Source organism: Segatella copri, from assembly GCF_949820605.1.
Lineage (GTDB): Bacteria > Bacteroidota > Bacteroidia > Bacteroidales > Bacteroidaceae > Prevotella.
Genome location: NZ_CATKVU010000006.1, coordinates 2478014 through 2535684, shown reverse-complemented (window position 1 = coordinate 2535684; position 57671 = coordinate 2478014). Strand labels below are relative to the sequence as shown.

General features: G+C 42.8%; 56 protein-coding genes, 5 tRNA genes, 2 rRNA genes and 2 pseudogenes (2 of these 65 running past the window's edge). 55 read left to right on the top strand and 10 right to left on the bottom strand.

Annotation, left to right across the window (positions count from 1 at the left end; genetic code table 11):
• From RCO84_RS11705 to RCO84_RS11690, 4 genes are all read left to right on the top strand, one after another.
• A 23S ribosomal RNA gene (locus RCO84_RS11705) occupies nt 1-1092 on the top strand; it begins 1805 nt to the left of the window's first position.
• A 120-nt stretch (nt 1093-1212) separates the two neighbouring features.
• A 5S ribosomal RNA gene (rrf, locus tag RCO84_RS11700) occupies nt 1213-1325 on the top strand.
• Nucleotides 1326-1453: 128 nt separating this feature from the next.
• On the top strand, nt 1454-1936 hold the full coding sequence (locus RCO84_RS11695) for a hypothetical protein (RefSeq protein WP_144155766.1): 483 nt from the start codon (nt 1454-1456) through the stop codon (nt 1934-1936).
• 93 nt (nt 1937-2029) lie between these two features.
• Nucleotides 2030-2251, top strand: coding sequence for a DUF2795 domain-containing protein (locus tag RCO84_RS11690; protein WP_006848869.1), 222 nt, complete (start codon nt 2030-2032; stop codon nt 2249-2251).
• A gap of 486 nt (nt 2252-2737) precedes the next feature.
• Here the strand turns inward: RCO84_RS11690 and RCO84_RS11685 are convergent, their stop codons facing one another.
• From RCO84_RS11685 to RCO84_RS11670, 4 genes are all read right to left on the bottom strand, one after another.
• Entirely contained in the window at nt 2738-3181 is a 444-nt protein-coding gene (locus RCO84_RS11685) for a hypothetical protein (protein WP_144155764.1), read from the bottom strand.
• A gap of 143 nt (nt 3182-3324) precedes the next feature.
• Entirely contained in the window at nt 3325-4290 is a 966-nt protein-coding gene (locus RCO84_RS11680) for a transposase (RefSeq protein ID WP_264909558.1), read from the bottom strand.
• A 42-nt stretch (nt 4291-4332) separates the two neighbouring features.
• Nucleotides 4333-4548 carry a hypothetical protein gene (locus RCO84_RS11675; RefSeq protein ID WP_317585158.1) on the bottom strand — a complete coding sequence of 72 codons (216 nt, stop codon included), beginning with the start codon at nt 4546-4548 and terminating at the stop codon, nt 4333-4335.
• A gap of 122 nt (nt 4549-4670) precedes the next feature.
• The gene (locus RCO84_RS11670) at nt 4671-5630 is read right to left on the bottom strand and encodes a CfxA family broad-spectrum class A beta-lactamase (protein WP_144152522.1); all 960 of its coding nucleotides are present in this window, start codon (nt 5628-5630) and stop codon (nt 4671-4673) included.
• 139 nt (nt 5631-5769) lie between these two features.
• Here RCO84_RS11670 and RCO84_RS11665 point away from each other — a divergent pair.
• The 10 genes and pseudogenes from RCO84_RS11665 (at nt 5770) to priA (ending at nt 17967) form a co-directional block, all read left to right on the top strand.
• Nucleotides 5770-7057 (top strand): annotated as a pseudogene (locus tag RCO84_RS11665) (IS1380 family transposase).
• Nucleotides 7058-7651: 594 nt separating this feature from the next.
• Nucleotides 7652-8281 (top strand): DUF6088 family protein, encoded by a 630-nt coding sequence (locus tag RCO84_RS11660; RefSeq protein WP_089543958.1) that lies wholly within the window; start codon nt 7652-7654, stop codon nt 8279-8281.
• Nucleotides 8250-9266 carry a nucleotidyl transferase AbiEii/AbiGii toxin family protein gene (locus RCO84_RS11655; RefSeq protein ID WP_118254536.1) on the top strand — a complete coding sequence of 339 codons (1017 nt, stop codon included), beginning with the start codon at nt 8250-8252 and terminating at the stop codon, nt 9264-9266. The genes RCO84_RS11660 and RCO84_RS11655 overlap by 32 nt, the downstream gene beginning before the upstream one ends.
• A gap of 173 nt (nt 9267-9439) precedes the next feature.
• Nucleotides 9440-10402, top strand: a complete 963-nt coding sequence (locus RCO84_RS11650; RefSeq protein ID WP_182429205.1) for a PorP/SprF family type IX secretion system membrane protein — start codon at nt 9440-9442, stop codon at nt 10400-10402.
• A gap of 38 nt (nt 10403-10440) precedes the next feature.
• On the top strand, nt 10441-11901 hold the full coding sequence (gene porK, locus RCO84_RS11645; RefSeq protein WP_119237483.1) for a type IX secretion system lipoprotein PorK/GldK: 1461 nt from the start codon (nt 10441-10443) through the stop codon (nt 11899-11901).
• A 5-nt stretch (nt 11902-11906) separates the two neighbouring features.
• Nucleotides 11907-12638: a type IX secretion system motor protein PorL/GldL gene (gene porL, locus RCO84_RS11640; protein ID WP_264913973.1), complete on the top strand. Its 732-nt coding sequence runs from the start codon at nt 11907-11909 to the stop codon at nt 12636-12638.
• 228 nt (nt 12639-12866) lie between these two features.
• A pseudogene (porM, locus tag RCO84_RS11635) lies at nt 12867-13763 on the top strand (type IX secretion system motor protein PorM/GldM); the annotation flags it as partial.
• Between the two features lie 63 nt (nt 13764-13826).
• Entirely contained in the window at nt 13827-14885 is a 1059-nt protein-coding gene (porN, locus tag RCO84_RS11630; RefSeq protein WP_317585156.1) for a type IX secretion system ring protein PorN/GldN, read from the top strand.
• A gap of 28 nt (nt 14886-14913) precedes the next feature.
• Nucleotides 14914-15525 (top strand): porin family protein, encoded by a 612-nt coding sequence (locus RCO84_RS11625; protein WP_317585155.1) that lies wholly within the window; start codon nt 14914-14916, stop codon nt 15523-15525.
• A gap of 171 nt (nt 15526-15696) precedes the next feature.
• The gene (priA, locus tag RCO84_RS11620; protein ID WP_317585153.1) at nt 15697-17967 is read left to right on the top strand and encodes a replication restart helicase PriA; all 2271 of its coding nucleotides are present in this window, start codon (nt 15697-15699) and stop codon (nt 17965-17967) included.
• A 125-nt stretch (nt 17968-18092) separates the two neighbouring features.
• Here the strand turns inward: priA and RCO84_RS11615 are convergent, their stop codons facing one another.
• Entirely contained in the window at nt 18093-19694 is a 1602-nt protein-coding gene (locus tag RCO84_RS11615; RefSeq protein ID WP_317585151.1) for an OmpP1/FadL family transporter, read from the bottom strand.
• A 218-nt stretch (nt 19695-19912) separates the two neighbouring features.
• Nucleotides 19913-22012 (bottom strand): HD family phosphohydrolase, encoded by a 2100-nt coding sequence (locus RCO84_RS11610; RefSeq protein WP_264902315.1) that lies wholly within the window; start codon nt 22010-22012, stop codon nt 19913-19915.
• 119 nt (nt 22013-22131) lie between these two features.
• Here RCO84_RS11610 and gltX point away from each other — a divergent pair, with 119 nt between their 5' ends.
• Together gltX and RCO84_RS11600 are read left to right on the top strand one after the other, a co-directional pair.
• On the top strand, nt 22132-23649 hold the full coding sequence (gene gltX / locus RCO84_RS11605) for a glutamate--tRNA ligase (RefSeq protein ID WP_287797963.1): 1518 nt from the start codon (nt 22132-22134) through the stop codon (nt 23647-23649).
• 104 nt (nt 23650-23753) lie between these two features.
• On the top strand, nt 23754-25013 hold the full coding sequence (locus RCO84_RS11600) for a 3-deoxy-D-manno-octulosonic acid transferase (protein WP_317585513.1): 1260 nt from the start codon (nt 23754-23756) through the stop codon (nt 25011-25013).
• Nucleotides 25014-25114: 101 nt separating this feature from the next.
• Here RCO84_RS11600 and RCO84_RS11595 read toward each other — a convergent pair whose 3' ends face one another.
• From RCO84_RS11595 to RCO84_RS11580, 4 genes are all read right to left on the bottom strand, one after another.
• Nucleotides 25115-25639: a nitroreductase family protein gene (locus tag RCO84_RS11595; protein WP_117586702.1), complete on the bottom strand. Its 525-nt coding sequence runs from the start codon at nt 25637-25639 to the stop codon at nt 25115-25117.
• Between the two features lie 53 nt (nt 25640-25692).
• On the bottom strand, nt 25693-26895 hold the full coding sequence (locus RCO84_RS11590; RefSeq protein ID WP_317585148.1) for a MalY/PatB family protein: 1203 nt from the start codon (nt 26893-26895) through the stop codon (nt 25693-25695).
• 263 nt (nt 26896-27158) lie between these two features.
• Nucleotides 27159-28013: a DUF3737 family protein gene (locus RCO84_RS11585; protein ID WP_317585147.1), complete on the bottom strand. Its 855-nt coding sequence runs from the start codon at nt 28011-28013 to the stop codon at nt 27159-27161.
• Between the two features lie 220 nt (nt 28014-28233).
• The gene (locus RCO84_RS11580; RefSeq protein ID WP_264902325.1) at nt 28234-29226 is read right to left on the bottom strand and encodes a malate dehydrogenase; all 993 of its coding nucleotides are present in this window, start codon (nt 29224-29226) and stop codon (nt 28234-28236) included.
• A gap of 247 nt (nt 29227-29473) precedes the next feature.
• Between RCO84_RS11580 and RCO84_RS11575 the strand changes: the two genes are divergently transcribed.
• From RCO84_RS11575 to rplF, 39 genes are all read left to right on the top strand, one after another.
• On the top strand, nt 29474-31261 hold the full coding sequence (locus RCO84_RS11575; protein WP_317585145.1) for an aminopeptidase P family protein: 1788 nt from the start codon (nt 29474-29476) through the stop codon (nt 31259-31261).
• Nucleotides 31262-31397: 136 nt separating this feature from the next.
• The gene (gene rpsU / locus RCO84_RS11570) at nt 31398-31589 is read left to right on the top strand and encodes a 30S ribosomal protein S21 (protein WP_006848852.1); all 192 of its coding nucleotides are present in this window, start codon (nt 31398-31400) and stop codon (nt 31587-31589) included.
• Between the two features lie 80 nt (nt 31590-31669).
• Nucleotides 31670-32554: a site-specific tyrosine recombinase/integron integrase gene (xerA, locus tag RCO84_RS11565; protein ID WP_317585143.1), complete on the top strand. Its 885-nt coding sequence runs from the start codon at nt 31670-31672 to the stop codon at nt 32552-32554.
• 23 nt (nt 32555-32577) lie between these two features.
• Nucleotides 32578-32877 carry a ribosome hibernation-promoting factor, HPF/YfiA family gene (hpf, locus tag RCO84_RS11560; protein ID WP_144152548.1) on the top strand — a complete coding sequence of 100 codons (300 nt, stop codon included), beginning with the start codon at nt 32578-32580 and terminating at the stop codon, nt 32875-32877.
• 99 nt (nt 32878-32976) lie between these two features.
• Nucleotides 32977-33050, top strand: a tRNA-Thr gene (locus RCO84_RS11555).
• Between the two features lie 11 nt (nt 33051-33061).
• A tRNA-Tyr gene (locus RCO84_RS11550) sits at nt 33062-33143 on the top strand.
• Nucleotides 33144-33156: 13 nt separating this feature from the next.
• A tRNA-Gly gene (locus RCO84_RS11545) sits at nt 33157-33229 on the top strand.
• A 14-nt stretch (nt 33230-33243) separates the two neighbouring features.
• A tRNA-Thr gene (locus RCO84_RS11540) sits at nt 33244-33315 on the top strand.
• A 68-nt stretch (nt 33316-33383) separates the two neighbouring features.
• The gene (gene tuf, locus RCO84_RS11535; RefSeq protein ID WP_144152550.1) at nt 33384-34580 is read left to right on the top strand and encodes an elongation factor Tu; all 1197 of its coding nucleotides are present in this window, start codon (nt 33384-33386) and stop codon (nt 34578-34580) included.
• Nucleotides 34581-34644: 64 nt separating this feature from the next.
• A tRNA-Trp gene (locus RCO84_RS11530) sits at nt 34645-34717 on the top strand.
• Between the two features lie 16 nt (nt 34718-34733).
• Nucleotides 34734-34922, top strand: a complete 189-nt coding sequence (gene secE, locus RCO84_RS11525) for a preprotein translocase subunit SecE (protein WP_006848848.1) — start codon at nt 34734-34736, stop codon at nt 34920-34922.
• A gap of 12 nt (nt 34923-34934) precedes the next feature.
• Nucleotides 34935-35477, top strand: coding sequence for a transcription termination/antitermination protein NusG (gene nusG / locus RCO84_RS11520; RefSeq protein ID WP_006848847.1), 543 nt, complete (start codon nt 34935-34937; stop codon nt 35475-35477).
• Between the two features lie 58 nt (nt 35478-35535).
• Nucleotides 35536-35976 (top strand): 50S ribosomal protein L11, encoded by a 441-nt coding sequence (gene rplK / locus RCO84_RS11515; protein WP_006848846.1) that lies wholly within the window; start codon nt 35536-35538, stop codon nt 35974-35976.
• Nucleotides 35977-35997: 21 nt separating this feature from the next.
• Nucleotides 35998-36690 carry a 50S ribosomal protein L1 gene (rplA, locus tag RCO84_RS11510; protein ID WP_022122140.1) on the top strand — a complete coding sequence of 231 codons (693 nt, stop codon included), beginning with the start codon at nt 35998-36000 and terminating at the stop codon, nt 36688-36690.
• An 18-nt stretch (nt 36691-36708) separates the two neighbouring features.
• On the top strand, nt 36709-37227 hold the full coding sequence (gene rplJ / locus RCO84_RS11505) for a 50S ribosomal protein L10 (protein WP_144152552.1): 519 nt from the start codon (nt 36709-36711) through the stop codon (nt 37225-37227).
• 56 nt (nt 37228-37283) lie between these two features.
• Entirely contained in the window at nt 37284-37661 is a 378-nt protein-coding gene (rplL, locus tag RCO84_RS11500; RefSeq protein ID WP_006848843.1) for a 50S ribosomal protein L7/L12, read from the top strand.
• 111 nt (nt 37662-37772) lie between these two features.
• On the top strand, nt 37773-41585 hold the full coding sequence (rpoB, locus tag RCO84_RS11495) for a DNA-directed RNA polymerase subunit beta (protein WP_022122142.1): 3813 nt from the start codon (nt 37773-37775) through the stop codon (nt 41583-41585).
• 31 nt (nt 41586-41616) lie between these two features.
• Nucleotides 41617-45951: a DNA-directed RNA polymerase subunit beta' gene (rpoC, locus tag RCO84_RS11490; RefSeq protein ID WP_117727213.1), complete on the top strand. Its 4335-nt coding sequence runs from the start codon at nt 41617-41619 to the stop codon at nt 45949-45951.
• 237 nt (nt 45952-46188) lie between these two features.
• Nucleotides 46189-46515: a DUF3467 domain-containing protein gene (locus RCO84_RS11485; RefSeq protein ID WP_006848840.1), complete on the top strand. Its 327-nt coding sequence runs from the start codon at nt 46189-46191 to the stop codon at nt 46513-46515.
• 244 nt (nt 46516-46759) lie between these two features.
• Nucleotides 46760-47140, top strand: coding sequence for a 30S ribosomal protein S12 (rpsL, locus tag RCO84_RS11480; protein WP_006848839.1), 381 nt, complete (start codon nt 46760-46762; stop codon nt 47138-47140).
• 179 nt (nt 47141-47319) lie between these two features.
• The gene (gene rpsG, locus RCO84_RS11475) at nt 47320-47796 is read left to right on the top strand and encodes a 30S ribosomal protein S7 (RefSeq protein WP_006848838.1); all 477 of its coding nucleotides are present in this window, start codon (nt 47320-47322) and stop codon (nt 47794-47796) included.
• Nucleotides 47797-47823: 27 nt separating this feature from the next.
• Nucleotides 47824-49938, top strand: coding sequence for an elongation factor G (gene fusA / locus RCO84_RS11470; RefSeq protein WP_144152554.1), 2115 nt, complete (start codon nt 47824-47826; stop codon nt 49936-49938).
• A 112-nt stretch (nt 49939-50050) separates the two neighbouring features.
• Nucleotides 50051-50356 (top strand): 30S ribosomal protein S10, encoded by a 306-nt coding sequence (rpsJ, locus tag RCO84_RS11465; RefSeq protein ID WP_006283658.1) that lies wholly within the window; start codon nt 50051-50053, stop codon nt 50354-50356.
• An 18-nt stretch (nt 50357-50374) separates the two neighbouring features.
• Nucleotides 50375-50989 carry a 50S ribosomal protein L3 gene (gene rplC / locus RCO84_RS11460; protein WP_022122145.1) on the top strand — a complete coding sequence of 205 codons (615 nt, stop codon included), beginning with the start codon at nt 50375-50377 and terminating at the stop codon, nt 50987-50989.
• Nucleotides 50989-51618 (top strand): 50S ribosomal protein L4, encoded by a 630-nt coding sequence (gene rplD, locus RCO84_RS11455; RefSeq protein WP_264902334.1) that lies wholly within the window; start codon nt 50989-50991, stop codon nt 51616-51618. Before rplC ends, rplD begins: the two co-directional genes overlap by 1 nt.
• Before the next feature lie 17 nt (nt 51619-51635).
• Nucleotides 51636-51929, top strand: a complete 294-nt coding sequence (rplW, locus tag RCO84_RS11450) for a 50S ribosomal protein L23 (RefSeq protein WP_006848834.1) — start codon at nt 51636-51638, stop codon at nt 51927-51929.
• A gap of 8 nt (nt 51930-51937) precedes the next feature.
• A complete protein-coding gene (gene rplB, locus RCO84_RS11445; RefSeq protein ID WP_006848833.1) occupies nt 51938-52765 on the top strand; it encodes a 50S ribosomal protein L2 in 828 nt (275 codons plus the stop codon).
• A 10-nt stretch (nt 52766-52775) separates the two neighbouring features.
• A complete protein-coding gene (gene rpsS, locus RCO84_RS11440) occupies nt 52776-53042 on the top strand; it encodes a 30S ribosomal protein S19 (RefSeq protein ID WP_006848832.1) in 267 nt (88 codons plus the stop codon).
• A gap of 35 nt (nt 53043-53077) precedes the next feature.
• On the top strand, nt 53078-53482 hold the full coding sequence (gene rplV, locus RCO84_RS11435) for a 50S ribosomal protein L22 (protein WP_006848831.1): 405 nt from the start codon (nt 53078-53080) through the stop codon (nt 53480-53482).
• Between the two features lie 9 nt (nt 53483-53491).
• Complete coding sequence (gene rpsC / locus RCO84_RS11430; RefSeq protein ID WP_006848830.1) at nt 53492-54223, top strand: 30S ribosomal protein S3; 732 nt, start codon at nt 53492-53494, stop codon at nt 54221-54223.
• 16 nt (nt 54224-54239) lie between these two features.
• Nucleotides 54240-54668: a 50S ribosomal protein L16 gene (gene rplP / locus RCO84_RS11425; protein WP_006848829.1), complete on the top strand. Its 429-nt coding sequence runs from the start codon at nt 54240-54242 to the stop codon at nt 54666-54668.
• A 2-nt stretch (nt 54669-54670) separates the two neighbouring features.
• Entirely contained in the window at nt 54671-54865 is a 195-nt protein-coding gene (gene rpmC / locus RCO84_RS11420; protein WP_006848828.1) for a 50S ribosomal protein L29, read from the top strand.
• A gap of 2 nt (nt 54866-54867) precedes the next feature.
• Entirely contained in the window at nt 54868-55134 is a 267-nt protein-coding gene (rpsQ, locus tag RCO84_RS11415; RefSeq protein WP_006848827.1) for a 30S ribosomal protein S17, read from the top strand.
• 2 nt (nt 55135-55136) lie between these two features.
• A complete protein-coding gene (gene rplN, locus RCO84_RS11410) occupies nt 55137-55502 on the top strand; it encodes a 50S ribosomal protein L14 (RefSeq protein ID WP_006848826.1) in 366 nt (121 codons plus the stop codon).
• A gap of 20 nt (nt 55503-55522) precedes the next feature.
• Complete coding sequence (gene rplX / locus RCO84_RS11405) at nt 55523-55840, top strand: 50S ribosomal protein L24 (protein WP_006848825.1); 318 nt, start codon at nt 55523-55525, stop codon at nt 55838-55840.
• Nucleotides 55840-56394: a 50S ribosomal protein L5 gene (rplE, locus tag RCO84_RS11400; RefSeq protein WP_022122149.1), complete on the top strand. Its 555-nt coding sequence runs from the start codon at nt 55840-55842 to the stop codon at nt 56392-56394. The genes rplX and rplE overlap by 1 nt, the downstream gene beginning before the upstream one ends.
• Nucleotides 56395-56399: 5 nt before the next feature.
• On the top strand, nt 56400-56702 hold the full coding sequence (gene rpsN / locus RCO84_RS11395; RefSeq protein WP_006848823.1) for a 30S ribosomal protein S14: 303 nt from the start codon (nt 56400-56402) through the stop codon (nt 56700-56702).
• Nucleotides 56703-56776: 74 nt separating this feature from the next.
• Nucleotides 56777-57172, top strand: a complete 396-nt coding sequence (gene rpsH, locus RCO84_RS11390; protein ID WP_006848822.1) for a 30S ribosomal protein S8 — start codon at nt 56777-56779, stop codon at nt 57170-57172.
• Nucleotides 57173-57186: 14 nt separating this feature from the next.
• Nucleotides 57187-57671, top strand: partial view of a 50S ribosomal protein L6 gene (rplF, locus tag RCO84_RS11385; RefSeq protein WP_264902335.1) — the 5' portion only. 88 nt of this gene lie beyond the right edge of the window; 485 of the gene's 573 nt are visible here — the first part of the coding sequence; it begins with the start codon at nt 57187-57189; the stop codon falls past the right edge of the window.

Here is a 57671-nt window from a genome sequence, read left to right as displayed (position 1 = left end):
ACACAGGGCTGTGCAAACTCGAAAGATGACGTATACAGCCTGACACCTGCCCGGTGCCGGAAGGTTAAGAGGAGATGTCACTCGCAAGAGGAAGCATTGAATTGAAGCCCCGGTAAACGGCGGCCGTAACTATAACGGTCCTAAGGTAGCGAAATTCCTTGTCGGGTAAGTTCCGACCTGCACGAATGGTGTAATGATCCGGACGCTGTCTCAACCATGAGCTCAGTGAAATTGTAGTATCGGTGAAGATGCCGATTACCCGCGATGGGACGAAAAGACCCCGTGAACCTTTACTACAGCTTAGCATTGACCTTGGTCATCCGATGTGTAGGATAGGCCGGAGGCTTTGAAGCGGGAGCGCCAGCTTTCGTGGAGCCATCCTTGAAATACGGCCCTTTGGCTGTCTGAGGTCTAACGCGTGATACGCGGACACTGCTTGGTGGGTAGTTTGACTGGGGTGGTCGCCTCCAAAAGCGTAACGGAGGCTTCCAAAGGTGCCCTCGGGTCGATTGGTAACCGACCTCAAAGAGTGCAATGGCATAAGGGCGCTTGACTGGGAGGCAGACATGCCGAGCAGGCAGGAAACTGGGGCATAGTGATCCGGCGGATGTGTATGGAAACTCCGTCGCTCAAAGGATAAAAGGTACTCCGGGGATAACAGGCTGATCCCCCCCAAGAGCTCATATCGACGGGGTGGTTTGGCACCTCGATGTCGGCTCGTCACATCCTGGGGCTGGAGAAGGTCCCAAGGGTTGGGCTGTTCGCCCATTAAAGTGGCACGCGAGCTGGGTTCAGAACGTCGTGAGACAGTTCGGTCTCTATCTATCGTGGGCGTGGGAGTTTTGAGTGGTGCCGTCACTAGTACGAGAGGACCGTGATGGACAGACCTCCGGTTTACCAGTTGTGCCGCCAGGCGCACCGCTGGGTATCTGAGTCTGGATTGGATAAGCGCTGAAAGCATCTAAGTGCGAAGCCAGCCGCAAGATGAGAACTCCATTGAGGGTCGTCAAAGACGATGACGTTGATAGGATGCAGGTGTAAAGACAGCGATGTCAAAGCCGAGCATTACTAATTGCCCGAACACTTTCTTTAGGAAAGTTCATAGTTTCAACTGTATGTACAGTCTGAATGGTGCTGAAAGTTGTAATTCAACATTCAACAATCAACATTACTTATACGTTTGCTTGTGTGCAAATACGTCATAACCCATTATCAGGTGGTTATTGCGGTGAGGTTCCACCTCTTCCCATTCCGAACAGAGAAGTTAAGCTCACTTGCGCCGATGGTACTGCAATGCAATGCGGGAGAGTAGGTAGCCGCCTTCTTTTATCAAGAGCCTCGGATTTCGAAAGATTTCTGAGGCTTTTTTGTTTTTCCCACAGATTTCACAGATGCTCACAGATTTTAGACCTGTTCGGTCTGGAATTTCGCAGATTTTTATTATCTTTGTAGCATGAATAGGAAAAGAATTAAAAAGGAGTTTGCTAATTTCGGTCAGCGTATGCTACGGATGCCTCGTACCCGAGGATTCGGAGTACAATCACCTACAGCCTATTCTTTCCTGCGCAAGGTGGTTAACGAAAAGGGATTTCTCAGAATCTATTGTCAGACTCATTCTGAAATCTCCTCCTCCTATCCCCAAGATGCCTCCAAACAGAAACGTCTTCTCTTCCGCATCAGAACTGTTTATCCTAATGTAGTAGAACTCTCTGCATCTTCCCTGCTAAAGAGAGAGGATTTCCAGCAGTTTCTCTGGAATGTGTCTGATGATACGGTTTTAGTAGTTACAGACATCAATCTCGATGCAGAATATAGGAAAGTATGGCTTCGACTTGTAACAGATAATCGTACGATTTTGACCTTTAATTTGGTTGATTGCGGTATAGTTTTCTTCGATAAAACCAAATATAAGCAGAATTTTAATGTAAATTATTGATTTGTGCGTAAATTTGTTCCATAAATATTTGGAATTTAAAATAAAAGTATTACTTTTGCAGCCAAAATAATAGAAACGTTAAATTATAGAGCTATGTATTGGACACTTGAATTGGCTTCAAAGCTTGAAGATGCACCATGGCCTGCAACTAAAGAAGAGTTGATTGACTACGCAACTCGCTCTGGTGCGCCTCTAGAAGTTCTAGAGAATTTGCAGGAGATAGAAGACGAAGGCGATGTTTACGAAAGCATCGAAGACATCTGGCCTGATTATCCTTCAAAGGATGACTTCTTGTGGAATGATGACGAGTACTAATCGTTCATCGATTACGATTATCAGTATAAGATAATGGAAATGAGCCATATAGGTGATTTCTCATGAAATTCCTATATGGCTTTTTGCCGTCCATGATCAAGACACACCTGGGCTGTTTTAGCGCTAGCACACGGAGCTGAAATCAGTGAGATAAGCAGATTGTTAGGTCACGCTTCAACAGGCGTCACAGAGCGAGTTTATGCAGAAAAGAAGGTGGTATCACGCTAAACAGAGTGATACCACCTTCGATCAAATTTGTAGCCTTTATAGTCGAAACTATCAGAATATCTTGTAGTCCTTGCCAGTAAGATTAGAAATTGGCTTGAATAAACGCAATAGAATGAGCCCTATCACGATAAATGCTATTCTGACTATTACTGAACCACCCATAGTAAAACCGTGCCATACGAGGAAAATGGGTGAGCACATGAGGGCTACGATGATTAGGCACATTAGAGCTGCTAGAAATGTTTTTGGTCCCATACGTCAATAATCTAATGGAGCTATGAAATGATCATCAGGCAGGTCGTGAAAATACTTGCCATCTGCATCATTAGTCACATATGTTTCGTTTTCTGGATCTTCTGTAGCGAAATAGATTTCCAAATTCTTGAAACGATTTTTGAGAAGAACGCGGAAGTCAGTAATCAATGCGAGTTCTTCCGCTTCTATATAGAGAAAGCCTTCTGAAAGTTCGCATTTCTTGATATTACCACAGAGATTGCAAGTCCCATAGTCCACACCAAGAGCTAAGATGATGTTTCCTTCCCAATCATCGGCCTCGTCTTCTTCCATAGCAGGGCGTTCTTTCTGTTTGAAAGTCTGATAGAGGTCATATATCTCTTGCAACTCTTCTTGTTTTCCCACAATGTGGTAGCGTACTTTTATATTATGCATTTGGGATGCAAAGATAGCTAAATCTGATTCCATGTCTTGTCAATCGATTTCACTACTGTCCAATAAAAAAGGGCAATTCGATCTTTGAAACAGTTGAATTATAGTCTTTTATGCAGTATTTTGCAATGAAACGGACTTGATTTTGTACAATAGTTCGTTAATAATTCAATAATGTGCTAAGCAGCTATACGCTGTAAGCACGAGAGATCTTTGAAAATCTTGCTAATTAAAGTTCGGTTCGGGATGTACCTGCATGCTTTAAAAATTCGTCTCACCAGATAAATGTTGGTCATCAGTGACTTGAATGAAGACATAGAATATTCCATTCCCATCTCCTTCATAGTTACCTTGGCAACATTTAGTGATGTGAACGAAGCATTGAAAGCAAAATCGAGTTTCCACTTATCGCGAGCCTGGCAGTCCATAAGACCAGTATAGCCTTTGGCGTCACGAAAGCAAAATTCGATCTGAAACCTGGTTCTATAATAAAGAAGTACCTCTTCACCCGAAAGTGAGGTGTCTGTAGAGAAGAATAGTTTCTTCTTGCCATTCGGCATCTGCCAGATGACAAGTCTAACTTTACACTTGAGTGCCTTGGAATAGGCAATCAAAGTATAAGCTGTTCCTTCTATATCTTTCATCTCCATCTTCTCCATTCGAGTGAGGTCAAGATTCTTCATATCAATCTTGCCATCCTTGGTCTTGGGGCGATCACGTTTTCCAGTACGTGGACCAGTATAGACATAAAAGAGACAAGCATTGTCACGAAAGCGGCTTATCAAAGAGAAACCTTCTTTCTTTATCCCATTAACAAATGTACTTGTAGAGAAGTAAGCATCTGCAACTATGAGGGTTGAGAGTTTAAGAAGTTCCTTGCGGTAACGCTTAATGACGCTGATATAGAAATCTACCATAGTCTTGTTTCTAAGACTCAGTTCTTTATTATTTAGCGACTGGTGGGCTCTTAACATCATGCAGTCTTTGGTATCAATATCAATGAGTCCAATACCCATGATTTCGAGACCATGTTTAACAGACTGAGCACATCCTGACCAAAAACGACCGATATGTGGTGTTTTCTTGCCAGCTTTACTGATGTAGCTGGGATCAATGGCAATAGCCCATCTTCCCTGTTTACCCAAGAAGCGCTTGGCAAGTGAGACATTAAGTTTGAGCCAATCAATTCACTTCGACTTTTTCAAGCCGAATGCGTTGCGATAGGTTTGCTCAACATGCAAGCCATACCTCCCCATTTGGGTGAAATTTATCTTTCTTGGTATTACCATGAACAAAATTATCACCTCGATGAGTATTTTCTCGAAACTTTTTGTTATCTTTGCAGCTGAATCTTCAACTGCATCTTTAAAGATATCCATATATTGGTCAAGTCCTGTATTCATGTAATATTGTATTTGTCGTGATCTACAAAGTTACTGAAAATCAGCGACTTGACCAACTTTTTACAGTTAAGTTTTCATAAGCATTTCTTAATATAAGTTATTGATTTACAGACGATTAAATATTAATTTAACGCAGTATTGATTAATAAAGAATATACTACCGCTGATATATGCGCAACAAATTGTGACGCTTGTGATTCATTTCCCTTGAAATCCTTAACAAATACAGCTAAGGTATAGCAGACCTTATTAGGCAGACATATATAGGCTACATCATTCTGAGCTGCAAGAATACCATTTTCATTGACACCAGAACCTGTCTTATGTGCTATTACAACCCCTTCTTTATCAAGAAGTGGAGCTACTATCCTATCTATACCTGTTTTACATTCTTTCAATGCATTCTTAATGAAATCTTGTTTCTCATTACTGATAAGACTTTCTGTAAACAAACGATTCATCAACATTGCAGCACCAAGAGGAGATGTGTAATTAGAGTAAGCTTTGTCATGGTCAGCGGACATTTCCTCTTCTGTATAAGCTATCTGAAAACTCGAACGTGGTATGAGTTTCGCTATAAAACTGTCTGTTTGTGCAGTATTGAGCATATTCTTAAACATGATATTGCTTGCATTATTGTCGCTCTGGGAAAGAGTATAGCGCAACAGATCTCTTACTGTCAACGATATAACTGGTGCTGAATAATCTTTCATCATAGGGCTCCATGTCTTTGGATCAAGTTTTTCCCTATTTATCTTTACCAAGGTATCAAGGGAAAGGCCTTTTTTGTCAAAATCATTGCAAAGAGCTAATGCCTGATGAACCTTAAATACACTCATCATAGGATAAATGCTTTTATTATTAACACTAACCGTATCTGTGTTATTAATAATAACCGCCACACCAATTTCACCAGGACAAGCCGAGACAATCTGAGAAATGCTATCAGTCAAAACATCTGTTAATGGAGGATTCGCGCTACCTTTTGTAGCTGATTTACAGGACAATGAGAACACCAAGATGAAGATGCAAACTAAAGCTTTACACAAAACTACGATTTGCTTTTTTCTGTTTTTTTTTATGTTTCTTAATTCCGCAACACTATATTTAACATTATTTATAAGTGCCTGAGCAACAAAAAGTTACCCAGGATTTTGCCATGTCAGAATTTTCACTTACCTTAGTGTTGCGAAAAGAAGACAAGCAAAACTCTAATATGACATGGCAAAGATACAAATAAAATCCGAGAAACTCACTCCTTTTGGGGGAATTTTTTCTATTATGGAGCAATTTGATGCTCTTTTAGCTCAAACCATAGATTCCTCCTTGGGATTGAGATGCACTATGTTTGGTTATCAATATAGCGAGATTCTACGCTCTCTGATGTGCGTATATCTTTGTGGTGGCTCATGTATTGAGGATGTTACAACTCACTTGATGAAACATTTGTCTCTTCATCCAACTCTTCGCACTTGCAGCGCAGACACCATATTACGTGCTATCGAAGAACTGACTTGTAAGAACATCACCTATAAATCTGCTTCTGGCAAATCCTATGATTTCAATACTGCAGACAAGATGAACTGCTTACTGGTTAATGCCCTGCTTGCTACTGGCCAATTGAAATCCGATCAAGAGTATGATTTTGACTTTGCCCATCAGTTCATCGAAACAGAGAAGTATGATGCAAAACCAACCTACAAGAAGTTCTTGGGCTATAGTCCAGGCGTAGCTGTCATTAACGACATGATTGTTGGTATTGAAAATAGAGACGGTAACACAAACGTGCGCTTCAACCAAAGAGAGACTTTGGAAAGAATCTTCAAGCGACTGGAGTCATCGGAAGTATATATATCCCGTGCCCGCATGGATTGCGGCTCATGCTCGGAGGAAATCGTAGATATGATAGAGGCTCATTGCAAGCATTTTTATATTCGTGCCAACAGGTGCTCTTCCTTCTATGATTCCATGTTTGCCTTGACTGGATGGAAAACTGTTGAAATCAACGGTATTGAGTTTGAGCAGAATTCCATCCTTGTTGAGAAATGGAAAGGGAAACCGTATCGTCTTGTCATACAGAGACAAAGGCGAATAGAGGGAGACCTTGACATTTGGGAAGGCGAATATACCTACAGATGTATACTGACTAACGATTACAAGTCGAGTGCAAGAGACATCGTAAAATTCTACAATCTTCGTGGTGGCAAGGAACGTATCTTCGATGACATGAACAATGGCTTTGGCTGGAATCGATTGCCAAAATCGTTCATGGCACAGAATACTGTATTCCTGCTTATGACAGCTCTCATCAGAAACTTCTACAAAGCTATTATGCAGAGATTGAAAACTCGTGAATTTGGATTGCGTGCCACCAGCAGGATCAAGGCCTTTGTTTTCAAGTTCATCTCTGTTCCTGCAAAATGGATTAAGACATCACGCAGGCATGTATTGAACCTTTTACTCAGACAACAATACTTATGCCAACCTGTTCAAGACAGACTTTGGTTAAAGACCATGCTTTTCTGGTTAAACCAGCGTATTACCTCAAGTCGCTTTATGGAGTAAGGGGATTTAGTGTCTGCGACATTTCTGTTGTGCAAGAAATATGTACTATAAAATGAATTTTGTCGCTTTGAAACCAAAATCCCACTAAATCCTATAGGTTGCGGATTTGAGGTAAAGAAGGTTACACAAAAGAACAAATAGCGAAACTTATGTTTATAAATGGTCGTCATCGTAAGACTTCTGACTATTCTCTATATTGGCGAGCCGGAAACTCCATTGTCGTGCAGGTCTTGTCCGCAGTCTTTACTGCAATAATCAAGCAGTATCCAGATTCATTCGGAGAATTTGCCTGTATGTCTCTTAAAGAGTGAAAAACTGCCACGAAAAAAGAGTATCAACGTCGATATTATGCCAGTCATAAGGAAGAACTACAACGCAAGAGCCGTGAGTACCACAGACAGCTAAGAGTGAATAAAAATAAGTGATTGTGGAAAATATTTGCAAAGTTTTCTACATAAAAAAAGTTAATTAAATCGGCGGGGTGTTACACATATCGCTGATTTTTTGTATTTTTGCACCATTAAAGAAAGAAAACGATATGGCAGAAATAGCAAACCGTATATACGAGACAAGTGAAGGGCAGATTCTCTTCATCTCAGACTTCTCTGACATCAATGATAATGAGAAGGTGGTAAGTCGTGCACTTTCTGTAGAAGAAAAAAAGGGAAATATAGTTCGATTAGCTAATGGGGTTTATCTTCGCCCTAAGAATACCCGATTTGGGATAGTCTATCCATCAATAGATGAAATGGTGATGGCTATAGCCCAGCGAGATAAGGTACAAATACAACCTTCAGGAGTTACAGCGCTCAACAAACTTGGACTCTCAACACAGGTGCCTACAAAATATACTTATCTGACATCGGGAAGTGGAAGAGTCTTGACTCTTGGAAATCGGACTATAGAGTTGAAGAGAAGTGTTCCTAAGAACTTTGCTTTTCAGACAGTGTTGGCAGCGCTTCTTGTACAAGCTCTTAGAACATTAGGACAAAAGAATGTAGGTAATCAAGAACTCTCTACCATAAGAAAATTGGTCAATGAAGAGGAACATAAAGACTTGTTTGTACAAGACCTTACTCTCATGCCAGTATGGATGAGAAAGCTGATAACTGATATAATAGATAAAAACGAGCATTATGACACTTTGGTTAAATCACACAATAGATGAACGAATAGCAATGTTGCAACGTGCGGAAGAGAAGTTTCGTATTAATCAGGTTGCAATTGAAAAGGACTGGTGGGTAACTGTGGTGCTCAACGCTCTTTTCAAATGTTCATGTGCAGATCAACTCATCTTTAAGGGAGGTACAAGTCTCAGTAAAGGATGGAATTTGATAGAAAGATTCAGTGAGGATATAGACTTATCTGTAAGCCATGAATTCTTCGGTATAGAGAAGACGACAAAGAATCAGCGTGAAAAACTTCGCAAGAAGGCACGTAGGTATTTTCTTGATACAGTTTCAGCAGAGTTGGATGAAAATCTAAAGAAACTTGGTGTGGAAGGATACCATATAGAAAATGTAGTAGAGGAAATTGATGAGGATGGTAAGGCAAGTCCCGTTGCAAGTGATAAGGATCCGTCTGTCATTCTCGTTCATTATGAGTCTATGCTTGGTCATACGATAGAGTATATTCCGCCAAGAGTTAAGATAGAGATTAGTTGCTTGTCTATGAATGAACCTACGGAAGACCGTTTGATTTCATCATATATTGAGCAGACTTTCCCTGGAGAAGATGCGGCGGCTACAGCTACGGTCAGAACAGTTGTGCCTACTCGAACATTCCTAGAGAAGGCATTCCTGCTATGCGAGGAGTTTCAGAAACAGACTCCTCGTCATGTCCGAATGTCTAGACATCTTTATGATCTCGAACGCTTGATGGATACAGGATTTGGCAAACAAGCCCTGCAGGATATTGATTTGTATGAGCGTATAGTTAAGCATCGTTCCATATACTATGCTGTTGGGTATGTAGATTATTCTAAGTTGATGCCTAGTGAGATTGATTTCGTTCCTAGGCAAGAGTTGATGAAGGATTGGGAAGGTGATTATGCAGAGATGTGTAACCACTTTATCTATGGTCAGACTTTATCTTTCGAAAAACTTTTAGAGCGAATCAAGGAGTTGCAAGATAGGTTTAGAAAAGCCTTTTAGCGACTTTTACTCCTTAATAAAATGTTCAATAAAAAAGTTAGAAGGCTATAAGTGTTTGGTATTCAGCCCTAATATTCCTCTGGAATGATGACGAGTATTAATCTCGATGATAGGGCTGCTCTCTTATAAGAGGGTAGCCTTTTTCATCTTTTGTTTCTTGCTTATATATAATAATGTGTAAGAAATTCCGTTATCTTATTGTGTTGAAAAGATTTATCATTATATGGATTCTGCTAGTGGGGGTGCTCGAAATGAGGGCACAGTATGATCCTTCCTTCAGTCATTATTTTGACATGGAACCATCATTCAATCCTGCTGCTGTGGGTAAGCAGTCGAAACTCAATGTTGCGGCGGCCTACGCACTTGATATGGCTGGATTCGAACATAACCCCCGTACCTTTCAGGTGGCGGCTGACATGCCTTTCTTCTTGCTCAATCACCGGCATGGAGTAGGCTTGTCGCTACAGAATGACCAGATTGGTCTTTTTACTCATCAGCGACTGGCTTTACAGTATGCTTTGCAGAATAAACTCCTGGGTGGAACGCTGAGCGTGGGTGTGCAAGGAGGCATGCTGAGTGAGAAGTTTGATGGAAGCAAGGTGGATTTGGGAGAAAGTGGTGACCCTGCCTTTTCTACTTCAGACGTAAATGGAAGCGGAATGGATTTGAGTCTGGGTCTGTATTATCAGCATAAGGCCTGGTATGTAGGACTTTCTGCCCAGCATCTTACATCGCCTACGATAAATCTAGGTGAGACCAACGAATTGAAAATAGATGCCACATATTATTTGACAGGTGGATACAATATTCGACTGAGAAATCCGTTCTTAACAATAAAGCCGTCTGTTCTTGTTACAACAGATGGTACCACATGGCGAGGCGACCTGACAGGAAGATTGGTTTACCAATATGAAAAACGGATGTTGTATGGTGGAGTAACCTATAGTCCGGACAGATCGGTAACCGTGCTGGTAGGCGGTAGTTTCCATGGGGTAGTGCTTGGTTACAGTTACGAGGCATACACCTCTAAACTCAGTGCCGGAAATGGCAGTCATGAACTCTTTGTAGGGTATCAGACCGATATCAACCTGACCAAGAAAGGCAGAAACCGTCATCAGAGCGTCAGAATATTATAATGTAAATAGAAATAAGAACATAGTAGAATCATAAAACAATGAAGAAAAGTATATTGCTCCTTAGTGCATTCGCTATATTGCTCACCTTGAGCGGCTGCTTCGGTGCCAAGCAAGCTTCTGTTGCAGGCAGAGGTGGCGAGGTGGTTGGCGTGAGCGGTAGAAGCTTTGTAGAGCCAGCCCCTTATGGTATGGTAAAGATAAACCGTGGCTTCCTGAAAATGGGAATGGAGACCCAAGACTCACTCTGGGGAATGAAAACACCACGCAAGGATGTGTCGGTGGATGGATTCTGGATGGATGATACCGAAATCACCAATTCAGAATATAAGCAGTTTGTGGCTTATGTGCGCGATTCTATTCTTCGTACCCGTCTGGCTGATCCTGCTTATGGAGGCGACGAGACTTACATGATTACTGAAGATAAGAATGGCGATCCGGTTACACCTCATGTAAACTGGAAGAAAGCGCTGCCTAAGAAACCTAATGAGGATGAGCAGAGAGCTTTTGAAAGTCTGTATGAAACCAATCCGGTTACAGGAGAAAAACTCATCGACTGGCGCCAGCTTAACTATAAATACGAAATCTATGATTATACAGCTGCGGCTCAGCGTAAGTTCCGTCTGAATCCCCAGGAACGTACCTTCAACACCGATGTGAAGATAAATCCGGACGAGGTGGTGATGATTTCAAAAGATACCGCTTATTATGATGATGAGGGTAGAGTGGTGCGTGAGACCATCAACCGTCCGCTTTCAGGACCATGGGACTTCCTGAATACCTATATCGTGAATGTTTATCCTGACACTACCTGTTGGGTAAACGACTTCAGAAATGCAGAGAATGAAACCTATCTGAGAAGTTATTTCAGCAATCCTGCGTATAATGACTATCCGGTAGTAGGTGTTACCTGGGAACAGGCAAATGCCTTCTGCGCCTGGAGAACAGACTATCTTTTGAAGGGCTTAGGTCCTGAAGCAAGATTTGTGCAGCGTTACCGTCTGCCAACCGAGGCAGAATGGGAATATGCTGCAAGAGGCAAGAACCAGAATGAATTTCCTTGGGACAATGCGGATGTGAAGAATGGGGATGGCTGTTTTTACGCCAATTTCAAACCAGACAGGGGCAACTATACCAAAGACGGCAACCTGATAACCAGTAAGGTGGCTATCTATTCGCCAAATTCTAATGGACTTTACGATATGGCTGGTAATGTGGCAGAGTGGACAAGTACCGTTTATACAGAGGCGGGTGTTGACGCAATGAGCGATTTTAACCCAACTTTACAGTATAATGCTGCCATAGAAGATCCTTACCGTTTGAAGAAGAAGAGTGTAAGAGGTGGTTCCTGGAAAGACCCTGAGTCGTTTATCCGTTCGGCATGGCGCACTTTCGAGTACCAGAATCAGCCTCGCTCATACATCGGATTCCGTTGCGTGAGAAGTCTTGCTACTACGGCAAGCGGAAAACAGAAACCATTGAAGAATAAGAATAGGAGATAAATAATATGAGCTATTATAGCAAATTCAATATCGTATACCGCTTGCAGAAGTGGATGGATAGTGTGCCGGGTCAGACATTCCTTAACTATGCTTACAGTTGGGGTGCCTCTATCGTAATCGCTGGTACCCTCTTTAAGTTGACCCATCTTCCTGGTGCCAATCTCATGCTTTTCTTAGGTATGGGAACCGAGATTTTCGTGTTCTTCCTTTCTGCTTTCGACCGTCCTTTCGACAAGACAGCCGAAGGTAGAGACTTGCCTACCCATGCTACAGAGGAGTATCTGGAAGGAAAGGTGTCGGCTGAAGAAATGATGACAGCCAAGAATCGTTCTGAAACCATTCAACCTCAGGTTGCTTCTCCTGTCTCTCCTGTAATGGCTGCTGCGCCAGAACTGACTCCACTTAATCCTGAGGTGGTGGAAGTTCAGAACAGCTACGTAGAACAGTTGAAGAGCCTGGTAGAAACCTTGAGTAAGGTAAACGAACAGAGTAGCCGACTGACTCGTGACAGCGAGGAGATGGAGAATCTGAACCGTACCTTGACAGGTATCAGCAGGGTATACGAGATGCAGCTGAAAAGTGCCAGCCAGCAGATTGGTACCATTGACCAGATCAATGAGCAGACCAAGATGATGGCAAAGCAGATAGAACAGTTGAACAAGATTTATACCCGTATGATTGATGCCATGACCATCAATATGCGTGTGGCGGCTCCTCATGTAACAAGTGAAGAGTAAAGACGAAGAAAATAAATAGAATCAAGCAAATTTATATCCATGGCAATCAAGAAAAGACCGGTTTCGCCTCGCCAGAAGATGATTAACCTGATGTATGTCATCCTGATGGCTATGTTGGCGCTGAATACTCCTACAGATGAGGAATTCGGTGTCAAAGGCAAGTCTGTTGTCGAGAAAATCAAGAAAAGTCTTGCCGATGATGGGAAGAAATCGGATGAGGAGAAGAAAAATATAGATTTGGTAGAACTGAATGTGAATGAACTCGATGCATTCGTTATTCCAGAGAAAACAACCCTCTATGCCGGTGAACGTTTCAATTCGCATGTGGTGATGGCTGCAATAGACAGTACACAGCGCCCGGAAATCTATGTGAATGGTAGTAGGCTGAATGCCGAGAATGGCAGATACAGTTTTGTGGCAGGTGGCGTAGGTGAGCACCAGTTTGGCGGTTACATTCTGATGAGAGGCAAGAATGGCGAGATGATGCGACGCAATTTCGTTCAGAAATACACCGTATTGCCTGTTCCTAATACAGCTACAGTTGCTGCCGACCTGATGAATGTGCTCTATGCAGGCTATGCCAATCCTATCAGCATCAGCGTTCCTGGTGTTCCGGCAAATGCTATCTCTGCTTCCATGACAGGCGGTTCTTTCGTAGCTAAGGGCAATGGTCATTTCGTGGCTACACCTTCAGCGGTGGGTAAGGATGTTACCATCCATGTGACAGCCCGCGATAAGGGACAGGTGAGAAGTCTGCCTCCATTCGTATTCCATGTAAGAAAACTTCCTGACCCAACAGCTTATATTGCGATGGGTACAGACAGATTTAGAGGAGGTGCTCTATCGAAAGGTGCTCTGATGGGTGCTCCAGGCATTCATGCAGCCATAGATGACGGACTCCTTGATATTCCGTTTAAGGTACTGGGCTTCGAAACCGTATTCTTCGATAATATGGGAAATGCCATACCTTTGGCTTCGGCGGGTTCCAATTTCTCAGAACGACAGCGCGAAGAGTTCAGAAAACTGTCAAGAAACCGACGCTTCTATATCTCGCATATCAAGGCTGTAGGTCCTGATGGAATTACCCGAAATCTGCCGGCAGCAATGGAAGTTATCGTCAGGTAAGTGAAGAGTTCAACGGCTTTACTTATCATAAAGTTCAAAGTTCAATGTTCAAAGTTCAATGTAATGAAAAAGATATTATTCATATTCATGCTTTTGGGAATGGTGCAGAGCATCATGGCACAGCCAGCGGCTCGCAGAAAGCAGGCTCAGCAAAAGGCACAACAGTCGAATGCTGACAATATGACCTTGCGTGCCAAACTCTATTTCCCTACAGCTATTCCGATGGATGAGGACGTGGTTTGGAGAAGAGACATCTATCGTGAACTCAATCTCACAGATGATGCCAATGCAGCCTTGTATTATCCTGTAGAGCCAACAGATGGTAAGATGAATCTCTTTACCTATATCTTTAAACTGATGTTTACGGGTAGAGTGCCTGTTTATCAGTATCGTATGGATGGTAATGAAGATTTTTCTGCCGCCAACCGTCTTACTCCGAAAGCATTCGTAGATAATTATCATATCTACTACGAGAAGACTGATAATGGAAAGGTGCATATTGATGACAGCGATATTCCGTCAGCAGAAGTGAAGTCGTACTATGTGAAGGAGACTTCTTATTATGACCAGAAAACTGCTTCTTTCCATACCAAGGTATTGGCTTTGTGCCCTATCATGACCCGTAATGATGACTTTGGAGATGTAGGAAATAAGTATCCGCTCTTCTGGGTGAAGTATGATGATCTGGCTCCTTTCCTGGCTAAGCAGCAGCTGATGACCAGTAATGTGAACAATGCTGCTGTGATGAGTGCAGAAGATTATTTTACCAAGAATCTGTATCGGGGTAAAATCTATAAAACCAATAATATGCAGGGCAATACCCTGGCACAATACTGTCCTTCGGATACAGCCATGGCGAAAGAACAGAAACGCATAGAAGCTGAGTTGGTTGCCTTTGAGAAGAATATCTGGGGTAATCAGGCTCGGAAGGATTCTCTTGACAGTATTGCCAAGGCAGAAAAGAATATGGATGCCAAGACTCTGAAGAAAAGCCGTAACAGAAGAAGTGGTTCTGCATCTAAACCAGCTAAGACTTCTACTGTTAAAAAACGCAGATTAGGAGGAAGCAATGTTTCTTCTGGTGGCTCAGCTAGGGTAACGGTTCGTAGAGAGCGTCATTAATTTATATAAGAATTAAAGTAAATATAGAATGAAGAAAGTTTTATCAGTATTAATGGTTGTAGCAGCCATGATGTTTGCTACAAATGCTAATGCCCAGATTAAGTTTGGTTTGAAGGGCGGTTTGGATGTTACTAATATGTCTTTGAGTAACGATGTATTTGATGCATCTAACAAGACTGGTTTCTTTGTTGGTCCAATGGTAAAGGTTACTATCCCTATTGTTGGCTTGAGTTTTGATGCTGCTGCCTTGTACGATCAGAAGGAAGCTAAGGTGTCTGTAGATGATGCAGAGACAACGATGACTCAGAAATCTCTTAATATTCCTGTAAACGTACGTTATGGCTTTGGTTTGAGCAGCTTGGCTAATGTTTTCGTTTTCGCTGGTCCACAGTGGGGTATCAACGTTGGCGACAAGAACTTCGAGTGGGATAAATCAGGCTGCTATTCTCTGAAGAAAACAAACTTCAGTGTAAACGTAGGTTTGGGTGTTACCCTGCTGAGCCATCTCCAGCTTTCTGCAAACTATAACATTGCTTGCGGTAAGACTGCAGATGTTACCTGGAAGGAAACAAGCGAAAAGATTGTGAATGGTAACAGTAAGAATAACAGTTGGCAGATTGCTTTGGGTTATTGGTTCTAATCTTGTAAAAGAACAGGACAGATTATGGGTGAGAACATCGTATGGTCTCGCCTAGTACATCTTAAAATATATAAAAGCAGGTATCCGATGATGGGTATCTGCTTTTTTTTTGCTAACTTTGCAAGTCGAAAGCCTGAATGATGGATATTTCAAGGTTAAAGAAGATTAGATATGAAATATGTAGATGTGATATTACCCCTTCCGCTCGACGGAACCTTTACTTATTCTGTCCCTGATGGGATGGAAAGGAAAGTTGTGCCTGGGGTACGCTTGCTGGTTCCTCTTGGTAAAAGTAAGAAATATATCGCAATGGCTACCCGGCTGCATGATGATAAGCCTGCATTCTCCTGCAAACCTGTCGAGGCGGTACTTGACAGTACCCCTTCGCTGTTGCCTCAGCAGATGAGATTGTGGCAATGGATTGGCTATTATTATATGGCTCCGTTAGGCGATGTCTATAATGCAGCTATGCCCGGTGGACTGAAGTCTACAGAGAAATTCAAGCCCAAGATGGAACTCTATGTAGAACTTGCCAGTACGTACCGTAGTGAGCAGGCACTTCATGTAGCGCTCAATCTGGTGCAGAGAGCCTTGAAGCAAGCCAAAACTTTAACCACCTTTCTGAGTCTCTCGCATTGGGACAGTCTTGATGGCGATACGCCTAGAGAAGGCATAAAAAAAGTGACCAAGGAAGAACTGATGAACGAGAGCCATTGTACGGCTGCTGTTGTCAAGGCGCTTATCGACAGGGGAATTCTCTTTACTTATGAATTGGAAATAGGACGATTGAATACGAATGGAGAATCTCATTTTGACTTGATTAAACCACTCTCTTTGGCTCAGCAAGATGCCTATAATGGAATCCTGATGCAAATGATGAAAAAGGATGTTGTATTGCTTCATGGTGTGACATCCAGCGGAAAGACGGAAATCTACATTCATCTTATCAGAAAAGCCATAGAGGAGCATAAGCAGGTGCTCTATCTTCTGCCGGAAATCGCTCTGACCGTACAAATCATGGAGCGCCTTCATCGAGTTTTCGGCGACCGGCTGGGCATCTACCATTCTAAATATAGTGATGCTGAGCGTGTAGAAATCTGGCAGAAACAACTCTCTGATCATCCCTATGATGTAATCCTGGGTGCCAGAAGTGCCGTCTTCCTGCCTTTTAAGAATTTGGGACTCGTCATTATAGACGAAGAGCACGAGACTTCCTTCAAACAACAGGATCCCGCTCCGCGCTACCATGCCAGAAGTGCTGCCATTGTGCTTGCCAAGATGTATGGGGCTAAGACTTTATTGGGTACGGCTACGCCTTCGATGGAGAGTTATTATAATGCGCAGCAAGGTAAGTATGGCCTGGTAGAGCTGAAGACAAGATACAAAGGTATTCAGTTGCCGGAAATTCAGGTGGTAGATGTAAAAGACTTGCGCCGCCGTAAGATGATGAGCGGTTCTTTCTCTCCACAGCTTTTGGCTGCAGTAAGAGAGGCTTTGAAGAATGGGCAACAGGCAATCCTCTTTCAGAATCGTCGTGGTTTTGCGCCGATGGTTGAATGTAAGGTATGTGGTTGGGTGCCGAAATGTAAGAACTGTGATGTCTCGCTTACGTTGCATAAGAGTATCAACCTGCTTACTTGCCATTATTGTGGTTACACTTATCCGGTTCCTACGGAATGTCCTAACTGTGGCAGTACGGAAATCATGGGACGCGGTTTTGGTACCGAGAAGATAGAAGACCAGATAGCGGAAATCTTTCCGGAAGCCAAGATTGCCAGAATGGATTTGGATACAACACGTACACGAAATGCCTACGAACGGCTTATCGCAGACTTCTCTGAAGGCAGGACGAATCTTCTCATAGGCACGCAAATGGTTTCTAAGGGTCTCGATTTCGATAAGGTGAGTGTAGTAGGCATCCTGAATGCTGATTCGATGCTCAACTATCCCGATTTCCGCGCCTACGAGCATGCTTTCATGATGATGGCACAGGTGAGTGGTAGAGCTGGAAGAAAAGGTAAGCGTGGCTTGGTGATTCTACAGACCAAGAATCCTACCTTGCCTGTAATCGGACAGGTGGTGCATAATGATTATGCAGGTTTGTATCAGGGGATTCTGGAGGAGAGAAGAACTTTTCATTATCCACCTTTCTTTCACCTGATTAATGTATATGTAAAACATAAATATGATAAGGTATGCGAACAGGCTAGCCATGAGCTCAGCAAAACGCTGAGAAGCTGGTTTGGCGAGCGTGTGTTGGGACCCGATAAACCTGCTGTGGCAAGGGTTAAGACGATGAACATCCGGAAGATTGTTATCAAACTGGAAAATGGTATTGATCAGCAGAAGGTAAGAGAATATCTGAAGTTTGCTCAGCAACAGATGGGAAAGGATCCGAGATATGGAGCTCTGCAGATTTATTATGATGTAGACCCATTGTAGTTTTCTGGACATCCTTTTCTCTGGCAGGATGGAAGAAAATATGATTGGTAAATAAAATGAAAAAGGCTATCCGTTACTTGTTGCAAGAACGGGTAGCCTTTTAATTATGATATTTGTAGTTATGTTTAGAAGTTGATGTCGAGACCTACTGCGAATACGTTGTTGTTACGAGTGTAGTCTGAACTGTAGGTCTTTCCTATTAGTTCTACATTCTCTGTAGTCTTCTTGTGCTGATAGAAGGTGTGGAAGTAAGCTACGTTCAGATCCATCTTCTTGTTGATGTGATAAACACCACCGATAGCTGCTGAGTTGGAACCAACAACGAATGATTTGTCGTCCATGTACTCATCGCTCAAGCCATAGTTGGTGTTCTGCCAACCTGTACTCAGGGTAATCTTCTTGTTTACGTCTACCTCTACACCTGCGTTGTATTCCAATGTACCACGCTTCAACTTTTCCTGTCGGTTGTTGTAAGATGTAGCGTGCTTGTCATCGAACCAGTGGAAACCTACGTTTACGCGTACTACATTTACAGGACTGTAGCCAACACCGAGTGCCAGATAAGCAGGAATATCACCAGCAATCTTCTTGCCATCCTCATATTCACCGATAGCCTCTTCGAGCTCTGTATCGAACTGAGTCTTCAAGCCAGCCATTGTCTTTAGTACATCACCGTTAGTCAAAACTGCTTGAGTAGTATTTGTAGCTACAGCTTGAGCTTTCTCTGGAGTCATACCCTTATTTGTGAACACCTGAGTCAATGTTCCAACCATCTGTCTGGACAAGTTGTCTGGGAGAGCACTGATACTAGGAGCCTGATTTACAGACTTGTTCTTCAAACGTATGCGAGTCTTGAACTCATATTTTGCAGAGAAGTTCCACTTGCCTGTCTTGAAGTCTACACCGATGATCGGAGTAAAGCCGATGCCGCTCTGATCACAGCTCAATTCAATGTTGGCTGCATTTTCCTTGTTAGGGTCGAGTACCTTGTAAAGAGGCATGTTGCCTACCTTGATGTTTTCAACATATCCATAGTAGTTTGTTGAAGCATAGACACCACGTACACCTGCAAATGCGCTGAAATTGTCGCTGAATTTGTATGCAGCACCTACAGAGAGACCGTAATAGTACTGACGTCCATGCATATAGCTATTGTAACTATATTCGCCTTTCTGACCGAAAGCTTGGTCGGTTGTAAACATTTGCATTCCTGGCTGTCCTAGTGTATTACCCAATACATTGTCAACAGTTTTTGCCAGACCGCAAGCAGCCATTGCTGTCTCTGCTACGATCTTTTCGAAAGAGCCCAGACCATTATCGAAGGTACACTTGCCGCCACCACCTGTGAGGGCGAAGCTAGCCTGGAGTGACCATCTACCTTTATTATAAGCATACTGGAATGAAGGGATGACAGGCGCAAAAGCCTCACCCTTGAATGTACGAGGAGTAATAGGATTGTTCACATTATTTGTGAACAGAGCATAATCATTTTCAATGCTACGTGTCTGGTAAGCCAACTGCCAGTTGATGGCGAGATGGTGACCTTCACCCATGAATACAACTCCGGCTGGATTGTAATAAACACCGTCGATACCAATTGAAGCCTCACGGCTCATCATTCTGTTGAATGCTACATGTTGATTGGTGTTGGTGAGCAAACCGCCTGCAAAAGATGGGGTTGCACAAGCCATCGCAATGGCTAAACTAACTAATTTTAGTTTCTTCATCTTAATAATATTAAATAAAAACGTCCGCAAAGGTAATTATAATGTTCTATTTCGCTATTGGTTTTATTAAATATTTAAAGCATATTAACGCAAAAAGCCCTTTCTCTTGCACAGATTTTAAAAACTGTGCAAGAAAAAGGACTATTATTGGTTATGTTTTACCTTTTTGTATATCCGTTTATACGCTTTACGGCATAAGAACTTCGCGAATTGTATCTTTACTCTTGTTCTTTAGACTCCTGACTCGTCTTTTTGCCGGCATTCTGTTTTACGTTTAAGTGAGGATACGAAATACGGGTATGGTAAATAGCCTTGAGTCGTTCGATGAGTACCTGCTTAGCGAGAGCAATGTCTCGGAACGTGATAGGGCACTCCTTGAAGAAACCATCTGCCACCTGTCCGTCGATGAGTTTATTGACGAGGTTACTGATGCTTTCTTCAGTATATTCGTTCAGAGAGCGCGAAGCCGCTTCAACCGTATCTGCCATCATCAGGATGGCCTGTTCGCGGGTAAATGGGTTCGGACCAGGATATTGGAACTGTGACTTGTCAATCACCTCTGTAGGGTGAGCATTACAGTAATTAATATAGAAATACTTGGTGATGCCCGTTCCGTGATGAGTAGTGATGAAATCCTTTATAATGCCTGGCAGACCAACCTTCTCTGCCATCTTCAGACCTTCTGAAACATGGCTTATGATAATCTGTGCGCTCTCAAGGTCGCTTAACTGGTCGTGAGGATTAACGCCCGCCTGATTCTCTGTGAAGAAAACAGGGTTAGTCATCTTACCGATATCATGATAGAGTGCTCCGGTACGTACCAGGAGACTGTTGGCTCTGATGCGGTTGGCAATCTCTGCAGCCAGATTACCTACGGTGATAGAATGCTGGAAGGTGCCTGGAGCAATCTCACTCAGGTTGCGAAGTAATCCCTTGTTGGTATTTGACAACTCGAAAAGTGTAACATTAGATGTAAATCCAAACATCTTTTCTATAATGTACATGAGCGGATAAGAGAGTAGCAGGAAGATGCCGTTTACAGTAAAGTAGGTATACATGCTGGCATCTACGTTGAACACCTGGTTGTCCTGCATCAGTTGAAGGGCAAGATATACTACACCGCTGGCTATAGTTACCAACAGGGCTGTGATGAATATCTGCGAGCGCTTGCTGAGTTCACGCAAACTGTAAATAGCAACAAGACCAGCTACCAGCTGTACGATGATAAACTCGTACTGGTACTTTACTGCTGCTGCACAAATGAGAATCATCGTAACGTGGCTGATAAAGGCTGTACGCGAGTCCATAAACACACGTACGAAGATAGGCGCCATGGCAAATGGGATGATATAGACACTGAAGAAATTGTGTTTCATCATGAGTGACACAAAGATAGGGAACAGCGTAATCATCGCATAAAGCATGGTAATGCTGCGCGGCTTATCAAAATAGTCTTTTCTGAAAAGTGAGAGATAAGAGGTAAACAGCATGACAAGAATGAAGATAAACAGTACCTGTCCGATGATAGTGGTTGTCAGTTCTTCCTGGGTAGAACTGCGGCGCTTCATCTCCTTATCGAATGAATTGAGCACCCGATAGGTGTTGTTCGTAATCACTTCTCCACGATCCACAATCTTCTGTCCGCTCATCACCATTCCGCTTGCCAGTGGAATGCTGCTTATCATGTCGGCTTTCTCTGCCTCGCTTCTTTCCTTATCGTATATGACGTTAGCTTCAACATAATTGTTAAGGTTGCAACGGGATAAAAGCTGTCGCTGGGTTGCCAGTTTCTCATCGTAGAAGATGCGTTCGTAAGCGGCAATAGTAGAGTAGAACGAACCGATAGGTACGCTCTTCACATTCTTTCCGTTGATAATTCGTATCATACTGGTAGAATCTTTGTAGATACGATTATATTCCGTGGTAGCGATGATGCCGGTCTGATAAAGGCGCTGAAGCTGGTGGGCTATGAGTCCCACATATTCTTTTGGCAAACCTGGTACACCTTGGCTGAAGTCGTGCAGGAAACGGCTCACCTGTTCGCTGCCGATGGATTCATTGACAGAATAATAAGGTTGGAATTGCTTCATCAGCGAATCCTGTTCACGCTTGATGGCTTCATCGGTCTTATAGATCGGAAAGTCAAATTTTGCGATGACGGAACCATACATCCATGGCTTTCCAACATCGTACCTGAACATCCTTCCTTCGTTGCGAGGAAGGAACCAAACAATGATAGCAACGGTAATTAATATCAAAACCGTTTTTGTGGCGAAATTGCGCCAATAGTTCTCTTCTGGGTTGTTAAATATGCTCATTTTCCTACTTTTTTCTTACTTATTTCGTTTTACAGTGCGAAAATACGAAAAAAAAACGGCTAAAATCGCAAAAAAAGATGTAAATTTGCAGAAAAATTTGAAAATAGCTATAAAAAGACATGGCAGATAGAAAAGTAAGGGTGCGTTTTGCCCCTAGTCCAACGGGTGCATTGCACATTGGCGGTGTTCGTACCGCTCTGTATAATTATTTGTTTGCTCGCCAACATGGAGGTGAGCTGGTGTTCCGTATTGAGGATACAGATTCTCATCGTTTCGTGCCTGGAGCCGAAGAATATATCCTGGAATCTTTCAAGTGGCTGGGTATCCAGTTTGACGAGGGTGTAAGTTTCGGTGGAGAGCATGGACCTTATCGCCAGAGTGAACGTCGTGATATCTATAAGCAGTATGTTCAGCAGCTCCTGGATAATGATAAGGCGTATATTGCTTTTGATACTCCTGAGGAGTTGGAAGCGAAACGTGCCGAAATCCAGAATTTCCAGTATGATGCTCATACTCGTATGCAGATGCGCAACTCTCTGACTCTTTCTAAGGAAGAGGTTGATAAACTGATTGCTGACGGAAAGCAGTATACTGTACGTTTCAAGATTGAACCGGGACAGGAAATTCACGTGAACGATATGATTCGTGGTGATGTGAAGGTAATGAGTGATATCCTGGATGATAAGGTACTTTATAAAAGTGCTGATGAATTGCCAACTTATCACCTGGCAAATATCGTAGACGACCACCTGATGGAAATCTCTCATGTAATCCGCGGTGAGGAGTGGTTGCCTAGTGCGCCTTTGCACGTACTTCTTTATAAGGCTTTCGGTTGGGAAGATACCATGCCTCGTTTTGCGCATCTTCCTTTGCTTCTTAAGCCTGAAGGTAAAGGTAAGCTGAGTAAGCGTGATGGCGACCGCCTCGGTTTCCCGGTATTCCCGCTGGAATGGCATGATCCTAAGACTGGCGAGGTTTCTTCCGGTTATCGTGAGAGTGGCTATTTCCCAGAGGCTGTAGTCAACTTCCTGGCGCTCCTCGGCTGGAATCCTGGTACAGAACAGGAAATCTTCTCTCTTGATGAACTGGTGAAGGCTTTTGATATTTCACGTTGCTCTAAGGCTGGTGCCAAGTTCGACTTCAAGAAGGGAATCTGGTTCAACCACGAATACATTCTGATGAAGAGCGATGATGAAATAGCTAACCTCTTTGCCCCTATTGTTGCCAACAATGGTGTAGAGGAAACTCTGGACCGCGTAAAGCAGGTGGTACACATGATGAAGGATCGTGTGAACTTTGTCTATGAACTGTGGCCATTGTGTTCTTTCTTCTTCATTGCTCCTACAGAGTATGATGCTAAGACAGCCAAGAAGCGCTGGAAGGAATATTCTGCACAGCAGATGACAGAACTTGCTGATGTGCTTGAAGGTATTGAGGATTTCTCTATCGAAGGTCAGGAACCTGTCGTGATGAAATGGGTAGAGGATAAGAGCTATAAGCTGGGTGATGTGATGAACGCATTCCGTCTGACTCTCGTAGGTGAGGGCAAGGGCCCGGGTATGTTCGATATCTCTGCCTTCCTTGGCAAGGAGGAAACTCTGCGCCGTCTTCGCAAGGCAATCGAAGTTTTGGGTTAATTCACAATAATTTCTCTCTGAATGGCTTTCTGCAGCATATTGCTGAAGGCTATTCAGAGAGTTCACGTATTTATAGATAGTAACCAATATAAAGAAATATCATGATCTATAATATCGTAATATATTTCGTCCTTTGGGGCATAGCCATTGCAAGTCTGTTTAATGAAAAGGTGCGCAAGATGTGGCGTGGTGAGCGTGAGGCTTTCAAAATATTGAAGCAGAAGGTGGATCCTAACGCTAAGTACATTTGGTTTCATGCTGCATCGCTCGGTGAGTTTGAACAGGGACGACCTTTGATGGAACGTATCCGCAAGGACTATCCTCAGTATAAGATTCTGCTTACCTTCTATTCTCCTTCGGGTTATGAGGTGCGCAAGAACTATGAGGGAGCTGACATCATCTGTTATATGCCGGTGGATACTAGGTTGAACGCCATCCGTTTCCTTAGATTGGTACGTCCTGTGATGGCTTTCTTCATCAAGTATGAGTTCTGGTCTAATTTCCTTCATATCCTGAAGCATCGCAACATTCCTACTTATAGCGTGAGCAGTATCTTCCGCGAGGATCAGGTGTTCTTCAAATGGTATGGCAGAAACTATGCTGGAGTGCTGAAGTGCTTTACCCGTTTCTTCGTACAGAACGAAGAGAGCAAGCGATTGCTCGAAGGTATCGGCATCACGGCTGTGGATGTGGTAGGCGATACCCGTTTCGACCGTGTTCTCCAGATAAAGGAGGCTGCCAAGCAATTGCCGATTTGCGAGGCTTTCAGAACAGGAGTAGCTTCATCTCAGTCTGCGGATGTACCTCATCATGATTTCAAGGTATTTGTTGCCGGTAGCTCTTGGCCACCAGATGAGAATATCTTTATACCTTTCTTTAATGAGCACAAGGATTGGCGCCTGCTGATTGCTCCTCATGTCATCGCTGAAGAGCATCTGAAGTTGATTCTTTCTCTGATAAAGGGCAAGAAGGTGGTGCGCTATACGCAAACTACTCCGGAAGAAGCTGCAGATGCTGATGTCTTGATCATCGATTGTTTCGGGTTGTTGAGCAGTATGTACAACTATGGTGATGTGGCTTATATCGGTGGTGGCTTTGGTGTAGGTATTCATAACACCTTGGAGGCTGCCGTATGGAATATGCCGGTTATCTTTGGTCCGAACAATAAAAAGTTTCAGGAGGCTCAGGGCTTGCTGAAATCGGGTGGAGGTTTTGAAATCAATACCTATGAGGATTTCTCAGGTTTGATGAGTTCTCTGATGAATGATGAGACCTTCCTGAAACAGGCTGGCGATAAGGCTGGCACCTTCGTGGCTCATTTGGCTGGCGCTACTGATAAGGTCTTGGCAAGTGTAAAGTTGTAATAGCTTCATTATATACATATACAAGAAAAGGTCTCATGAATGTTTTCCTTCATGAGACCTTTTCTTGTATATGTATGTGCCGTAAACCAGGCATCCTGCCTTTATTTGATAATGCGGTAGTAATCCTCTTTTCTTGGTTTTACGGTATGAGGATGCGCAGAAGCATAACCCAAGGCTAAGGCTCCTACTCCCATCAAACCTTCTGGAAGATTCCAGTCTTTCATCAACTTCTTGCCTTCTTCTGATGCAAACATGCCGTCTTCACGGTTAATCCAGCAAGATGCAAGGCCGATAGAGTGGGCAGCAAGCATCATATTGCCTAAGATAAGGCTGCCATCTTTCACACCGTTAACGTTGCTTTCTGGTGCCAGAACGATAACGATGGTTGGCGCTCCATAGTAAGGATCGCTTTCTACACCCATGATTTCTGCGTTCATCTTGCGAAGCTGGGCGCAAATCTCTGGATTCTGAACGGCAATGATGAAAGGCTCCTGAGTTCCATGACCTGTTGCTGCCCATGTGCCGGCTTCCAATACCGTCTTCAACTCTTCGTCGGTAATCTGATCTGCCTTGAAGCGACGAATACTTCTTCTCTCCTTAATGGCTTTCAAAACTTCATTTTCCATCTTATCTTGTTTTAAACATTTTATTTAGAAATCTTTTCTCTTTCTTCGCTCTTTTATGCAGGGCATCCGCTTAAATCCTCTTCATCCATATACTGGCTGAGAACCCGAGCAATGCGAATCAGGCCCTGCATCAGGGTCTTGCGAGGACAGGCGATGTTAAGGCGCAGGTAGCCCTGGCCAGCCTTTCTGCCATACATCGTACCACTGTTGACGAATACCTTACCATCGTTCATCAGCTTTTCATAAGCCTCGTCGCTTGACAGTTCGAATGGCAGGATATCGAGCCATACCAGGTAGGTGCCTTCAAGGCGGGTAACGCGAACTTGTGGCAATTCGGTATTGAAGAATTCCTTTACTGCCTGATAGTTCTCGTAGAGATATTGGTTCAATTCATCCAACCATTCTTCTCCCTCATTGTAAGCTGCCTGGAGAGCGATAACGCCGAATGGGTTTACGTCACAAACCTCGTTGATGTTGATGGCACGGTTGATGCGGCGGCGCAATGTTGCATTCGGACAGATAATGTTGGCTATCTGAAGTCCTGCTATATTGAATGACTTTGATGGTGAATTCAATACTACGCAGTTGTCACGGCAAGCCTCGCTGATGCTGGCAAATGGAGTATACTGATAGCCTGGCATGATGAGCTCGCAATGAATTTCATCTGCGATGACCTTTACCCCGTGCTTGAGACAGATGTCGTTCATTCGCTCAAGTTCCTCTTTCTTCCACACTCTTCCGGCTGGATTGTGAGGATTGCAGAGGATGAAGGCTGTGGTCTTCTCATCGGCACATTTGCGCTCGAAGTCTTCGAAATCTATCTCATAAGTGCAGTTGCCCACACGTTTCAGTTCGTTTTCTACTACTTCGCAGCCGCTGTTTGTAATGCAGGAGAAGAAGCAGTTGTAGACAGGTGTCTGTACCAATACCTTTTCGCCAGGCATGCAGATGGCTTTCAGACAGCAAGAAATGGCTGGTACAACGCCTGAAGTATAGAGAATCCAGTCTTTCTCTATCTTCCACTGGTGGCGGCGGGAGAACCAGCTGATGATAGCCTCGTAATAAGAATCAGGTACGAGGGTATAGCCGAAGATGCCATGAGCTACACGCTTCTGCAGGGCTTCGATGATGCAGGGAGCTGTCTGGAAGTCCATATCTGCTACCCACATCGGAATAACGCCGTCTTCCTTCACCAAATCCCATTTATATGAGTTGGTTCCACGACGTTCGATGATTTCATCAAAATTGTATTTCATATTTGTTTTCTATCTATGTTGTTTCTTCTATCTATATAGGATAAATCTCTTATTTATATAGGATAAATCTCTTTTTCTCCTAATTGAAATCTTCGTTCATAGACTTTGAATCTCCGTTCAAAGACATTGAACGTACATTCAAAGCTTTTGAACGGCCGTTCAGTGTCTATGAACGGAGATTTCAGTTAAGTGTAAGAACAATTAGTTATGGGAACAATAAGTAATTTACTTGATTGTTGTCATTTCTGTAATTACCTCTTAAACTATTTCGATTTATCTGTGATTTCACATACACCCTTTGGCGCTTTGGCAAACTCAGTATACGTTACGCTTCCCACTTCGTCTGCCTCGATTCTTCCGGAGATAGGGTTCTTGATATTGGTGATACTTCCCTTAATCTGTGCATCGATGTTGGTGCAATCCTCGAAGGCACGGTCGCATTCCTTATCAAAGGTGCAATCCTCCAGAGTTACATGGTCCATGTAGCAGAGAGGCTGCTCGCCGCTGATGTGGCAACGTACGAACTTGATGTTCTTGCTGTGCCAGGCCAGATACTCACCATTCAGTTCCGAATCATAGACGGTTACATTTTCGCATTCCCAGAAACTGTCCTTGGTTGTAATCTTTGCGTTGTGAATCTCCACATTTCTACAGTATTGGAATACATATTTAGAGTCGCTTTCAAGTCCGTCTACATAGATATTCTTGGAGAACATGAATGGATAAGTTCCATCGTGGAGTTTTACGTTCTTCAGTTTCAAGCCATCTACCTTCCAGAAAGTCTCATCAGCATCTGTGATGTTTACGTTCTCCAAATCCAGATTCTTCATTTCGCGGAAGAACTTAGGCCCATCGATGGTGCAGTCTTTCATCACCATATTATCACTATACCAGATGGCCGAACGGCTTTCTGGGGCGAAGTAGCAGTCTGTGATAAGGGAACCGTCCACATGCCACCAAGGGTATTTGCCATAAAACTTGGCATGGTGGCATTCTATGTTTTGGCAGCACTTGATGCCCGATTCACCATCTGTAATCGTAATATCTTCTAAACGCACATCGTGAGCACCGAAAAGAGGGCGCTCGCCCCCGAATGATTTGTTTTTTATCAATTCCATAATTTTCTATTATCCTTTTTTATTTGTTATTTCTGTGTGCAAAATTACAAAAATAATGCCAAACTCGTATAACCTGATTTACAGAAAAATGTAACGATATGGCGTATTTGGGGATAAGTGGTCGCTATAGGGGAAAAATAAATGAAAAAAGGCTGAATCATGAAGCATTTTCACGATTCAGCCCTTATCGAGTTAACTTCTAAAAATCCGAAGCGGAGAATTACAAGTTAGGGTTCATCTCTTTCCACTCAGCTACTGGAGGAACGATGCCAAGCTCTACGATCTCATCGCGCATCTTGCAAAGGTGCTCGTAAGACTTCTGGAGGCTAGCGAGCTCTTCCTCAGTACCTGTAGGCTCTGTGAAGTGAACACCAGTCTTATCGATAGTAGTAGGCATAGCCATCATTACGTTCTTGAAGCCGCACTTGTCGCACTTAACGTAGCAACCTGCTGGCAATGTGAACTTCTCGCCACCCATAGCAGCCTCGATCATCTTAACTGCGTTGTAAGCTGGGCTCTGGAATGAAGAACGGCCGCGGAGCTTGATGATGTTAGAACCACCCTGTACTGTGTGGTGCTTGATCTCTTCCCAACGCTCGTCAGAAAGACCCATCTCTGCCAATGGCTTGCCGTCAACCTTAACCTGAGAAGCAAATACAGCCATCTGCTCGCCGTGACCACCATAAGTGTGAGCGCCAGTAACCTTATCCTGCTGTACACCGAACTCGAGGGCCAAAGCCTGCTGCAGACGAGTAGAATCGAGAGCTGCGAGTGATGTCAACTGGTTTGGCTTCAAACCAGAGTGGATAAGTGCTGTAAGAGCTGTAACGTCAGCTGGGTTGAAGATAACAACTACGTGCTCAACCTCTGGGCAGTACTTCTTGATGTTGTCACCAAATTCTGCAGCAATCTTGCAGTTGCCCTTAAGAAGATCCTCACGAGTCATACCCTCCTTACGAGGAGCACCACCAGAAGAAATGATATATTTAGCACCAGTGAAAGCCTCCTCTGGGTTAACAGTATAAGTTACGTTAACACCTGGGAATGCACACTGCTGAATCTCATCGAAAACACCATGTACACCTGGCTCGAAGATATCATAAAGACAGATGTTTGGAGTAAGACCGAGCATCAAAGCGCTCTGTACCATGTTAGAACCGATCATACCGCCTGCACCGACGATAACGAGTTTGTCATTTGTTAAAAAATTCATAACTACAATTCTTTTTTAAATGTTTATAATCTTTTTCTCCTGAAAAATAGTGGACTGTATCTGAAATAAAGTTTGTAAAACTCCTTCTTTTTACTTTCCGACCGCAAAATTAATAAAAAGTAATGTAAATCGTGCATATTTTTGCGCTTAAATTTGTTGTTAATTCTTAAAAATGTTATCTTTGTAATCTCTAATTAGCAAAATGCATTATTTGGAGTTAAGTTAAACATTAAATTGCATAACAATTATGAATGAAATCGAATTACGTTTAGCTAGATTGAGGGAGTTGATGAAGCGTGAACATCTTTCTGCTTTCATCTTCCCTAGTACAGATGCTCATCAGAGCGAGTATGTTGCCGACCATTGGCGAGGAAGAGAGTGGATCTCTGGTTTTAACGGGTCGGCTGGTACTGCTGTCGTTACAATGAAATCGGCTGCTTTATGGACTGATTCCCGCTACTTCCTGGCTGCGGAAGAACAGTTGGAAGGTACTGAATATCAGCTGATGAGGCTGAAAATGAAAGGTACGCCTACTATCGCAGAATGGTTGGGAAAAGAATTGCAGGATGTACAATCTCCTGAGGTTGGACTTGATGGCATGGTCAACTCTTATAATTATGTTAAAGATTTAGGCTATTCTCTCCGTAAACTCGGTGGAATTACGCTTAGGACTAATTTGGACCCTTTGGAACAGATTTGGGAGAATCGTCCTTCGCTTCCTGCAAATCCTGTAGTAATTCAACCATTGGAATATGCTGGAGAGACGCTAGCCTCTAAAGTGGCCCGTATCCGTAAGTCTTTGAGAGAACTTCATGCAGATGGTATGCTCGTTTCTGCTTTGGATGATATTGCTTGGACTTTGAATCTACGTGGTACAGATGTTCATTGCAATCCTGTATTTGTAAGTTATTTGTTGATTGAGAGCGATAAAGTTTCTCTTTTCGTGGATGATAATAAATTATCTCCTGAAGTAAAACAGTATCTTCAAGACAATCAGGTTTCTCTCTATAAATATAATAAGGTGGAAAAATGCCTTGAATCATATTCGGAATATAATATCCTGTTAGATGGAAATGAAACGAGCTATTATCTGTGGAAAGCGGTAAAATGCCAGGAAATTGTTGCTGCTGGTTCTCCTATTCCGGCTATGAAGGCTGTGAAAAATAAAGCAGAAATAGAGGGCTACCGTAGTGCGATGCTTAAAGATGGTGTTGCTATGGTTAAGTTCTTGAAGTGGCTGAAACCTGCTGTTGAGGCTGGTGGACAAACTGAAATTTCCATTGATGAGAAATTAACATCGCTACGTGCCGAACAGAAACTGTTCAGAGATATTTCTTTTGATACGATTGCCGGCTATGCGCAGCATGGTGCAATTGTCCATTATGAGGCAACTCCTGAAACAGATGTCGTTCTGAAACCGGAAGGCTTGATCCTGATAGACTCTGGGGCTCAATACCAGGATGGTACTACAGATATTACCCGTACCATAGCCTTGGGGGCCGTATCTGAAGAGATGAAGCATATTTATACCTTGGTTCTGAAAGCGCATATTCAGTTGGAATTGGTTAAATTCCCCGATGGTGCATCTGGAACACAGTTGGATGCTGTAGGAAGAGAGTGTATGTGGCGTGAAGGATATAATTTCTTGCATGGTACAGGCCATGGAGTAGGTTCGTATCTCTGTGTGCACGAAGGCCCTCATCAAATAAGAATGGAGTGGATGCCTACACCTTTGAGAGCTGGAATGACCTTGACTGATGAGCCTGGTTTGTATCTGGCAGGTAAGTTCGGCGTAAGAATAGAAAATACGGTGCTGCTTTCAGACTACATGTCTACTGAGTTCGGTAAATTCCTGCAGATAGAGCCTCTTACTCTTTGTCCTATAGATACCACTCCTATAGATGTTGATATGTTGTTGCCTGAAGAGATTGACTGGCTCAATGCTTATCATCATTCAGTTTATGAAAAATTGTCTCCTTTCCTTGATGAAGAGGAGAAAATATGGCTTGAAAATGCTACAAAACCCATAAAATGAACATTTTAGAGTAAAAAGTTGAAGAAAAACTTGGTAGTTTGATAAAATAGATGTAATTTTGCACCCGCAAATTGTGGCATTGCCATATTTCGCATTGAATAACATAAGTTTAACATAATAAATTAAAAGCAAAAAAATGATTATTGTACCAGTTAAAGACGGTGAGAACATCGAGAGAGCTCTCAAGAAGTTTAAGAGAAAATTCGAAAAGACAGGTGTTGTTAAGGAGCTTCGTGCTCGTCAGCAGTATGACAAGCCTTCTGTTTTGAAGCGTCTCAAGATGGAACACGCCATCTACGTACAGCAGTTGCGTGCAAACGAGGAATAAAAGTAAAAAATCCTCAAAAAATTTGGTAGTTTAAAATAATTTTCGTAACTTCGTTGCCGAAATGAAAAAGGTACGACGTTATGTTGAGTATAGATAAGTTCTTGGAATATTTGCGCTCTGAACTGAACAGGTCACAGAGGACGGTAGAAAACTATCGCGAAGATTTGAAACTCTTTGAGCAGTATGCTAGGAACTTGTCTGAATCCTTCACTTGGGAATCTGTTGATTCTGATATGATTCGCAACTGGATGGAGCATATGATAGATGCAGGAAATAAGGCAACCTCGGTTAATCGCCGGTTGAGTGCTTTGAAAATGTTCTATCGGTTTGCTTTAGTCAGACATTACGTGGAGTCGGATCCCGCTCATAGCCTCAAAGGACCTAAGGAGAGTAAACCGCTACCTCAATTCTTGAAAGAAAATGAGATGGATGAGTTGCTTGACAGGAAAATGTGGGGCGATGATTATAATAATGTACGCGCACGTACTATTATAATATTGTTCTATGAGACGGGGATGCGATTGTCAGAGTTGATAGGACTTGATGTTGACGATGTGAACTTTATCAAAAAAGAGATAAAGATTACGGGTAAGGGAAACAAACAACGTATAGTTCCTTTTGGTGACGAGCTTAAAAATGCTCTTTCAGAATATTTGGCTCTAAGAGCACAAAGGGCGATGGCTAAGTCTGGAGCTCTTTTGCTTGCGGATAGGGGCGGACGGATGAGCCCGGTTCAAGTCAGAGAAATCGTGAAGGAGAACCTCGCAAGGGTTTGCTCGTTGAAAAAGAAAAGTCCGCACGTGTTGAGGCATACGTTTGCTACTGCAATGTTGAATCATGGTGCAGGAATTGAAAGTTTGAAAAGACTGTTAGGACATGCGAAACTCTCGACGACCGAGATTTATACGCATACAACGTTTGAACAGTTGAAACGAGTTTATATTGAAGCCCATCCTCGGGCGTAACCTTTTAAAAAATGGAGGTAACTATGGAAATTAAGATTCAGTCGATTCACTTCGACGCTACCGAGAAGTTACAGGCGTTTATCGAAAAGAAAGTCGCCAAGTTAGAAAAAACTTTTGAAGATATACAGAAAGTAGAGGTGCAATTAAAGGTCGTAAAGCCTGCTACTGCCTTGAATAAGGAAGTTCATCTGGATGTTGCTGTCCCTGGAACCAAGTTGTTCGTAGAAAAGACATGTGACACTTTTGAGGAAGGAATTGACCAGGCAGTGGACTCAATGAAGGTTCAATTGACCAAATTTAAAGAAAAATCAAGGAATCGATAAAAAAAACTCGAAAAAATTTTGTTGATTCAAAAAATAGTTGTATCTTTGCAGCCGTTTTCCGGTAGATGGAAATTTAGCCGTATTGCGGCTGTAAAGATTGCCTCTTTAGCTCAGTTGGCCAGAGCACGTGATTTGTAATCTCGGGGTCGTTGGTTCGAATCCGACAAGAGGCTCAGAAAAAATAGGGTAGTTACCAGAGTGGCCAAATGGGGCAGACTGTAAATCTGCTGGCTATGCCTTCGGTGGTTCGAATCCATCACTACCCACTTTCTTTGATAAGCGGAAATAGCTCAGTTGATAGAGCACTAGCCTTCCAAGCTGGGGGTCGCGGGTTTGAGCCCCGTTTTCCGCTCAATTTATTAACTTGCTGTAATAGCTCAGTGGTAGAGCACTTCCTTGGTAAGGAAGAGGTCCTGAGTTCAACTCTCAGTTACAGCTCTATCGTTCTAGATGCTTAGGATGGTAGAGGAACAGATTATTCATTTATATAAATAAAAAGAAAAGCTATGGCTAAAGAAGAATTCGTGCGTACCAAACCGCATGTTAACATTGGTACAATTGGTCATGTTGACCATGGTAAGACTACTCTGACCGCTGCTATCTCTAAGGTATTGAACGAGAAGCTCGGTACATCTGAGGCAGTTAAGTCTTTCGATCAGATTGATAATGCTCCTGAGGAGAAAGAGCGTGGTATCACTATCAACTCTGCTCACATCGAGTATGAGACAGCAAAGCGTCACTATGCACACGTTGACTGTCCTGGACACGCAGACTATGTAAAGAATATGGTTACTGGTGCTGCTCAGATGGATGGTGCTATCTTGGTAGTTGCTGCTACTGATGGTCCTATGCCACAGACACGTGAGCACGTACTTCTTGCACGTCAGGTAAACGTACCTCGTTTGGTTGTTTTCTTGAACAAGTGCGATATGGTTGACGACGAGGAGATGCTTGAGCTTGTTGAGATGGAGGTTCGTGAGATTCTCGAGCAGTATGGTTATGAGGAGGATACTCCAATTATACGTGGTTCTGCTCTCGGTGCTTTGAATGGTGTTGAGAAGTGGGTTAAGTCTGTTGAGACTTTGATGGATACAGTTGATGAGTGGATTCAGGAGCCAGAGCGCGAGATTGATAAGCCATTCTTGATGCCTATCGAGGATGTATTCTCAATTACAGGTCGTGGTACTGTTGCTACAGGTCGTATTGAGACAGGTCGTTGCAAGGTAGGTGACGAAGTTCAGTTGCTCGGTCTTGGTGAGGACAAGAAGTCAGTTATTACTGGTGTTGAGATGTTCCGTAAGATCCTTGCTGAGGGTGAAGCTGGTGATAACGTAGGTTTGCTTCTCCGTGGTATCGATAAGGCTGAGGTTAAGCGTGGTATGGTAGTTGTACACCCAGGTGCTATTACTCCTCACGATCACTTCAAGGCTTCTATCTATGTATTGAAGAAGGAAGAGGGTGGTCGTCACACTCCATTCGGTAACAAGTATCGTCCTCAGTTCTATCTCCGTACTATGGATTGTACAGGTGAAATCAAGCTTCCAGAGGGAGTTGAGATGGTAATGCCTGGTGATAACGTAGAGATTGAGGTAGAGTTGATCTACAAGGTTGCTTTGAACGAGGGTCTTCGTTTCGCTATCCGTGAGGGTGGTCGTACAGTAGGTTCTGGTCAGATTACAACAATTCTCGACGATATCAAGTAATTTAGATTTATCTAATTTGCTATATATATCAGACTCCCCCTCCTAAGGGAGCGGGAGTCTTTCTACGGGTTTAGCTCAGTTGGTAGAGCACTGGTCTCCAAAACCAGGTGTCGAGGGTTCGAGCCCTTCAACCCGTGCTAAATAGAAGATAATATGAATAAAATAGTAAATTATTGCAAGGCATGTTACGATGAACTTGCGCATAAGACTACTTGGCCATCACGTGCCGAACTTACTCATAGTGCAATGGTTGTATTATCTGCTTCCCTAGTCATTGCACTTGTTGTGTTCGCGATGGATTCTATTTTCAAAGCCTTTATGGGTGTAGTTTATCCAGGTTAATTTTTTAAGGAAATGGCAGACGCAGGAAATAAATGGTATGTGCTTAAAGCCGTTAGTGGTAAGGAAGCTAAGGTGAAAGAATACATCGAAGCTGAAATGAAGCACAATGACTTACTAGCAGCAAATGTTTCTCAGGTGTTGATTCCAGTTGAGAAGCATGCAACTGTGCGTAATGGAAAGAGAGTTGTTAAAGAAAAAGTCTCTCTTCCAGGTTATGTTTTTGTGGAGGCCAAACTGAAGGGTGATGTAGCGCATACGTTGCGTTTCCTCCCTAATGTTTTGGGTTTCCTTGGAGGTTTGGATGAACCAACACCAGTTCCGCAGCGCGATATCAATCGTATGCTGGGTTCGGCTGAGGAGACTGAGTTTGAGGAGAATCTAGATTGTCCTTACTTGGTTAATGATACTGTTAAGGTTATGGAAGGTCCATTCAGTGGTTTCAGCGGAATCGTTGAAGAGGTTAATGCTGAAAAGCATAAGCTGAAAGTTACGGTTAAGATCTTCGGACGTAAAACTCCGTTGGAATTAGGTTTTATGCAAGTAGAAAAGGAATAGGATTCTGTTACGAGATTGTTATTCCTTATAAGTTTCAATTTTAAATATTAACAAAGAAATGGCTAAAGAAGTTGCTGGATTAATCAAATTACAGATTAAAGGTGGCGCTGCGAATCCTTCACCTCCAGTAGGACCTGCATTGGGTTCTAAGGGTATTAATATTATGGGATTCTGCAAGGAATTCAACGCCCGTACCCAGGACAAAGCAGGTAAAGTGTTGCCAGTAGTTATTACTTATTATACTGACAAGTCTTTTGATTTTATTATCAAGACTCCACCTGCTGCAGTTCAATTGAAAGAGGCTGCCAAAATCAAGTCAGGTTCTGCTCAGCCTAATCGTCAGAAGGTTGCTTCTCTTACTTGGGATCAGGTAAAGGTAATCGCTGAGGATAAGATGAAGGACTTGAACTGCTTTACTGTAGAATCAGCTATGAAGCTCATCGCTGGTACTGCAAGAAGCATGGGTATTACTGTAAAAGGGGACTTCCCTGGTAAATAATTTAAAACTTCAATTAGAAAAATGAGTAAACTGACAAAAAATCAAAAATCAGTAGCTGATAAGGTTGAAGCAGGGAAGGCATACACATTGAAGGAGGCTTCAGAGTTGGTAAAGGAAATTACAACTACCAAATTTGATGCATCTCTCGATATTGATGTACGCTTAGGTGTTGATCCACGTAAGGCTAACCAGATGGTTCGTGGCGTTGTTTCATTGCCAAACGGAACAGGTAAGGTTACTCGCGTGCTCGCACTCTGTACTCCTGATCAGGAAGCTGCTGCTAAGGAAGCAGGTGCTGATTATGTAGGTCTTGACGAATACGTTGAGAAGATTAAGGGTGGTTGGACAGATATTGATGTCATCATCACAATGCCTTCTTGCATGGGTAAGATTGGTCCTTTGGGTCGTGTACTCGGTCCTCGTGGTTTGATGCCTAACCCTAAGAGTGGCACTGTAACTATGGATGTTGCTAAGGCAGTAAAGGAAGTTAAGCAAGGTAAGATTGACTTTAAGGTTGATAAGGCTGGTATTATCCATACTTCAATCGGTAAGGTTGGCATGACTTCTGAGCAGATCTATGGAAATGCTAAGGAGTTCATCAACACAGTTATCAAGCTGAAGCCTGCTGCTGCTAAAGGTACATATATCAAGAGTATCTTTATTTCTAGCACTATGAGTAAGGGTATCAAGATTGATCCTAAATCAGTTGAATAACTCTAAAAGTTTTGTAAAATGAAGAAAGAAGTTAAAGATACTATTATCGCTGAACTTGGACAGAAGTTGCAGGAGTTTCCTCATTTCTATCTTGTAGATGTTACAGGATTGAATGCAGAGAAGACAAGCGCACTCCGTCGTAAGTGCTTCCAGAGCGAGATTAAGATGGTTGTTGTTAAGAATTCCTTGCTTCACAAGGTGTTCGAGGCTTCAGATATCGATTTCTCTGAGCTCTATGACTGCTTGAAGGGTACTACTGCTGTAATGTTTGCTAATACAGCTAATGTACCAGCTAAGTTGTTGAAGGAATATGACAAGGAAGATGTTCCAACATTGAAGGCTGCTTATGCAGAGGAAAGTTTCTATGTTGGCGCTGATAAACTTGCTGAACTTTCAGCTCTCAAGAGCAAGAACGAAGTTATCGCAGAGATTGTTGCTTTGCTCCAGTCACCTGCAAAGAACGTTGTTTCAGCTCTTCAATCAGGAAGCAACACTATTCATGGTGTGCTTAAGACATTGGGCGAGCGTCCTGAGTAATCAATCACAATGTTATCATTAATTATAGTATAAACAAAAATAAAATTTAAAATAAAATGGCAGATATCAAAGCTATTGCAGAAGAGTTAGTAAATCTTACTGTTAAGGAAGTTAATGAGTTGGCAACAGTCCTCAAGGACGAGTATGGTATTGAGCCTGCTGCTGCAGCTGTAGCTGTAGCTGCTGGTCCTGCTGCTGGTGGTGCAGCTGCAGCTGAGGAGAAGTCTACATTCGACGTAGTCCTCGCTGAGGTTGGTGGCGCTAAGCTCCAGGTTGTAAAGGCTGTTAAGGAGGCTTGTGGTCTCGGTTTGAAAGAGGCTAAGGATCTCGTAGACGGTGCTCCTTCTACAATCAAGGAAGGTGTAGCTAAGGACGAGGCTGAGAACCTTAAGAAGGCTATCGAAGAGGCTGGTGCTAAGGTAGAGCTCAAGTAATTAGAGTAATACATTTTTTTATATAAATGGTTAGGATTCTCCAAGTAGGTGAGTCCTAACCTTTTTGTGTCTTTTATTATATTATTAATAAAACCCATTTAATAACTTCTAATGGCTACAAAAATTGTTGATAACAGAGTAAATTTTGCCAGCGTGCATAATCCGTATCCATATCCGGATTTCCTCGATGTGCAGTTAAAGTCTTTCAAGGACTTCTTACAGTTGGATACTCCGCCTGAGGAACGCAAGAATGACGGTTTGTATAAGGTGTTCTCTGAGAACTTCCCTATTACCGATACACGTAACAATTTCGTTCTTGAGTTCTTGGATTACTATATCGACCCTCCTCGCTATTCTATTGATGAGTGTTTGGAGCGTGGTCTTACATATAGTGTACCTTTGAAGGCTAAGATGAAACTGTATTGTACTGATCCTGATCATGAGGATTTCGGTACATTTATTCAGGATGTGTTCCTTGGTACTATCCCATATATGACCGATAATGGTACTTTCGTGATTAATGGTGCTGAGCGTGTTGTTGTTTCTCAGCTTCATCGCTCTCCTGGTGTGTTCTTTAGCCAGGGTGTTCATGCAAATGGTACCATGCTTTATTCTGCTCGTATCATTCCTTTCAAGGGAAGCTGGATTGAATTTGCAACTGACATTAACAATGTAATGTATGCATATATCGATCGTAAGAAGAAGTTGCCTGTAACCACATTGTTGCGTGCTATTGGTTACGAACAGGATAAGGATATTCTTCAGATTTTTGATCTCGCCGAGGAGGTGAAGGTTAACAAGAAGAATATGAAGGCTGCTATTGGTCGTAAGCTTGCTGCTCGTGTTTTGAAGAGTTGGAATGAGGACTTCGTTGATGAGGATACTGGTGAAGTAGTATCTATCGAGCGTAATGAAGTAATCATGGAGCGTGAGACTGAACTTACTGCTGATAATATTGAGGAGATTGTTGAGAGTGGAGCGCAGACTGTTCTGCTTCATAAGGATGAGGAAGCTGCCAACAAGTTTACTATTATCTTCAATACTTTGGCAAAGGATCCAAGTAACTCTGAGAAGGAAGCTGTTAACTATATCTATCGTCAGTTGCGTAATGCTGATCCTGCAGATGACGCAAGTGCACGTGAGGTTTTCCAAAACCTGTTCTTCTCGGATAAGCGTTATGATCTGGGTGAGGTAGGTCGTTATCGTATCAATAAGAAATTGAATCTTGATACTGACATTGATGTTCGTGTCTTGACTAAGGAAGATATTATTGAGATCATTAAATATCTTATTCAGCTGATCAACTCTAGTGCAACAGTTGACGATATCGACCACTTGTCTAATCGTCGTGTTCGTACTGTAGGTGAGCAGTTGGCTAACCAGTTCTCTATTGGTTTGGCACGTATGACCCGTACTATCCGTGAACGTATGAATGTTCGCGACAATGAGGTGTTTACTCCAACAGATTTGATTAATGCTAAGACAATCTCTAGTGTTATCAATTCTTTCTTTGGAACTAATCCATTGTCACAGTTCATGGACCAGACTAACCCTCTGGCTGAGGTAACTCATAAGCGTCGTCTTTCTGCCTTAGGTCCTGGTGGTTTGTCTCGTGAGCGTGCCGGTTTCGAAGTTCGTGACGTACATTATACACACTATGGTCGTCTTTGCCCTATTGAGAGTCCTGAAGGTCCAAACATCGGTTTGATTTCTTCTCTCTGTATGTATGCAAAGATTAATGATCTTGGTTTTATTGTTACTCCTTACCGTAAGGTGAATGATAGCAAGGTCGATATGGCTAATGAGGATGTTGTATACTTGACTGCTGAAGATGAAGAATCTAAGATTATCGGTCAGGGTAATGCGCCTTTGACTGTTGATGGTTCTTTCATTCGTGATGTAGTAAAGTGTCGTCAGGATGCTGATTATCCTGTTGTAGGTCCGGATCAAGTTGATTATGTTGACGTCTCTCCACAGCAGATTGCTTCTGTATCCGCAGGTTTGATTCCATTCTTGGAGCATGATGATGGTCACCGTGCGTTGATGGGATGTAACATGATGCGTCAGGCTGTACCATTGCTTCATAATGATGCACCAATAGTTGGTACTGGTCTTGAGAAGCAAGTTTGTGAGGATTCTCGTACTATGGTTACTGCAGAAGGTGAGGGTGTTATCGAATATGTTGATGCTACAACTATCCGTATCCTTTACGATCGCACAGAAGACGATGAGTTTGTAAGCTTCGAACCAGCTTTGAAGGAGTATCGTATTCCTAAGTTCCGTCGTACCAACCAGAATATGACCATCGACTTGCGTCCTATCTGTAATAAGGGACAGCGTGTAAAGAAGGGTGATATCCTGACTGAGGGTTATGCGACAGAAAACGGTGAGCTGGCTTTGGGCCGTAATTTGCTTGTAGCTTATATTCCTTGGAAGGGTTACAACTATGAGGATGCTGTTGTTATTTCTGAACGTATGGTTCGTGATGACGTATTGACATCTGTACATGTTGACGAATACTCTCTTGATGTCCGTGAAACTAAGCGTGGAGTAGAGGAATTCACATCTGATATCCCTAATGTCAGCGAGGAAGCTACAAAGGATCTTGATGATAATGGTATCGTGCGTGTTGGTGCAAGAATTGAACCAGGTGATATCATGATTGGTAAGATTTCGCCTAAGGGTGAAAGTGATCCTTCACCAGAAGAGAAGTTGCTTCGCGCTATCTTTGGTGATAAGGCTGGTGATGTGAAGGATTCTTCATTGAAGGCAAATCCATCATTGAGCGGTGTAGTTATTGATAAGAAGTTGTTCTCTCGTGCTATCAAGACCCGTGAGTCAAAGAAGCAGGATAAGATTATTCTTGCTAAGATTGATGAGGAGTATGAGGCAAAGGGTGATGACTTGAAGGATATCCTCGTAGACAAGTTACTTACGCTTACAGAAGGCATGACTTCTGAGGGCGTTAAGGATTATACAGGTGCTGAGATTATCACCAAGGGCAGTACGTTTACCGCTACAGCCTTGAAGAATTTGGAGTATGATGGTGTTCAGTCTAATAAGTGGACTAAGGATGAGCATACCAATGGCTTGATTCAGAGACTTATTATGAACTATATCCGCAAGTATAAGCAACTTGATGCTGAATTAAAGCGTCGTAAGTTTGCTATCACTATTGGTGATGAACTTCCATCAGGTATTCTTCAGATGGCTAAGGTATATATTGCTAAGAAACGTAAGATCCAGGTTGGTGATAAACTTGCCGGTCGTCATGGTAATAAGGGTATTGTGTCTAAGGTAGTTCGTTTGGAGGATATGCCATTTATGGCTGACGGTCGTCCTGTTGATATGGTATTGAATCCATTGGGTGTGCCTTCACGTATGAACCTTGGTCAGATCTTCGAGTGTATCTTGGGTGCTGCAGGTAAAAAGTTGGGTGTAAAGTTTGCTACTCCTATCTTTGATGGTGCTAAATTGGATGATCTCTCTGAATGGACAGATAAGGCAGGCTTGCCACGTTTCTGCTCAACTTACCTTTATGATGGTGAGACTGGAGAGCAGTTTGACCAGCCAGCTACTGTTGGTATGACATACTTCTTGAAGTTAGGTCATATGGTTGAGGATAAGATGCACGCTCGTTCTATCGGTCCATACTCTTTGATTACACAACAGCCACTTGGTGGTAAAGCACAGTTTGGTGGTCAGCGATTCGGAGAGATGGAGGTCTGGGCTATCGAGGCATTCGGTGCAAGCCACGTTTTGCAGGAGATTCTGACTGTTAAGTCAGATGATGTTGTAGGACGTAGCAAGGCATACGAAGCAATCGTAAAGGGCGATCCAATGCCAACTCCTGGTATTCCTGAGTCACTTAACGTATTGCTCCATGAGCTTCGTGGCCTTGGTTTGAGCATCAAACTTGATTAATTTTGAGAACCCCTAATTTATATATAGAAACATGGCTTTCAAAAAAGATACAAAGGTAAAGAATAATTTTACGAAGATTACCATCGGTCTCGCTTCGCCAGAGGAGATCTTGGAAAATTCGTATGGTGAGGTTACTAAACCGGAAACCATTAATTATCGTACATATAAGCCGGAGCGTGATGGCTTGTTCTGCGAGCGTATTTTTGGTCCGACTAAGGACTATGAATGCGCCTGCGGCAAGTACAAGCGTATCCGTTATAAGGGAATCGTCTGCGACCGATGCGGTGTAGAAGTTACAGAGAAGAAAGTTCGTCGTGAACGCTCTGGTCACATTGAGCTTGTCGTACCTGTTGCTCATATTTGGTATTTCCGTTCTCTTCCAAATAAGATTGGTTACCTTTTGGGTATGCCGACCAAGAAACTTGATGCTGTCATTTACTACGAGAAGTATGTAGTTATCCAGCCTGGTATTCTTGAGGGAAAGACTGATGCTGATGGTCTTGAATTGAACGGTTCTCACAAACTTGATCTCTTGTCAGAAGATGAATATATGGCTCTTCTTGACCAGTATGATCCTAATGGTGACAATGAACTTTTGGACGATACGGACCCTAATAAGTTTATAGCAAAAATGGGTGCTGAAGCAATTTATCAGTTGCTCCAGAATGTAGACCTTGACTCTTTGTCATACGAACTCCGCGATCGCGCAAATAATGATTCAAGTCAGCAGCGTAAAACTGAGGCTCTGAAGCGTCTGCAAGTTGTAGAAGGTTTCCGTGCTAGTAAAGGTATTAACAAGCCAGAATGGATGATCATGAAGATTATTCCTGTTACTCCACCAGAGCTTCGTCCGTTGGTACCATTGGATGGTGGTCGTTTTGCAACATCAGACTTGAATGACCTCTATCGTCGTGTGATTATCCGTAACAACCGTTTGAAGAGATTGGTTGAGATCAAGGCTCCTGAGGTTATTCTCCGTAACGAGAAGCGTATGTTGCAGGAGGCTGTTGACAGCTTGTTCGACAACTCACGCAAGAGTTCTGCTGTAAAGAGTGAGAGCAATCGTCCTTTGAAGTCACTCTCTGACTCTTTAAAGGGTAAGCAGGGACGTTTCCGTCAGAACTTGCTGGGTAAGCGTGTTGACTATTCTGCCCGTTCTGTAATCGTTGTAGGTCCAGAGTTGAAGATGGGTGAGTGTGGTCTTCCAAAACTGATGGCTGCAGAGCTTTACAAACCATTTATCATCCGTAAGTTGATAGAGCGTGGTATCGTAAAGACTGTAAAAAGTGCCAAGAAGATTGTTGATCGTCGCGAGCCAGTTATCTGGGATATTCTTGAGAATGTAATGAAGGGTCATCCGGTTATGTTGAACCGTGCCCCTACGCTTCACCGACTCGGTATCCAGGCATTCCAGCCTAAGATGATTGAGGGTAAGGCTATTCAGTTGCATCCATTGGCATGTACAGCGTTCAACGCCGACTTCGATGGTGACCAGATGGCTGTTCACCTTCCATTGAGCAATGAGGCTGTTTTGGAGGCTCAAATCCTGATGCTTCAGAGTCATAACATTCTCAACCCAGCTAATGGTGCGCCTATCACCGTTCCTTCTCAGGATATGGTGCTTGGTCTTTACTATATTACTAAGATTCGTCCAGGTGCAAAGGGTGAGGGCTTGACATTCTATGGTCCTGAAGAGGCATTGATTGCTCGTAACGAGGGCCGATGTGATCTTCATGCTTTGATTAAGGTTGTAGTTGACGACTTGGTTGATGGTACAATCCAGAAACGAATGGTAGAAACTTCTGTTGGACGTGTCATCGTTAATGGTATCATTCCTGATGAAGTTGGCTTCTTCAATGATGTGATTTCCAAGAAAACCCTCCGTGGTTTGATTTCTAATGTTATTAAGGCTGTTGGTATGGCTAAGGCTTGTGAATTCCTTGATGGAATCAAGAACTTAGGTTATCGTATGGCTTATGTCGCAGGATTGTCATTCAACCTTGGTGATATTATTATTCCACCAGAGAAGGAAGCTATTGTTGAGCGCGGTCGCAAGGAGGTAGAGGAAATTACCAATAACTATAATATGGGTTTCATCACCAACAAGGAACGATACAACCAGGTTATTGATGCGTGGACTCACGTAAATACAGATTTGGGTAATATCTTGATGAAGGAGATGACCGAAGCTGACCAGGGATTCAACGCCGTATACATGATGCTTGATTCCGGAGCCCGTGGTTCTAAGGATCAGATTAAGCAGTTGTCTGGTATGCGTGGTTTGATGGCTAAACCTCAGAAGGCTGGTGCAGAGGGCGCGCAGATCATCGAGAACCCTATCCTTTCTAACTTTAAGGAGGGTATGTCTGTATTGGAGTACTTTATCGCTTCTCACGGTGCCCGTAAGGGTCTTGCTGATACCGCTATGAAGACTGCCGATGCCGGTTACTTGACTCGACGTCTTGTAGACGTTTCTCACGATGTTATTATCACCGAAGAGGATTGTGGTACATTGCGTGGCTTGGTTTGTACAGCTTTAAAGAATGGCGATGAGATTATTTCATCTCTTTATGAGCGTATTCTGGGTCGTGTATCTGTACATGATGTTATTCATCCAACAACTGGTGAACTGATTGTCAAATCTGGTGAAGAAATCACCGAGGCTAAGGCAAAGGCTATTGATGAATCTCCTATCGAGAGTGTTGAAATTCGTTCTGTTCTCACATGTGAGAGCAAAAAGGGTGTCTGCATGAAGTGCTATGGCCGTAACTTGGCAACAGCCCGTATGGTACAGTTGGGTGAAGCCGTTGGTGTCATCGCTGCTCAAGCTATTGGTGAGCCTGGTACTCAGTTGACTCTCCGTACATTCCACGCCGGTGGTATTGCATCTAATGCTGCTGCCAATGCTAAGATTGCTGCGAAGAATAAGTCTCGTATCGAGTTTGATGAGTTGAGTACAGTACCATTCGTAGAGGAAGACGAGGAAGGCAACGATATCAAGTGCGAAAAGGTAGTAAGCCACTTGGCTGAAATCCGTTTCGTGGATCCTAATACAAACATCGTTCTTGCAACTTTGAATGTTCCTTACGGTTCTTCATTGTATCACAAGGAGGGTGAAATCGTAGAAAAGGATACTGTTATCGCCCGTTGGGATCCATTCAACGCTGTTATCGTCAGCCAGTATGCGGGTACATTGAAGTTCAATGACGTTCAGAAGGATCAGACTTATCGTGCTGAGGTCGATGAGACTACAGGCTTGGAGGAGAAGATTATCACCGATTCCAAGAATAAGGCAATGGTTCCATCTTGTGATGTTATCGATGCTAATGGTGAAATCCTTGGTACATACAACTTCCCTGTAGGTGGTCACTTGGCTGTTGAGGATGGACAGACAATTAATACCGGTGAGGTTTTGGTTAAGATTCCTCGTGCTGTAGGTGGTGCAGGCGATATCACTGGTGGTCTCCCTCGTGTAACTGAGCTTCTTGAGGCTCGCAACCCTTCTAACCCTGCTGTTGTATCTGAAATTGATGGTGAGGTAACTATGGGTAAGGTAAAGCGTGGTAACCGTGAGATCATCGTAACATCTAAGACTGGCGATCAGAAGAAGTATCTTGTATCTCTTTCTAAGCAGATCTTGGTACAGGAACATGATGCTGTACGTGCTGGTACTCCTCTTTCTGATGGTAGTGTAACTCCTGGCGATATTCTCGCCATCATGGGTCCTACCGCTGTTCAGGAGTATATTGTTAACCAGATCCAGGACGTTTACCGTCTTCAGGGTGTGGCTATTAATGATAAGCATTTTGAGGTTGTGGTACGTCAGATGATGCGTAAGGTTCGTATTGACGATCCAGGTGATACAACCTTCTTGGAGCAAGAGTTGGTTGATAAACTTGACTTTGCAGAAGAGAATGATCGTATCTGGGGTAAGAAGGTTGTTACTGACGGTGGTGATAGTGAAAGTCTCAAACCAGGTCAGATCATAACGGCTCGTAGATTGCGTGATGAGAATTCTGCATTGAAGCGTCGCGACTTGAAACTTGTACAGGTTCGTGATGCCGTATCTGCAACTTCTACCCAGATCCTCCAGGGTATTACTCGTGCTGCTCTTGGTACTAAGAGCTTTATGAGTGCTGCATCATTCCAGGAAACTACTAAGGTTTTGAATGAGGCTGCTATCCGTGGTAAGGTTGATTACCTTGAGGGTATGAAGGAGAATGTAATCTGTGGTCACTTGATTCCTGCAGGTACTGGTCTTCGTCAGTGGGATAAGCTCATCGTAGGCTCTAAAGAAGAATATGAGCGTATGCAGGCTAATAAGAAAAATGTGCTCGACTATGCTGATTCTCCAATAGGAGAATAATCGTAGAATAGAGTACTATATAATATATAAATAGGTATAATGAGGGTGCGTCATAATTTATGGCGCACCCTTTTATTATCTGTAACAGATGAAAAAAGGAAAAAAATAAGATTTCCCCCTTCTGTTGTCTTATGATGTTTTTTTGAAAAATATGTGGTAAATTATTCGTCTTTTTCAGAAATTATATGTAAATTTGCACTATCATTTAAAGTTTAATCCTCTTAACTTAATAAAATTATGGAAGAAAATAAGAATAATCAACAGCAGCAGAATCAGTTCCAGATGGGCATCAGCCCTGAAGTAGCAGAGGGTACATACTCAAACTTGGCACTGATTACTCATTCTAGTTCAGACTTCATTTTGGATTTTGCATGTGCACTTCCTGGCATGCCTGCACCTCAGATCAAGAGTCGTGTTATCATGGCACCTGAGCATGCTAAGCGATTGCTCCAGGCATTGCAGAGCAATATTTATAACTACGAGCAGTCCTTCGGTAAAATTAAGTTGTCTGATGAGCAAGAACGTACAATCGCTCCATTCGGCACCCCAAAGGGTGAGGCATAATGTACTACAACATACATACTAAGACTAAATTCTCTGCTAAATACCGCTTTTTTCTTTATAATATTCGTTTTTAATAGTTATATAAAGTTAAAACTAGCCTTCGTTTTTTAAAAGTCTCCTTAATATTTAGGTAGTTTGCCGAAAAAATCGTACCTTTGCACCCCGAAAAGGCTCTATAAAGTAGTGGCTTACATCGAAATAAGACAATAAATAAAAATAAATATATAAATTAAAAAGTAAAATTATGCCTACTATTTCACAGTTAGTAAGAAAAGGCAGACGAGTTCTTGTAGACAAGAGCAAGTCACCAGCTTTGGATTCTTGTCCTCAGCGTCGTGGTGTTTGTGTTCGTGTTTATACAACAACTCCTAAGAAGCCTAATTCAGCAATGCGTAAAGTTGCACGTGTACGTTTGACAAACTCAAAGGAAGTAAACTCTTATATTCCGGGAGAGGGTCACAACTTGCAGGAGCACTCAATTGTTTTGGTTCGCGGTGGTCGTGTAAAGGACCTTCCTGGTGTACGTTATCATATTGTCCGTGGTACACTTGATACTGCAGGTGTTGCGAATCGTACACAGCGTCGTTCTAAGTACGGAGCTAAGCGCCCTAAGGCAAAGAAGTAATATAGCTTCTTTAATTTTAGACAAAACCGCAGACTCACGGTCGGAGAAGGTCGGGAGTTGGGGTTAAAATATTTAATAAAAGTTTTGCTGGAGAAGTAATCAGGTTGAGTAAATGCTCGGGTGCGAGCGTTGAAGAACATTATACAGCCCCATGCAGAATTAAAAAAGTTTTATTTAAAATGAGAAAAGCAAAACCAAAGAAGAGAGTGATCCTTCCAGATCCTGTCTTCAATGACCAGAAGGTCTCAAAGTTCGTAAATCATTTGATGTATGATGGAAAGAAGAATACATCTTATGAGATTTTCTACAATGCACTTGACATTGTAAAGGCTAAGATGTCTAACGAGGAAAAGTCTGCTCTTGAAATCTGGAAGCAGGCACTTGATAATATTACTCCTCAGGTAGAGGTTAAGAGCCGTCGTATCGGTGGTGCAACCTTCCAGGTTCCTACAGAGATTCGTCCTGATCGTAAGGAGAGTATTTCTATGAAGAATCTTATTCTTTTTGCACGTAAGCGCGGTGGTAAGACTATGGCTGATAAGCTTGCTGCAGAGATTATGGATGCTTTTAATAATCAGGGTGGTGCATTTAAGCGTAAGGAGGATATGCATCGTATGGCTGAGGCTAACCGTGCGTTCGCTCACTTTAGATTCTAATTTAATATATAATATAGTTAAAAGAAAATGGCAAATCGCGATTTACATTTGACTCGTAACATCGGTATCATGGCGCATATCGATGCTGGTAAGACAACAACTTCTGAGCGTATTTTGTTCTATACAGGTAAGACTCATAAGATTGGTGAGGTACACGATGGTGCTGCTACAATGGACTGGATGGCCCAGGAGCAGGAGCGTGGTATTACTATCACTTCTGCGGCTACAACTTGTAACTGGAACTATCTCGGTAAGTCTTATAAGATCAACTTGATCGATACTCCGGGACACGTTGACTTCACTGCTGAGGTTGAGCGTTCTCTCCGTGTACTTGATGGTGCTGTTGCTACATATTCTGCAGCTGATGGTGTTCAGCCACAGTCTGAGACAGTATGGCGTCAGGCTGATAAGTATAATGTACCTCGTATCGGTTATGTAAACAAGATGGACCGTTCTGGTGCTAACTTCTTCGAGACAGTTCAGCAGATGAAGGATATCTTGGGCGCTAATCCAATTGCTATTCAGATTCCTATTGGTGCAGAGGAGAACTTCAAGGGTGTAGTTGACCTCATTAAGATGAAGGCTATTCTTTGGCACGATGAGACTATGGGTGCTGAGTATGATATAGAGGAAATCCCTGCAGACTTGGCTGACGAGGCTGCTGAGTGGCGTGATAAGCTCCTTGAGGGTGCTGCAAACTTCGATGATGAGGTTATGGAACTTTATCTCGATGGTAAGGATATTCCAGAAGAAAAGATTCTTGCTGCTATCCGTAAGGGTTGCTGTGCTATGGAGTGCTGCCCAATGTTGCTCGGTTCTTCATACAAGAACAAGGGTGTTCAGCCATTGCTCGACTATGTATGTGCATTCTTGCCTTCACCAATGGATACTCCAAATATCATCGGTACTAACCCTGATACAGAGGAGGAAGAGGATCGTAAACCATCTGAGGATGAACCAACATCTGCTCTCGCATTTAAGATTGCTACTGACCCATTCATGGGCCGCTTGGTATTCTTCCGTGTTTACTCAGGTAAGGTCGTTGCTGGTTCTTATGTTTACAACCCACGTTCTGGCAAGCGCGAGCGTATCAGCCGTCTGTTCCAGATGAACTCTAAACAGGAAATCCCAATGGATTCTATCGATGCTGGTGATATCGGTGCAGGTGTAGGTTTCAAGGATATCCGTACAGGTGATACACTCTGTGATGAGGAACACCCAATCGTTTTGGAGTCTATGACATTCCCTGATACTGTGATTTCTATCGCAGTAGAGCCAAAGAGCCAGGCAGACATCGCTAAGATGGATAATGGTCTTGCTAAGTTGGCTGAGGAGGATCCAACCTTCACAGTTCGTACAGACGAGCAGAGCGGTCAGACAATTATTTCTGGTATGGGTGAGCTCCACTTGGATATCATCATCGACCGTTTGAAGCGTGAGTTCAAGGTTGAGTGTAATCAGGGTAAGCCTCAGGTTAACTACAAGGAGGCTATCACTAAGACTGCTCAGAGCCGTGAAACTTATAAAAAGCAGTCTGGTGGTCGCGGTAAGTTCGCTTGTATCGATGTAACCATCGGTCCTAAGGACGAGGATTACAAGGAAGGCGACTTGCAGTTCATCAACGAGGTTAAGGGTGGTAACGTTCCTAAGGAATTCATCCCATCTGTACAGAAGGGCTTTGCTGATTGCTTGTCAAATGGTGTACTCGGTGGTTTCCCAATGACAGGTTTGAAGGTGACTTTGACCGATGGTAGCTTCCACCCAGTTGACTCTGACCAGTTGTCATTCGAGTTGGTAGCACATCAGGCATTCAAGGTACTTTGCCCTAAGGCTGGTCCAGTTTTGATGGAGCCTATCATGAAGGTAGAGGTTGTTACTCCAGAAGAGAACATGGGTGACGTAATCGGTGACTTGAACAAGCGCCGTGGTCTCGTTCAGGGTATGGAGGAAGGCCGTAGCGGTGCTCGCATCGTAAAGGCAATGGTTCCATTGGCTGAGATGTTCGGTTATGTAACAGCTTTGCGTACTATCACTTCTGGTCGTGCAACAAGTTCTATGGAGTACGATCATCATGCACCTCTTTCTTCAACAATTGCTAAGGCTGTGTTGGAGGAGGTTAAGGGTCATGCTGATCTTCTTTAATAACAAAGAAATAACGGTAAGATGAGGCGCTGCTTAGCGAATGACTCTTAAGCAGCGTACCTCTTCTTCCATTAGACTAAATAATTTATATAATAATAACTTAATTTTAAAAATGAGTCAGAAAATCAGAATTAAGCTGAAGTCTTACGACCACCAGTTGGTTGACAAGTCAGCTGAGAAGATTGTGAAGGCTGTAAAGGCAACAGGCGCTATCGTTAGTGGTCCTATTCCATTGCCAACACACAAGCGTATTTTTACTGTAAACCGCAGTACTTTCGTTAACAAGAAGTCTCGCGAGCAGTTCCAGCTCTCAGATTTCAAGCGTCTCATTGACATCTACAGCTCAACAGCTAAGACAGTTGATGCCTTGATGAAGCTTGAATTGCCAAGTGGTGTAGAAGTAGAAATCAAAGTCTAATTTTTAAATTAAATTGAAATGCCAGGATTAATTGGAAAGAAAATCGGAATGACATCCGTTTTCAGTGCCGACGGTAAGAATATTCCGTGCACTGTTATCGAAGTAGGTCCTTGTGTTGTAACCCAGGTGAAAACTGTAGAAAAGGATGGTTACAAGGCTTATCAGTTAGGTTTCGAAGAGGCAAAGGAGAAGCGTACTTCTCAGCCTATGATGGGAATCTTCAAGAAGGCAGGCACAACACCTAAGAAGCACTTGGCCGAGTTCAAGTTTGATGAGGAGTACAACCTCGGTGACACAATTACAGTTGAAATCTTCAACGATTGCAAGTTCGTTGATGTAATTGGTACATCAAAGGGTAAAGGCTTCCAGGGCGTTGTTAAGCGTCACGGATTCGGTGGTGTAGGTCAGTCTACTCACGGTCAGGATGACCGCGCTCGTAAGCCGGGATCTATTGGTGCTTGTTCTTACCCTGCAAAGGTATTCAAGGGTATGCGCATGGGCGGCCAAATGGGAGGTGACAGAGTTACAACTCAGAACCTTCAGGTGTTAAAGGTAATTCCAGAGCAGAATCTTCTTATTGTTAAGGGTTCTTTCGCTGGATGCAAAGGTTCAACTGTTTTAATTGAGAAATAATGGAAGTTAGCGTATTAGATATCAAAGGTCAGGAGACCGGCCGCAAGGTAGCTCTTAATGATGCAGTCTTCGGCATTGAACCTAACGATCACGTTCTCTATCTTGACGTAAAGCAGTATCTCGCTAACCAGCGTCAGGGTACAGCTAAGTCTAAGGAGAGAAGCGAGATGAGCGGTTCTACTCGTAAGCTTGGTCGTCAGAAGGGCGGCGGCGGTGCTCGCCGTGGTGATATTAACTCACCTGTACTCGTAGGTGGTGCTCGCGTTTTTGGTCCTAAACCACGTGATTACCGCTTCAAGCTCAACAAAAAAGTAAAGATTCTTGCTCGTAAGTCTGCTCTGTCTTATAAGGCACAGGAAAGCGCAATTGTAATGTTGGAAGACTTTACATTTGAGGCTCCAAAGACTAAAGAATTCTTAAGTATCATTAAGAATCTCAAAATTGAGGGCAAAAAAGTGCTCTTTGTTTTGCCAGAAGCAAATAAAAATGTATATTTGTCTGCTCGTAACTTGCAGCGTGCTGAAGTTATCCTCGCATCAAACGTCAATTCGTATAAAGTTTTGAATGCTGATGTTGTAGTGATTACAGAAAAGTCGCTCGAGACTATCGACCAAATCTTAACAAAGTAAAAAGGAGATATTAGAATATGGCATTTATTATCAAACCATTGGTTACTGAGAAGATGACCAAGATTACAGACAAGCAGCCTAACCGCTATGGCTTCGTTGTTCGTCCTGAGGCTAATAAGCTCGAGATTAAGAAGGAAGTTGAGAGTCTGTATAATGTTACAGTAGTTGACGTGAACACTATTCGTTACGCTGGCAAGCGCTCTGCCCGTTATACAAAGGCAGGTCTTGTTAAGGGTCAGAAGAATGCGTTCAAGAAGGCAATCGTTACTCTTAAGGAGGGCGATACAATTGATTTTTACAGCAATATTTAAAATAAAAAATGGCAGTACGTAAATTAAAACCGGTTACTCCGGGTCAAAGACACAAAGTTATTGGCACGTTCGAGGATATTACTGCATCCGTGCCAGAGAAGTCTCTCGTTTACGGTAAACGTTCTACCGGCGGTCGAAACAACACCGGTAAGATGACCGTTCGCTACATTGGCGGTGGTCACAAGCAGAAGTATCGTTTAATCGACTTCAAACGTGAGAAAGATGGTGTTCCAGCAGTTGTTAAGACAATCGAGTACGATCCAAACCGTTCGGCTCGTATCGCATTGCTTTACTATGCTGATGGTGAAAAACGTTACATTATTGCTCCTAACGGACTTCAGGTAGGCGCTACTTTGATGTCAGGTGCAGATGCTGCTCCTGAGATTGGTAACTGTCTTCCTTTGGCAAACATCCCTGTAGGTACAGTGATCCACAACATCGAGTTGCGTCCTGGTCAGGGTGCCTTGTTGGTTCGTTCGGCTGGTAATTTTGCTCAGTTGACTTCTCGTGAGGGCAGTTATTGTGTAATTAAGCTCCCTTCTGGTGAAACACGCCAGATTTTGAGTGCTTGTAAGGCTACAGTTGGTAGTGTTGGTAACTCTGACCACGCTCTTGAACAGTCTGGTAAGGCTGGACGTTCTCGTTGGTTGGGTCGTCGTCCACACAACCGTGGTGTTGTTATGAACCCTGTTGATCACCCAATGGGTGGTGGTGAAGGTCGCCAGAGTGGTGGTCACCCACGTTCACGTAAGGGCTTGTACGCTAAGGGTCTTAAGACTCGCGCACCTAAGAAGCTTTCTAACAAGTATATTATCGAAAGAGCTAACAAAAAATAAAGAGTAAATTATGAGTCGTTCACTTAAAAAAGGTCCATACATCAATGTTTCTCTCGAGAAGAAGATTCTCGCTATGAACGAGAGTGGCAAGAAGAATGTTGTTAAGACATGGGCTAGAGCTTCAATGATATCTCCTGATTTCGTAGGACATACTGTTGCAGTTCATAACGGTAACAAATTTATCCCTGTTTATGTTACAGAGAATATGGTTGGCCACAAGCTTGGAGAGTTTGCTCCAACACGTCGCTTTGGCGGTCACTCTGGTAACAGAAAGTAAGCTAAGGGTTAAACCATTTAAAATTTAAGTAAATAATGGGAGCAAGAAAACATATTGCGGCTGAGAAATTGAAAGAAGCCCGTAAAAACTTGTACTTCGCAAAGTTGGTAGGCGTTCCTTCTTCTCCACGTAAGATGCGCTATGTAGTAGACATGATTCGTGGTATGGAGGTTAACCGTGCACTCGGAGTACTTCGCTTCTCTAAGAAGCAGGCATCAGCTGATGTAGAGAAATTACTTCGTTCAGCTATCGCTAACTGGGAAGCTAAGAATAATCGCAAGGCTGAAGACGGTGAGCTTTATATCAGTAAGGTCTTCGTTGACGAAGGCGTTACAATGAAACGTATGAGACCTGCACCACAGGGTCGTGGTTATAGAATTCGTAAGCGTTCTAACCATGTAACTCTTTTTGTTGATGCAAAAACTAATGACGAAAAATAATTAAGTAGAATGGGACAGAAAGTTAATCCGATTAGTAACCGACTTGGTGTTATCCGTGGTTGGGATTCAAATTGGTTCGGTGGTAAGAACTTCGGTGATAACCTCGTTGAGGATCAGAAAATCCGTAAGTATCTTAACGAGCGTCTTGCTAAGGCAAGTATTTCTCGTATTATTATCGAACGTACATTGAAACTTGTTACCATTACTATTTGTACAGCCCGTCCAGGTATTGTCATTGGTAAAGGTGGTCAGGATGTAGATAAGTTGAAGGAAGAGTTGAAGAAGCTTTATAAGAAAGATATTCAGATCAACATCTTCGAGGTTAAAAAGCCTGAACTTGATGCTACTATCGTTGGTAAGAATATTGCGACTCAGATTGAGCACATGATTGCTTATCGTCGTGCTATCAAGATGGCAGTTGCTAACACCATGCGTGCTGGCGCTGAGGGCATCAAGGTGCAGATTACAGGTCGTCTGAATGGTGCTGAAATGGCACGTAAAGAGATGTACAAAGAGGGTCGTACTCCTCTTCATACATTCCGCGCAGACATCGACTACTGCCAGTGCGAGGCACTTACAAAGGTAGGTTTGCTTGGTATTAAGGTTTGGATTTGTCGTGGTGAGGTTTATGGTAAGGCTGATCTTACTCCAAACTTCTCACAGGACAATAAGAGCAACAACCGTGGTAACGGCCGCTCTAACAACCGTGGTGGTAATCGTAAAAGAAACAATAACCGTTAAATTTTAGAAAGCTATCATGTTACAGCCAAAAAGAGTTAAATATAGAAGACCTCAAGATGGTCGTGGCAACAAAGGCAACGCTCACAGAGGTACACAATTGGCTTTCGGTTCTTTTGGTATCAAAACTCTTGAATCAAAGTGGATCGATAGTCGTCAGATTGAGGCAGCTCGTGTAGCATTGAACCGCTATATGAACCGTCAAGGTCAGGTCTGGATTAGAATTTTTCCTGATAAGCCAATCACTCGCAAGCCTGCTGATGTCCGTATGGGTAAAGGTAAGGGTGATCCTGCAGGATGGGTTGCACCTGTTACACCAGGTAGAATTCTCTTCGAAGTTGAAGGAGTTAGTTTCGATATTGCAAAAGAAGGTCTTCGCCTTTGCGCTCAGAAACTTCCTGTTAAGACTAAGTTTATTGTTAGACGTGATTACGATAAAAACGCTTAATTATGAAGATTGCAGAAATTAAAAATATCGAGACCAAAGAATTGGTTGAGAAGTTGGAGGCAGCTGTTGATGCTTTGAACAAGAAGAAGATCAATCATAATGTAACTCCACTTGAGAATCCATCAGAGATTAAGGTTGCTCGTCGTGATATTGCACGTATGAAAACTGAACTTCGTCAGAGAGAACTTAACAAATAATAATGGTCCAGATGGAAACAAGAAATTTAAGAAAAGTAAGACAGGGTGTTGTTATTAGCAACAAGATGGATAAAACCATTGTTATTGCGGCTAAGTTCAAGGAGATGCACCCTATTTATGGTAAATTTGTCCAGAAGACAAAGAAGTACCATGCACATGACGAGAATAATGAGGCTAACGTAGGTGATACAGTTATGATCATGGAGACTCGTCCTCTGTCTAAGACAAAGAGATGGAGATTAGTACAAATTGTTGAAAAAGCTAAGTAATTATGATACAGACTGAATCAAGACTTACAGTATGTGATAACAGCGGTGCTCGTGAGGCTCTTTGCATTCGAGTTCTCGGTGGTACAGGCCGTCGTTACGCTAGTGTTGGTGACGTTATTGTTGTTGCAGTCAAGAACGTTATCCCATCAAGTGATTTGAAGAAGGGTGCAGTATCAAAGGCTTTGATCGTTCGCACAAAGAAGGAAATTCGTCGTGCAGATGGTTCTTACATCCGTTTCGATGACAACGCTTGTGTATTGCTTAACAATGCAGGTGAGCTTCGTGGTAGCCGTATCTTCGGTCCTGTTGCTCGTGAGCTTCGTGCAGTAAATATGAAAGTCGTTTCTTTAGCACCTGAGGTTCTTTAATATTTAAAAAGTAAGAAGTAATGAGTAAGTTACATATTAAGAAAGACGATACCGTTATCGTTATTGCCGGTGCAGATAAGGGCAAGACTGGTAAGGTGCTTAAGGTCCTCGTTGAGGAGAACCGTGCCATCGTAGAAGGTGTGCACATGGTTTCTAAGAGCACTAAGCCATCTGCTAAGAATCCTCAGGGAGGTATTGTTAAGCAGGAGGCTCCTATTCATATCTCAAATTTGAGTTTGATTGATCCTAAGAGTGGCAAGGCTACTCGTGTTGCTATCAAGCATGAGGGTAAAAACGTTGTTCGCATCGCTAAAAAGTCAGGGGAGGAAATCAAGTAATGGATACAGCACAGTTAAAGAAAGTATATAAGGAGACAATCGCTCCTGCTCTTCAGAAGCAGTTTAACTACTCTTCAGCTATGGAGATTCCAGTATTGAAGAAGATTGTCATCAATCAGGGTCTTGGTGATGCTACTCAGGACAAGAAAATTGTTGATGTAGCAATCAATGAGATTACTGCTATCACCGGTCAGAAGGCTGTTGCTACATATTCTAAAAAGGATATTGCAAACTTCAAGCTTCGTAAGAAGATGCCTATCGGTGTTATGGTTACATTGCGTCGTGAGCGTATGTACGAGTTCTTGGAGAAGCTCGTTCGTGTTTCTCTTCCTCGTATTCGCGACTTCAAGGGTATTGAGAGCAAGTTTGATGGTCGTGGTAACTATACATTAGGTATCACAGAGCAGATTATCTTCCCTGAGATTAATATCGATGAGATTGATCGTATTCAGGGTATGAATATTACCTTCGTTACAACAGCTAAGACTGATGAAGAAGGTTTTGCTCTTTTGAAGGCCTTTGGTCTTCCATTCAAGAACGCAAATAAAGATTAAGAGATATGGCAAAAGAATCAATGAAAGCTCGCGAGGTTAAGCGTGCAAAGCTTGTAGCTCGTTACGCTGAAAAGCGCGAAGCACTGAAAAAGATTATTGCAACTTCTAATGATCCAGCCGAAGCATACGAGGCAGCTCGTAAGCTTCAGGCTATCCCTAAGAATGCAAACCCAATCCGTCTTCACAATCGTTGCAAGATTACTGGTCGTCCAAAGGGTTATATCCGTCAGTTCGGTATTTCTCGTATCCAGTTCCGTGAGATGGCTTCTGCTGGTTTGATTCCTGGTGTAAAGAAGGCTAGCTGGTAATCCTTTCAAAGGTAAGAATATTTTTTTATTTAATATTGTCGGGGTAGTCCCGATTAATTAAACATTTATATTTTATGACAGATCCAATAGCAGATTATCTGACAAGACTCAGAAATGCAATCATGGCTCATCACCGTGTTGTAGAAGTTCCTGCGTCTAACTTGAAGAAAGAGATCACTAAGATCCTCTTCGAGAAAGGTTACATCCTCAATTACAAGTTTGTAGAGGATGGTCCTCAGGGCTCAATTAAGGTTGCCTTGAAGTACAACCCAACTACAAAGCAAAACGCTATCAAGTGTTTGAAGCGCGTGTCAACTCCAGGTTTGCGTAAGTATACCGGTTACAAGGACATGCCAAGAGTTATTAACGGATTAGGTATTGCAATCTTATCTACATCCAAAGGTGTAATGACAGACAAAGAAGCTTCTGATCTTAAGATCGGTGGCGAGGTTCTTTGCTATATTTATTAATTGGAGGCTTTTATATGTCTAGAATAGGAAAATTGCCAATTAGTATCCCTGCAGGTGTTACTGTAAACTATGATGAGACTTCTCATGTTTGTACAGTAAAGGGCCCTAAGGGTGAACTTTCTCAGTGGATTGATCCATCTATCAAGTTTAATAATGCAGATGGTCATATTAGCTTTGAAATCGATGAAAATAGTCCTGTAAATATTAAACAGAAGCAGGCTTTCCACGGTTTGTATCGCTCTCTCGTTAACAACATGGTTGTTGGTGTAAGCGCTGGTTATACAAAGGTTTTGGAATTGGTAGGTGTTGGTTATCGTGTTTCTAACCAGGGTAATATCATTGAGTTTGCTTTGGGTTACACTCACCCTATTTTCATCCAGTTGCCTAAGGAGATTAAGGTTGAGACTAAGTCTGAAAGAAACCAGAACCCAATCTTGACATTGGAGTCTTGCGACAAGCAGTTGTTGGGACTCGTTTGTGCAAAAATTCGTTCTTTCCG

Bases quoted from the DNA above. Each gene is read 5' to 3' on its own strand.
- rpsC (WP_006848830.1), top strand. From the start codon at position 53,492: ATGGGACAGAAAGTTAATCCGATTAGTAACCGACTTGGTGTTATCCGT.
- rplV (WP_006848831.1), top strand. From the start codon at position 53,078: ATGGGAGCAAGAAAACATATTGCGGCTGAGAAATTGAAAGAAGCCCGT.
- rpsQ (WP_006848827.1), top strand. From the start codon at position 54,868: ATGGTCCAGATGGAAACAAGAAATTTAAGAAAAGTAAGACAGGGTGTT.
- secE (WP_006848848.1), top strand. From the start codon at position 34,734: ATGAATAAAATAGTAAATTATTGCAAGGCATGTTACGATGAACTTGCG.
- porL (WP_264913973.1), top strand. From the start codon at position 11,907: ATGAGCTATTATAGCAAATTCAATATCGTATACCGCTTGCAGAAGTGG.
- gltX (WP_287797963.1), top strand. From the start codon at position 22,132: ATGGCAGATAGAAAAGTAAGGGTGCGTTTTGCCCCTAGTCCAACGGGT.
- porK (WP_119237483.1), top strand. From the start codon at position 10,441: ATGAAGAAAAGTATATTGCTCCTTAGTGCATTCGCTATATTGCTCACC.
- rpsU (WP_006848852.1), top strand. From the start codon at position 31,398: ATGATTATTGTACCAGTTAAAGACGGTGAGAACATCGAGAGAGCTCTC.
- RCO84_RS11615 (WP_317585151.1), bottom strand. From the start codon at position 19,694: ATGAAGAAACTAAAATTAGTTAGTTTAGCCATTGCGATGGCTTGTGCA.
- xerA (WP_317585143.1), top strand. From the start codon at position 31,670: ATGTTGAGTATAGATAAGTTCTTGGAATATTTGCGCTCTGAACTGAAC.
- priA (WP_317585153.1), top strand. From the start codon at position 15,697: ATGAAATATGTAGATGTGATATTACCCCTTCCGCTCGACGGAACCTTT.
- rplN (WP_006848826.1), top strand. From the start codon at position 55,137: ATGATACAGACTGAATCAAGACTTACAGTATGTGATAACAGCGGTGCT.
- rplK (WP_006848846.1), top strand. From the start codon at position 35,536: ATGGCTAAAGAAGTTGCTGGATTAATCAAATTACAGATTAAAGGTGGC.
- rpoC (WP_117727213.1), top strand. From the start codon at position 41,617: ATGGCTTTCAAAAAAGATACAAAGGTAAAGAATAATTTTACGAAGATT.
- RCO84_RS11675 (WP_317585158.1), bottom strand. From the start codon at position 4,548: ATGAATACAGGACTTGACCAATATATGGATATCTTTAAAGATGCAGTT.
- rplJ (WP_144152552.1), top strand. From the start codon at position 36,709: ATGAAGAAAGAAGTTAAAGATACTATTATCGCTGAACTTGGACAGAAG.
- rpoB (WP_022122142.1), top strand. From the start codon at position 37,773: ATGGCTACAAAAATTGTTGATAACAGAGTAAATTTTGCCAGCGTGCAT.
- rpsN (WP_006848823.1), top strand. From the start codon at position 56,400: ATGGCAAAAGAATCAATGAAAGCTCGCGAGGTTAAGCGTGCAAAGCTT.
- rpsG (WP_006848838.1), top strand. From the start codon at position 47,320: ATGAGAAAAGCAAAACCAAAGAAGAGAGTGATCCTTCCAGATCCTGTC.
- RCO84_RS11625 (WP_317585155.1), top strand. From the start codon at position 14,914: ATGAAGAAAGTTTTATCAGTATTAATGGTTGTAGCAGCCATGATGTTT.
- rplP (WP_006848829.1), top strand. From the start codon at position 54,240: ATGTTACAGCCAAAAAGAGTTAAATATAGAAGACCTCAAGATGGTCGT.
- RCO84_RS11695 (WP_144155766.1), top strand. From the start codon at position 1,454: ATGAATAGGAAAAGAATTAAAAAGGAGTTTGCTAATTTCGGTCAGCGT.
- RCO84_RS11590 (WP_317585148.1), bottom strand. From the start codon at position 26,895: ATGAAATACAATTTTGATGAAATCATCGAACGTCGTGGAACCAACTCA.
- RCO84_RS11660 (WP_089543958.1), top strand. From the start codon at position 7,652: ATGGCAGAAATAGCAAACCGTATATACGAGACAAGTGAAGGGCAGATT.
- hpf (WP_144152548.1), top strand. From the start codon at position 32,578: ATGGAAATTAAGATTCAGTCGATTCACTTCGACGCTACCGAGAAGTTA.
- RCO84_RS11575 (WP_317585145.1), top strand. From the start codon at position 29,474: ATGAATGAAATCGAATTACGTTTAGCTAGATTGAGGGAGTTGATGAAG.
- rpsL (WP_006848839.1), top strand. From the start codon at position 46,760: ATGCCTACTATTTCACAGTTAGTAAGAAAAGGCAGACGAGTTCTTGTA.
- RCO84_RS11585 (WP_317585147.1), bottom strand. From the start codon at position 28,013: ATGGAATTGATAAAAAACAAATCATTCGGGGGCGAGCGCCCTCTTTTC.
- rplC (WP_022122145.1), top strand. From the start codon at position 50,375: ATGCCAGGATTAATTGGAAAGAAAATCGGAATGACATCCGTTTTCAGT.
- rplD (WP_264902334.1), top strand. From the start codon at position 50,989: ATGGAAGTTAGCGTATTAGATATCAAAGGTCAGGAGACCGGCCGCAAG.
- RCO84_RS11595 (WP_117586702.1), bottom strand. From the start codon at position 25,639: ATGGAAAATGAAGTTTTGAAAGCCATTAAGGAGAGAAGAAGTATTCGT.
- rpsS (WP_006848832.1), top strand. From the start codon at position 52,776: ATGAGTCGTTCACTTAAAAAAGGTCCATACATCAATGTTTCTCTCGAG.
- RCO84_RS11610 (WP_264902315.1), bottom strand. From the start codon at position 22,012: ATGAGCATATTTAACAACCCAGAAGAGAACTATTGGCGCAATTTCGCC.
- nusG (WP_006848847.1), top strand. From the start codon at position 34,935: ATGGCAGACGCAGGAAATAAATGGTATGTGCTTAAAGCCGTTAGTGGT.
- RCO84_RS11650 (WP_182429205.1), top strand. From the start codon at position 9,440: ATGTGTAAGAAATTCCGTTATCTTATTGTGTTGAAAAGATTTATCATT.
- rplA (WP_022122140.1), top strand. From the start codon at position 35,998: ATGAGTAAACTGACAAAAAATCAAAAATCAGTAGCTGATAAGGTTGAA.
- RCO84_RS11685 (WP_144155764.1), bottom strand. From the start codon at position 3,181: ATGGAATCAGATTTAGCTATCTTTGCATCCCAAATGCATAATATAAAA.
- rplL (WP_006848843.1), top strand. From the start codon at position 37,284: ATGGCAGATATCAAAGCTATTGCAGAAGAGTTAGTAAATCTTACTGTT.
- RCO84_RS11485 (WP_006848840.1), top strand. From the start codon at position 46,189: ATGGAAGAAAATAAGAATAATCAACAGCAGCAGAATCAGTTCCAGATG.
- rplW (WP_006848834.1), top strand. From the start codon at position 51,636: ATGGCATTTATTATCAAACCATTGGTTACTGAGAAGATGACCAAGATT.
- rplX (WP_006848825.1), top strand. From the start codon at position 55,523: ATGAGTAAGTTACATATTAAGAAAGACGATACCGTTATCGTTATTGCC.
- rplB (WP_006848833.1), top strand. From the start codon at position 51,938: ATGGCAGTACGTAAATTAAAACCGGTTACTCCGGGTCAAAGACACAAA.
- rpmC (WP_006848828.1), top strand. From the start codon at position 54,671: ATGAAGATTGCAGAAATTAAAAATATCGAGACCAAAGAATTGGTTGAG.
- rplE (WP_022122149.1), top strand. From the start codon at position 55,840: ATGGATACAGCACAGTTAAAGAAAGTATATAAGGAGACAATCGCTCCT.
- RCO84_RS11690 (WP_006848869.1), top strand. From the start codon at position 2,030: ATGTATTGGACACTTGAATTGGCTTCAAAGCTTGAAGATGCACCATGG.
- rpsH (WP_006848822.1), top strand. From the start codon at position 56,777: ATGACAGATCCAATAGCAGATTATCTGACAAGACTCAGAAATGCAATC.
- RCO84_RS11655 (WP_118254536.1), top strand. From the start codon at position 8,250: ATGACACTTTGGTTAAATCACACAATAGATGAACGAATAGCAATGTTG.
- RCO84_RS11580 (WP_264902325.1), bottom strand. From the start codon at position 29,226: ATGAATTTTTTAACAAATGACAAACTCGTTATCGTCGGTGCAGGCGGT.
- rpsJ (WP_006283658.1), top strand. From the start codon at position 50,051: ATGAGTCAGAAAATCAGAATTAAGCTGAAGTCTTACGACCACCAGTTG.
- porN (WP_317585156.1), top strand. From the start codon at position 13,827: ATGAAAAAGATATTATTCATATTCATGCTTTTGGGAATGGTGCAGAGC.
- tuf (WP_144152550.1), top strand. From the start codon at position 33,384: ATGGCTAAAGAAGAATTCGTGCGTACCAAACCGCATGTTAACATTGGT.
- fusA (WP_144152554.1), top strand. From the start codon at position 47,824: ATGGCAAATCGCGATTTACATTTGACTCGTAACATCGGTATCATGGCG.